Origin of the sequence: Psychrobacillus psychrotolerans (assembly GCF_900115805.1) — a bacterium.
Taxonomy (GTDB): Bacteria; Bacillota; Bacilli; order Bacillales_A; family Planococcaceae; genus Psychrobacillus; species Psychrobacillus psychrotolerans.
Genome location: NZ_FOXU01000001.1, coordinates 345,310 through 402,980, shown reverse-complemented (window position 1 = coordinate 402,980; position 57,671 = coordinate 345,310). Strand labels below are relative to the sequence as shown.

Genomic DNA, 57,671 nt, shown 5'->3' with positions numbered 1-57,671 from the left:
TTGAGGGAGTGGTTTTTGTGCCCGTGGATCCAGGTCCATTATCCGCATCTTATAGTCGTTTAATGGCTCATCAGCATGTGTTGACGAATAAGTTCATCGTAACGGTTGGTAGCATAACTCCTTTAACTGGAAGACAACTAAATTATCTAATAGACAAGAAAAATGCTGACCCTGTTTATGTCAATACGGAGGCATTAGCTTCTACTACTAGTACGTGGGACGAAGAAATAGAGCGTGCGATGAAGGAAGCAATCATTAAATTAGAGGATCAAGAAGTATTAATCATCACTACGTATGCACCGGGTTCAGGGAAACTAGATTTAAAAGAAATAGCTGTTAGAGAAGGAGTAACAGAAGAAAAGCTTGCCAAGCGCTTAACGGAAGGTTTGGCTAGAGTTACTCACAGTGTTATTGACCAAACAGAACATGCAATTGATGGAATGTTTTCCAGTGGTGGCGATGTGACAGCAGCTCTATGCTCTGTCAGTGAAGCGCAGGCTATTGGTTTGCAGGATGAAGTACTTCCTTTAGCGGCATATGGTCATTTTATAGGAGGAGCTTTCGATGGCATTCCTGTAATTACTAAAGGTGGCATGGTAGGGGATAAGTACTCTATTTATAAGTGTGTAAGATTCTTAACAAACAAAAAAGAAGAAGGAAGTGTTTAGGATATGACTACAGTTCGAGAAATTATTGCAATTCCTATGGGAGATGCGGCAGGTATTGGACCTGAAATTACAGTTAAATCTTTAGCTAAAGAAGAACTTTACACAATGTGTAAACCTCTTGTTGTAGGGGATGCGAATATACTTCGTAAAGCAATCGAAGTAACTGGTGTAAATTTAAAAGTTCGTGTCGTTTCATCACCAGCAGAAGGTTCCTATGAGTTTGGGACGATAGATGTAATGGACTTAGCAAATATTAATATGGAAGATTTCGCGCCAGGAGAGGTTTCGGCACAAAATGGACAAGCAGCATTTGAATTTATCAAACGCTCAGTGGAACTTGCAATGGCTGGCGAAGTTAAAGCAATTGCAACTACTCCGATCAATAAAGAATCATTAAAAGCAGCAAAGGTTCCTTATATCGGTCATACAGAAATGCTTGAGGATTTAGGTGGTGCTCCAGATCCACTAACAATGTTCCAAGTAAAAGGAATGCGTATATTCTTCTTAACAAGACATGTGTCAGTTGCAGAAGCAATTACGCAAATGACGAAAGAAAGAGTTCGTGATTATTTAAATAGATGTGATAAAGCTCTACAACGTCTAGGAGTTGAGAGTCGTAAGCTTGCAGTTGCAGGATTAAACCCCCATTCAGGGGAGGGCGGTCTATTTGGTATGGAAGAAGTAGAAGAAATTAAACCAGGTGTCGAACTTGCGAAAGCAGATGGAATTGATGCCTACGGTCCAGTACCGGCAGATTCAGTTTTCTTCCAAGCACTAAATGGTAAGTATGACGCTGTTCTTTCTCTATATCATGATCAAGGTCATATCGCGGCGAAAATGACGGATTTCCACCGTACAATATCTATTACAAATGGTCTGCCTTTCCTACGTACGTCTGTTGATCATGGTACTGCATTTGATATAGCGTGGAAAAACATTGCATCTGAGGTAAGCATGTACGAATGTATTAAACTTGCTGCTGAATATGCACCGAAATTTACTCGTGAATCATTATAAGTAATTAGTATAGAAGGAAAGTATTATACTTTCCTTTTTTAAAAACAGAGGATTGAAAGGGGTTTCATGGGATGTCATCTGAGTCACAAGTAATTTTAGGTCTTATCATTGGGGTAATTTTATTAGTTTATCTAGTAGTAAAAACGAAAATTCATGTGTTTTTAGCATTAATAATCGCAGCAGCAATAACAGGAATCATCGGAGGAATGTCACCACCTAAAGTAGCCGATGCCATAATTGGTGGTTTCGGTAGTACGTTAGGGTCCATTGGTATCGTAATTGGGTTTGGAGTTATGATGGGTAGATTATTGGAAGTTTCCGGTGCTGCAGAACGTTTAGCATATGCACTTATCAAGTTTATAGGAAAGAAAAAAGAAGAATGGGCCATGGCCCTTGCAGGATACATAGTTGCGATTCCTATATTTGTAGATTCTACGTTTATCATTTTAACGCCATTAATAAAATCTGTTGCAAGAAAAACTGGTAAATCAGTTGTTGCAATTGGAATTCCGTTGGCAATTGGTGCGGTAGCAACGCATCATGCGGTTCCACCAACTCCAGGACCACTAGGGGTTGCAGGAATTTTCGGAGTAGACATTGGTCAAATGATTATTTATGGATTGATTTTTGCAATTCCTATTATGTTAGTTGGAGTTTTCTATGGTAAGTGGTTAGGTAAGAGAATATATCAATTGCCAAATGAAGACGGCACGGACTGGGTTCGTCCTGAGGATGAAATGACATATGATGAATTTGTTCAACTCTCAGATGAACGTAATAAAGAGCTACCTTCCTTGTTCCGTTCTATATTACCGATTGTCTTACCGATTGTATTAATCTTCCTGAATACAACGTTGACAGCATTAGAAATTACGGGTGGAATTTATGATTATCTTATTTTCTTAGGCCAACCAATTATTGCGGTAGGGTTAGCTGTAATTGCAGCGATTTATGCATTAGCAGGACGTTGGAGTCGTGAAGATACACTTGCCAGGATGGAAGAAGGTATGAACGCTGCCGGGGTTATTCTATTAATCACTGGTGCAGGTGGAGCATTCGGCTATGTATTACGTGAAAGTGGTGCAGGTGACTATATTGGAAATCTCGTAGCTTCCTTACCATTACCTGCTGTATTAATACCGTTCATAGTTGCCTCCCTTATAAGGTTGATCCAAGGTAGTGGGACTGTTGCAATGATAACAGCTGCATCTATTTCAGCACCAATTCTAGTTAATATAGATGGTGTAAATATGGTGCTCGCAGCACAAGCCGCAGCACTTGGCGCAATGGTATTCTCATATTTTAGTGATACAATGTTTTGGGTTGTTAACCGGTCACTTGGTATCACAAATACGAAAGAACAGATTATGGTATGGTCAGTACCAACTACATTAGCTTGGGGTGCATCACTAATAGCTATTCTGGTTGCAGATATATTTGTTTAATAATTTTTTCTAAAGACGCTCTCTATGGGCGTCTTTTTACTATTAGAGAACAATTCGTTTTAATGGTGAACGAATAATACGTAATTATCAATTCCATTCTTCTAAAATGATATAAGGTCGACTGCAGGACGAAAATGGAGAATCGAAAATCTTGAATATAACGAATTTTTTCGCTTAGTAGAAGGAAATTTAAATAGATGCTAGGAGTGAAAGGGTGTATAGTGTTTAGAGTGGTTTTATAGATTCGGTGAGATGTTGAAGGGAAGTAATAGGGTTGAAAAAAATTTTCACAAAGTCCACAATGCTACTCTTGTTTTTAATTTTTGTTTGGGGAGCAAGTTGGCCTATATATAAACTTGCATTACCATATACTCCTCCCGTCATATTTGCAGGAATGAGAGCAACAATGGGTGGATTACTATTAGCAGTAATATTATTTAAAATTAGGGATAAATTAAATTGGCGTGAGAATTGGCGTCTGTATTGCACTTCTGCCTTATTAAATACAACTTTATTTTTTGGAATTCAAACAGTCGGGTTAAATTATTTACCGGGTGGATTATTTTCCATTCTTGTATATTTTCAACCTGTATTATTAGGGCTTTTTGCATGGATTTGGCTCGGTGAATTTATGACTCCTGGAAAGATTTTGGGGTTAGTAATTGGCTTTATAGGTATTGTTATTGTGAGCTTGGATGGTTTGACTTTCCATGTATCAGTTATTGGTGTAATTTTAGGGTTATTAACTGCTTTCTTTTGGGCTTTAGGTGTTATATACGTCAAAAAAGTGAGCAATAGAGTGAATCCATACTGGATGGTTTCCATGCAATGTATAATAGGCGGTTTTGTATTGATAGGATTCGGGAGCTTTTTCGAGGACTTCTCAGATATCGTTTGGAATAGTAAATATATCAGTGCCTTAACATATGGTTCCGTATTAGGTATACCTCTGGCACAAATAGTATATTACAAACTTATTAGAGAAGGTGAAGCTAGTAAGGTAGGTTCCTCCACTTTTATGGTACCAATTATTGCCGTCATATTAGGAGCGGTATTCCTTGAGGAACCAATTACATATTTACTCATTATCGGGTTAGTTATGGTTGGCATTAGTATCTTCCTTGTAAACTATAGAAGTAAAAAGAAACTGATAGACTATAGTAATAAACGCTAATAATTTTAATAGAAGGTGATAAAATGAAAAATAAGACTGTAGTTCGTTCAATGGATATCTTAAACTTGTTTCTCGAAAACCCAGAACTCACTTTTCAAGAGATAATTGATCTATCTCAAATACCGAAAACTTCTGTTTACAGAATGCTTCTGACTTTAGAAGAAATGGGTTTCGTAGAAAAAGGAAAAGATTCAAAATACCGATTGGGTTTATTGTTTCTAACGTATGGAAACCTTGTAGCTTCCCGGCTAAATTTGAGGCAAATTGCTTTTGATATTATGCAAGAATTACATAAAGAACTAAAAGAAGCTATAAATCTAATCGTTCGCCAAGGCGATGAAACAATTTATATTGAAAAAGTGGATGTCTATCAAAAAGTTCGATTGTATACTGCTGTCGGGAGAAGAAGCCCTCTTTACGCAGGGGCATGTGCAAGGGCTATTCTTTCTTTTTTACCTGACCAAGAAATCGAGACCTATCTAAATAAGACAGAGTTTGAAAGAATTGCAACTGGAACAATAACTACTAAAGAAGAGTTATTAAGATCTATAAGTGATGCAAGGGTAAATGGATATACAATAAGCCATTCTGAACTAGAGGATTATACTTCTGCAATTGCAGCACCCATTTTGGACTTTAAAGGGGAAGTAGTTGGAGGGCTTAGTATTGCAGGTATCGAAGCTAATTACCAAGATGAGAATATTGAATTTTATGCCCAAAAAGTAATGAAGGCTGCTGACGAGATTTCATATAAGCTAGGCTACACTAAACCCCCTCAATAAAAAATGAGGGGGTTTTTGAATTTATGGATATAGTTTAAAGTTAATCGCTTTTTTGATAAGGTGTATCTTTTGTTCATTTTGAATGAATGCCTGCTCTGCTTCTTCCAATGTTACTAATTTAAACTGGATAGTAGCTTTGGGTGGAAGTTGAGCAAGCGTAGGCAAATCTGCAGAAATTACCTGTCCTATTTTTGGATAACCACCTGTTGTCTGTCTATCGGCCATAAGAATGATTGGCTGTCCACTAGGGGGGATCTGAATAGTACCAAATGTAACTCCTTCCGATAACAGTTCAAAGTTTTCAGAAAGAGAAAGTGATGATCCCTCTAGCCGATATCCCATTCGATCAGACTGTAACGATAAAGTGAAAACTTCCGTCAAAAGTTTATGTTGACTTTCTTTATCAAACCTATCAAATTCTGTCCCCTGTATTACTCGAATTATTTGATGCTTGCCCAAATTTATCAACTCATTATAATTTATGCTCCAATTGCCCTTGTTTTTCTGCCTAATTTTTGACGGCTTGCTATTGAAGATTTTTGAAGAAGTTAGAGGAAGCACATCCCCTTTTTGTAAGGCCCTCCCTTTAAATCCGCCAATATTGGCACGAAGATATGTGCTTTTACTACCCATCACCGCAGGAATGTCAATTCCTCCTGCAATCGCTATATATGCTCTACTTCCATCTATGGCTGTATGAAATTTTAACACCGAGTTTTTCCTAACAATAATCGGGCTCCATAGCGGTGCAGGCCTATCATTAATAGTAGGTAAGAAATTAGCACCAGTTATAGCAATTAGTGTTTCTTCCTCAAATTGAAGCTTAGTTCCATACAGTGTGATTTCTAGAGCAGCCTCATTTTCAATATTACCAACTAAGAGATTACCAAGCCTTAAGGAATAGGAATCCATTGCTCCACCTACGATAACACCGAACTTTTGAAAGCCGTACCTCCCTAAATCCTGAATAGTAGTCAGCAATCCCTGGTGTAGCACTTTGATACTCATTTCTTCAACCCCTCGTATAAGAAGTATTCCTCAGGCGCAATGGAAACAAATTGAATTTTGTCGCCTGCCTGTAAAAGTGTGGGAGGAGACTGTTTTGGAAGAAATAAGTTTAGGGGAGTTCGACCAATGATTTGCCATCCACCAGGTGTTTCTAACGAATAAATCCCTGTTTGTTTACCAGCAATACCTACTGAACCTTGCGGAATAGATAATCTTGGGGTGTCTCTTCTTGGAGTAGCTATTCGTTCATTCATACCTCCCATAAAAGGAAATCCCGGTGCAAATCCTAACATATAAACCAAACATTCACTACTTGTGTGAATATCAATAACCTCGTCTATTGTTAGATTATTTACTGACGCAACATTCTCTAAATCAGGACCGAATTCACCACCGTAGCAAACTGGAATAGTTACAGTTCTTGTGTCGGTTCTGTTCTCCAAAGTTATTTGTTGAACAATTTTCTTTATATGATTACTCACTTTATCATAGGCGCTATTCGAACCACTGTGTACGTTTTGTACCAAAAAAGGATTATAGTACACGCTAATATTATTATAAGCAGGTACGTATTCTATAATTCCCTTAAAGGGATTAGTAGAAATCAGCTCTGAGAGACTTTTTACAAGTTTATGTAGGGTAGGACTTATACCTTCTCCAAGCTGAACAATAAGTGCAGAATCGCCTAAAGGTTTAATGTCGACTTCTAACTGGGAAGAATTCATAATTGGAAAAACTCCTTTAGTTTCGAATTGCGGTACTTTAGTTCTTAAAAATGAACTATATAAATTATTATAATTGTCTAAATTTAAATTACAAGTTTTGTTTTTGCACCATATTTAATAACCTAATAAAAAATAATATCTATTCAGAAAAATCAAACTGTGGTAAACTTTTTTTAAGTTTCAAAACTAAGGTTCCATATTGCGGAACTAATCAGAGCTGATTCTATTATTATATCTGGGGAGGGTTTAGAAAAATGTTTAAAGTAGATATAAATTGTGATTTAGGTGAAAGTTTTGGACGTTATCAATTAGGAGAACAAAAAGAGATATTGAAATATGTAACTTCTGCTAATATAGCATGTGGTTTTCATGCGGGAGATCCTAGTGTGATGCGAGAAACTGTAAAACTAGCTATAGATTATGGGGTTAAAATCGGTGCACATCCAGGTTTACCAGATTTAAACGGATTTGGTCGTAGAGAAATGAATATCTCTCCCCAAGAAGGCTACGACATGGTAGTTTATCAAATAGGAGCATTACAAGCATTTTTAGCAACTTTTGATGAAAAGATGCAGCATGTAAAACCTCACGGAGCATTATTTAATATGGCAGCGAAAAACAAAGAGCTAGCCGAGGCTATAGCGCAAGCAGTTTATGATGTGGATCCATCCATAATTCTCTTTGGGCTAGCGAATAGTGAATTAACAGCTGCAGGAGAAAGAATTGGTTTACAGACAGCTCATGAAGTTTTTGCAGACCGCACCTACCAGGAAGATGGAACTTTAACTTCTCGTCAACATGCAGATGCATTAATAACTGATACGTATCAATCGGTTGCACAAGTTGTCAAAATGATTAAAGAGGGGGTAGTGATATCTCAACAAAATACGGAGGTATCGATAAAAGCAGATACAGTTTGCATCCATGGGGATGGAGAACATGCGGTTACATTTGCAAAACAGATTAAAGAAACTTTAGAGCGCAGCAATATTGCTATATCTTCATTAGTAGACTAGGGGGAGAGAGAGATGTCAAAAAAGAATATTATTGCTGTGAATAGTAACAAGAAAGTTACGAATAGCGTATTGCTTGGTGCTGCATTTTTAATGGCAACTTCATCCATTGGACCAGGTTTTTTAACACAAACAACCGTATTTACTCAACAATTAGCAGCTAGTTTTGGATTTGTTATTTTAATTTCTTTAATATTAGATGTATTTGCTCAACTTAATATTTGGAGAATCATTACTGTATCTGGTCTTCGTGGTCAAGAGATTGCAAATAAGGTATTGCCAGGGCTTGGTGTAGTTTTAGCAATTCTTATTGTGATGGGTGGACTAGCATTTAATATAGGAAACGTCGCAGGTGCTGGTCTAGGATTAAATGCAATGCTAGGAATTGATCCGATTACTGGTGCAATAATAAGTGCTGTATTTGCTATATTTATCTTCGTAGTTAAAGAAGCAGGTAAGGCAATGGATAAAGTTGCTCAAGTAGCTGGCTTTGTCATGATATTACTAATGCTTTATGTAGCGTTTATAACATCTCCTCCAGTAGGAGAAGCGATAGTAAGAACATTTGCACCTTCTGAAATAAGTATTTTTGCGATAGTTACATTAGTCGGTGGTACAGTAGGCGGCTACATTACTTTTGCAGGTGGACATAGATTGCTGGATGCAGGAGTAAGTGGAATAGAATCGATACCAGATGTGACAAAAAGTTCGGTGACCGGAATTGCTGTTACAGGTATCATGAGAGTCGCTTTGTTCCTTGCAGTTCTAGGAGTAGTATCTCAGGGGTTGGCAATAGATCCAGAGAATCCACCAGCTTCAGTATTTAAACTTGCTGCCGGTGAGATTGGGTATCGTATATTTGGTGTAATTATGTGGGCGGCAGCCATTACTTCAGTGGTAGGAGCAGCTTATACATCCGTTTCATTTATTCGTTCTTTCCACCCAAAAATCGAAAAATATCATAATTGGGTAATTATATTATTTATTATTGTATCTACTGTGACATTTGCTTTTATCGGAAGACCTGTAAACGTTCTTATCCTTGTAGGAGCACTTAATGCACTAATTTTACCACTTGCCCTCGGCACTTTACTGATTGGAGCTTATAAAAAAGAAGTGGTTGGAGAGTATAAACATCCTCTTTGGATGACGATAGGTGGTGGATTAGTAACGATAATCATGGGTGTTTTAGGTATCATGACACTTATAGAACAAATTCCATTGCTTTTTTAACTAGTTAGGAGTGAATTAGTATAAATAACTATATATCCATGTCACCCAGTAACATACGTGAATTGATACGTTCTGGAGAAATCACAGGTCCTACAGCTGGAATGTCTAAAGGCTATACACAAGCAAATCTAGCGATATTAAAGAAAGAATATGCATATGATTTCTTGCTGTTCTGCCAGCGAAACCCCAAGTCATGTCCTTTAGTCGATGTAACTGATATAGGTTCTTTTGTGCCTAGGTCAATTGCTCAAAATGCTGACATACGCAAAGATATCCCAAAGTATCGGATTTATAAAGATGGCATCTATGTAGAGGAAGTTTTGGATATTACTGATTACTGGGAAGATGATATGGTAGCTTTCCTTATTGGATGTAGTTTTACGTTCGAAACTCCACTACTGGATGCTGGTATCCCGATTAGACATATTGAAGAAAACTGTAATGTACCAATGTATAAGACGAATATTGCGTGTGTGAAAGCAGGAGTTTTTGAAGGGCCGACAGTAGTAAGTATGAGACCAATGTCTTCTGCAGACGCAATTAGAGCTACACAAATTACTTCCAGATTTCCAGGGGTACATGGTGCGCCAATCCATATTGGAGATCCAAGAACAATTGGAATAACGGATTTATCGAAGCCTGATTTTGGAGATTCAGTTACGATAAAGGATGGAGAAGTGCCAGTTTTCTGGGCTTGTGGTGTTACACCTCAAGCAGTCGCTATGCAGTCCAAGCCTTCTATAATGATTACTCATGCACCCGGCTGCATGTTTATCAGTGATTTAAAAGACGAAAAACTGAGTGTATTTTAAGGCTTAGGCAATCCATTAAAACATGAAGATCGTGTAATTGCGATCTTCATGTTTTTTTATGATTTATGTTAAAAGCCATTTAAAGAATTGGCTTTTAAATATTGTTGGCATTTACGGTTTTATATAATTTTATTAATAAAACAATATAAGATGAATAAATTGAAGGAGAGGCAAACTAAAGGAGATGTATGGTTGGAAAATAATTACTTGAAAAGTGCTGTCTTTGAACATCAGTTTTGGCTTCGCGTGCTAGGAGATCATTCTCGCTTTATTCATGATTCGCTCTATCCTTCTCAAAAGAAGGACATCGAGAAGGCGAATTATTTCATAAAACATTTCGATCAACTTTTTTCTCAAGTAAATGCTTTGAACGAAACAAATGCTATTTCTTTTGCTAATATTGTCGCAGAATATGTGGATCAATTAAAATCATTTAAATTGTCCATTATCAAAAGGCATTTACTAGGGGAGATGGGGATTCACCTTACGCCTACCTTTATAAGTCATATGGTAAACGAGTTAGAAGAATATCAACTGGTATTAAGCTATCTGGAAAAAGGGGAAGTACCAGCTATTTATCATGAATTGCATCACCATCTAATTTGGCTACTGGATGCTTCTGGTCATGCTGGTGCAATTGATGCTCGAATGGATGACACAGAGAAAAGACTAAAAGAAAAAAGTGAAATCTTTGCCAAACATTTTGAACAGTTTTATTTGAAAGCGGTTGAATTGACTGGTTACCTACGCACGAATATCAACAAGTTCCCAGCATTAAATAGATTTAATGATAATGTAGAGTTAGAAATAACTCTGTTTTTAGCTTTTCTAGATGAATTAGAAGAAATGGAACTAAATGCAGAGGTGCTTGGAACTTTTACTGTATCTATGGCTGACCATATGGCAAGAGAAGAACAATATTATTTATCAAAAGTGGCCGAATCCACCAATGCTGATAAAAAATAATCGCATTTATGCAGGGCATTATGTTAGGTTGAAATTAAAAGAACCGGGCGTGTAAAATGCCCGGTTCTTTATGGTTTTAAGAGGAAGATGTATGTTCGGTTACTGATATTGCCCAAGCAATGAGAAAAATTGTACAACGAAATCATGAAATACTTTTTCAGAAGGTGATAGATTCCTGGAAGCCGGACTAATGATTCCGACTGTTCTTCGAATATTAGGTAAATCAAGAGGGATTTTCTTCGTGAATCTAGGTGTAGAGTCATAAAAAGTGCTTTCTGGCAACAGTGTTAGACCAATACCTGCGGCTACTAAACCTTTAATCGCATCCATATCCTCACCCTCTGAGGTAATTTTTGGTGTAAAACCAACAGAGTTGCATGCTTCGACCACTAGTTTTTGCATAATATAGCCCTCAGGGAAAAGAACAAAATCCTCATTGCGAAGATCAATAAGAGGAATCTTACTTCTTTTCGCAAAGGGATGGTTGGCATTTAAAAGAACGGAAAAATTCTCGGTAAAAAGAATCGTGTTATTTAAATTACTATCTTTGGGAGGAAGTGGGCCTAAAAACGCCAAGTTGAGCTCACGCTGTTTAACCGCTTCTATTAAATAATTGTAAGATCCCTGTCGCAAGTGAAAAGCAACGTTTGGATGCTCCTTTTTAAATGCAGAAATTACTGTCGGCAACAAGTGGCCTGCTAAGCTTGTTGGGAAGCCAATTTTAATAGTTCCTATTTCAGGGTTTAAATATTCATCAATTTGTTTCTTGGCAAAATCGATGGCTTTAATAGCAGAGACACTGTGGTCTAAGAAAATCTTACCTATTGGTGTTAGCTTTACATTTCTACCGATCCGTTCAAATAATTGAACTCCGAGTTCATCCTCTAAATTCGCTATCTGTCTACTAACTGCGGACTGAGCAACATGTAAATGGACTGCAGCCTCCGAAATATGCTCTCTTTCTGCTACTTCTATAAAGTATCTCAATTGGCGTAGTTCCATCGAATTCTCCTTATCTATCTCAATATTAGATGGTTTATATCCAAATTATATATTGTTTATATTATTTTGAAAACATACAATATTCTTAAGACACTTTTTTAGGTTAAAGGGAGGTATAAACATGACATTTCATCAACTACCACAAGCACAAGGTATGTATGACCCGTCTTTTGAACATGACGCATGTGGGATAGGTTTATACGCACATATAAAAGGTAATGCAACACACGATATCGTAAAAAAAGGACTTGAGATGTTATGTCGCTTAGAGCACCGCGCTGGCAGAGGTGGCGATGGTAAAACGGGGGATGGAGCAGGCTTAATGGTTCAAATACCTGACATATTCTTTCGTGTTGTATGTAATGAATGGGATTTACCTGAAAAAGGTAAATACGGAGTCGGAATGTTATTTTTCACAAACGATTCCAACGAACGCGAACTAATCGAACAAAAAATAAATGATTTGATAGTTGCAGAAGGGCAAGTTCTGATTGGCTGGAGAACAGTACCAATCGATACAAGCATGTTAAGCGATAAAGCAAGGGAAACAGTACCTTTCGTTCGCCAGGTTTTTATTCAGGCAAATAATGAAATGGAATCATTAGCTTTTGAACGCAAACTATATATTATCCGCAAGCAAGCGGAACATTGGGCTGGTCATCAAAGCCTTAAATTCTATTGTGCAAGCCTTTCTAGTCAAACAATTGTTTACAAAGGATTGCTAACTCCAGAAGAGGTAGATTTGTTTTATGTAGATTTACAGGATGAACTATTCACTTCTGCATTTTCACTTGTACATTCCCGTTATAGTACAAATACATTTCCGAGTTGGGAGCGAGCACATCCCAATCGCTATATAGTTCACAATGGGGAGATCAACACATTGCGAGGCAATATCAATTGGATGAAGGCTCGAGAAAAACAATTTGTTTCCAAAGCCTTTGGTGAGGACTTAACCAAGTTACTACCAGTTATCGATACAAATGGTAGTGACTCTTCTATGCTAGACAATGCATTTGAGTTGTTTGTTTTAGCAGGTAGAACTCCTGCCCATACAGCTATGATGCTTATTCCTGAACCTTGGACTGAGAATCCTCATATCACAGAAGAAAAGAAAGCTTTCTATGCATATCATAGCAGTTTAATGGAACCATGGGATGGACCAACAGCAATTTCTTTTACAAACGGCAAACAGATAGGTGCTATTTTAGACCGCAATGGATTACGCCCAGCGCGTTATTTGGTTACGAAAGATGATTATATTGTGTTTTCCTCTGAAGTTGGGGTTGTAGATATTGAAGAAGAAAATATTTTATATAAAGAGCGTCTAAGTCCTGGCAGAATGCTATTAGTAGATTTGGAAAAAGGCAGAATTATTTCGGATGAAGAGATTAAATCAGAAATGGCTCAAGCGCAGCCTTATCAGCAATGGTTAACAGATAATATGTATAAACTACCAGCGATCGAAGAAAAAGTAGAGCAACTAGAGGATTTGTTATTCCGTCAGAAAGTATTTGGCTATACGTATGAAGATGTGCATAAATATATGATTCCGATAGCGTTAGACGGGAAGGACCCAATTGGATCGATGGGGAACGACACTCCTTTAGCGGTATTATCTGATCGTCCCCAGTCGTTATTCAATTACTTTAAACAGCTATTCGCGCAGGTTACTAATCCTCCGATTGATTCGATTAGGGAGCATATTGTAACTTCAACGATGACACTGCTTGGAGCGGAAGGTGACCTACTACATCCGAATGCGTCAAATGCAAAACGGATTTTCTTAGAAACACCTATTTTAACAAATAGCCAACTAGCACATATTAAAAAGAATAGTATAAAATCATTTACTGCTGCTTCACTCCAACTGAATATGTCTGAAGACTTAGAAATTGACTTGGACCTTCTATCCAAAAAAGTGGATGAATTGATCGACCAAGGAATCTCTCTCTTCATACTTTCAGATAGAGGTATTTCGGTACAACAGCAGACCATTCCAGTTTTGTTAGCAGCAAGTCATGTGCACCAGCATTTACTGCGAACTGGTAATCGGACAAAGGTGAGTATTATTGTTGAATCGGGTGAGGTACGTGAGGTACATCAGTTTGCTGCACTTATCGGCTTTGGGGTAGATGCTATTAATCCCTATTTAGCTTACGCGACGATTGCCGAGGCAATACAGGATGGGCACATAACGAGGAGTTATCCAGATGCAGTTGCTAAATATAGTAAAGGAATAGCAGATGGAGTAGTAAAAGTAATGTCGAAAATGGGCATTTCCACTGTACAAAGTTATCGTGGTGCACAAATTTTTGAAGCAGTTGGAATTAGTAAGGACGTAATTGAACGATATTTTACTGGAACGGTTTCACAACTTGGTGGAATTGACCTAGCAACAATTGCGAATGAAGCTAACAAAAGACATGAACAAGCAATTCTTTCGACTAGTGATTCTTTAGAATCTGGTAGTGATTTTCAATGGAGAAATACGGGAGAACATCATGCCTTCAATCCAAAAACAATTCATACGCTACAATGGGCAACTAGAAGAGGGGATTATGGTTTATATAGACAATATGCGCAAATGGCCAATGAGGAGCGTATCGGGTTCTTAAGAAATCTACTGACCTTTGATAAAGCAATTAAAAAAATTCCTCTAGAGGAAGTAGAATCTGTCGAATCAATAGTTAAACGTTTTAAAACGGGCGCTATGTCCTATGGTTCTTTAAGCCAAGAAGCACACGAAACACTAGCTATTGCGATGAATCGAATAGGTGGTAAAAGTAATAGCGGAGAAGGCGGTGAACACCCTAGTCGTTATGAACTGGATGCAAACGGCGATAATCGTCGCAGTGCTATTAAGCAAATTGCATCTGGTCGATTTGGTGTTAAGAGTCATTATCTCGTTCAAGCAAATGAATTGCAGATTAAAATGGCGCAAGGGGCAAAACCAGGAGAAGGTGGGCAATTACCTGGTAACAAAGTATATCCTTGGGTTGCAGATGTTCGTGGTTCAACTACAGGAGTAGGGCTCATCTCTCCACCACCACATCATGATATTTACTCAATTGAAGATATGTCTCAATTAATACATGATTTAAAAAATGCAAATAGAGCAGCTAGGATCAGTGTTAAACTTGTTGCAAAATCAGGTGTAGGAACAATTGCTGCTGGGGTAGCAAAAGGGGCAGCAGATGTAATTGTAATTAGTGGATACGATGGTGGAACTGGTGCATCACCTAAAACGAGCATAAAACATACCGGTCTTCCGTGGGAATTAGGCCTTGCAGAAGCACATCAAACGTTAATGCTAAATGGTTTGCGCGACCGAGTTGTGTTAGAAACTGATGGCAAGTTAATGACAGGTAAAGACGTAGTAATGGCAGCTTTGCTTGGCGCAGAAGAATATGGTTTTGCAACAGCACCACTTATTGTAATGGGTTGTATCATGATGCGAGCATGTCATTTAGATACATGTCCAGTTGGAATTGCGACACAAAATCCAGAGTTGCGTGATAAATTTACTGGAACGGCAGATTATGTAGTTAACTTTATGAAGTTTGTAGCAGAAGAAGTTCGAGAATACATGGCATTATTAGGATTCAGAACAATGGAAGAAATGGTCGGTAGAACCGATGTATTGCAAGTTAGTGAACGTGCTAAATCCCATTGGAAAGCAAAACAGCTAAATCTAGAGGCTCTTTTATATCAACCAGAAGGACCGAGAACTTGGAATACATTACAGGATCATAAAATTGATGAATCATTTGATATGCGTGTATTGTTACCAAAACTGGAAAAGGTAATAGAAAGTCAGTCAAAAGCAGAATTGTATTTCCCTATAACTAACAGAGAACGTGTAGTAGGTACCATAATTGGAAGTGAAATCTCTAAAAAATATGGAGCGCGAGGGTTAGTGGATGATTCCATTGTTTTAAGATTTACAGGAGCAGCTGGCCAAAGTTTTGGGGCATTTATACCAAAAGGAATGTCGATGTATATAACCGGCGATGTAAATGACTATTTTGGGAAAGGCTTATCTGGCGGAAAACTAATCGTAACAGCACCGATTCAAGGAAAAGCAGAACAAAATGTTATTGCTGGAAATGTTGCGCTTTACGGGGCAACGAGTGGAACTGCTTTTATCAATGGCCGTGCTGGGGAGCGCTTTGCAGTACGAAATAGTGGTGTCGACGTTGTCGTTGAAGGTATTGGCGATCATGGCTGTGAATACATGACAGGTGGTCGAGCGGTTATATTAGGAGATGTAGGAAAGAATTTTGGAGCAGGAATGTCGGGTGGAATTGCGTATGTTCTTGTGGATGATGTGAGTGGCTTTAAAGAAAAGTGTAATCCAGAGATGATTGGGTTTGAACAAATTCAAACTGCAGATGAGCTACATGCTGTACGCCAATTAATCATGGATCATTATTATTATACGAAAAGCACAAAAGCTATGAATCTCTTAGACAATTGGGATGAAGCATCTAGTCGATTTGTGAAAGTTGTACCAAATGATTATAAAAAAATGGTGGATAAAATTCAATCGTTCAAAGTTCAAGGCTTAACAGACGATGCTGCTGCAATGCAAGCATTTTTGGCAACTTCGAGTGTGGAAAAAAAGGAAAAGAAAGTACTAGCGAAAAAATAAGGAGAGGGGAGATACTTATGGGAAAACCTACAGGGTTTATGGAATATGAGCGTGAAAAAGGTAAAGAGGTGGCCCCTCTCAAACGTATAAATAATTGGAAGGAATATTCTTCTAAACTATCGGATGTGTCCTTACAAAAACAAGGGGCAAGATGTATGGACTGTGGAACTCCATTTTGTCATATGGGTATTGAGGTTAGGGGGGCAACTTCCGGTTGTCCTATAAATAACCTTATTCCAGAGTGGAACGATTTAGTATATAAAGGGAAATGGGAAGAAGCATTAGAAAGATTGCTGATGACTAATAATTTCCCGGAGTTTACTGGGAGAGTTTGTCCGGCACCATGCGAAGGGTCATGTACTTTAGCTATTTCAGATCCAGCAGTTTCCATCAAGAATATTGAGCGTACTATTATTGATAAAGGATTTGAAAATGGGTGGATCGTACCAAGAATCCCATTGGCGAGAACTGGGAAGAAAATAGCTATTATCGGCTCAGGGCCGGCTGGTCTTGCCAGTGCAGATGAGCTCAATCAGGCGGGACATTCCGTTACCATTTTCGAGAGAGCTGATCGAGCGGGAGGTCTTCTTATGTATGGAATTCCGAATATGAAGCTGGAAAAAGATATAGTAGAGCGTCGAATTCAGATACTCCAGCAAGAAGGTATAGATTTTGTCCTGAACACGGAAGTAGGTATAGATATTTCGGCAGACCAGCTAAAGGAACAGTTCGATGCCGTAATCTTATGTATAGGAGCACAAAAACAACGTGTGCTCCATATGGAGGGCAGTGACTCTAAAGGGATACATCTTGCGATGGAATATCTAACGACGACTACAAAGAGTCTATTGGATTCAGATTTTAAGGATAATCAGTTCATCAATACGAAAGGGAAAGATGTCATCGTAATTGGTGGTGGGGATACGGGAGCAGACTGTGTGGCGACAGCCCTACGACAAAAATGTCGAAGTGTAGTTCAATTTGGGAAGCACCCTCAATTGCCATTAACACGAGCAGATGATAATCAATGGCCGACGGACCCTTCTATATTTAAACTTGAATATGCTTATGAAGAGGCAGATGCAAAGTTTGGAAAAGATCCAAGAGAGTATTTAATTCAGACGAAGAAAATCGTTGCAGATACGAATGGTCATTTAAAAGAACTGCATACGATTCAAATGGAGAAAATTCTTGGAGAAGACGGCTTCTACTTTTTTAAAGAAGTGCCAGGTACAGAAAAGATATGGCCTGCTCAGTTTGTTTTTGTTGCTATTGGCTTTGAAGGAGCAGAAACTACATTGCCGGACCAATTTGGGGTACAAATGACCAATAAAAAGATTGCTGCATCTTCTAAAGATTATCAAACAAATGAAGAGGGAATCTTTACAGCTGGCGATGCTAGAAGAGGGCAAAGTTTAATTGTTTGGGCTATCAAAGAAGGGCAAGAAGTAGCTAAACGAGTAAATGAATATGTTAGTAAAAAACCGGTCATAGTCTCATGACCGGTTTTTACCGTGCTAGTGAACTAAAGTTTTTGTTCCGTTTTTGGTCATAAGATGTCATAATAGTTACATAACGAATATGGAGGCAATAACATGATTGGTATTATAGATTATGGTGCAGGTAATTTACATAGTGTGTTAAAAGCGATCAAGCAGCTTGGCTATGAAACAAAACTTATTACAAAAGCTAGTGATCATACCGATGAAATTACCAAGCTTATCCTGCCTGGCGTTGGAAATGCAAAAGTGGCGATGGATGTGTTGGATCGGAGCGGTTTAAGTGATTACTTAAAAGAAAGAGTTTCAGATGGTATTCCATTACTTGGTATCTGTCTTGGGATGCAGCTTTTATTAGAAAAGAGCGAGGAAGGAAATGTGGATTGCCTCGGATTTCTAAAAGGCAGTGTACCTGAATTTACCGATGAATCGGAGAAAATTCCCCATATGGGTTGGAACCAAGTGACAGATGTACAAAATCATTTTCTTTTTGAAAATATTCCAGAAGAAACAGACTTTTACTTTGTGCATTCTTATTTTGCTATGCCGGAAAATCGGGAAGATATTTTAGGAGAGACAAATTATGGTATAAATTTCGCTTCCGTTATTGGTAATTCACAAGTAATGGGCGTACAATTTCATCCAGAAAAAAGTGGTAAATACGGCATCCAACTTTTAGATAACTACTGTAAGCAAGGAGATAAATAAGATGTTAAGAAAACGAATTGTACCAGCCATCGATGTACTAAATGATCAAGCAGTGAAGTATATTCAATTTAGAAATCCTACTATTATTGGTGATCCTGCCGAACTTGGTAAAAAGTATACGGAAGATGGTGCGGATGAATTAATCTATCTTGATACGACCGCTTCTTTAAAAAACCAAGATGTAAAATTGGAATGGATCCAAAGGGTGGCCGAACAAGTAAATATTCCATTTTCCGTTATCGGAGGGGTGCGCACAGTAGATGACTTTAAAAATTTACTACGGGCTGGGGCAGACAAAGTTGGAGTCAACTCGGCGGCAGTAATGCGCCCAGAGTTACTGAAGGAAGCAGCAGATATTTATGGTAAACAATGTGTCGTATTAGGCTTAGATGCCATGCCAATCTATAATGATGACCAAGAAATTATTAGATGGGAAGTTTATACACATTCTGGTCATGAGAAAACAGGAATGGATGTTGTGGAGTGGGCGCAGCAAGCAGCTGACTTAGGTGCTGGAGAAATTATTTGCACAAGTATCCATAAGGACGGCATGAAAAACGGTTATGATGTAGCACTGATCAAGTTATTATCTGAAAAAGTTAATATTCCTATTATCGCTTCAGGTGGGGCAGGGAAGATCGAACATATCGAAGAAGTCTTCTCTGACGGTAAAGCTGATGCGGCTTTAGTAGCATCCATGATTCACTACGGAGACTACACAATTGGAGAAATAAAATCTTACTTACATTCAAAGAATGTGAATGTCCGACTTACTTAATAAAACGACCTAGTCTCGGTATGGAGACTAGGTCGTTTTTGGTAGAAGGGACAATCGCTTGAATAGCCTGCCGAAATGTCGTCCAACAATTTATTAAATTTCCTAATGTACTCAGTCCATTACTTCCCAACCGCGTGCATTTGCTAGGCTTCTGAGCTTTTCCTCGGGTCTAACAGCAACTGGATTTCCTACAAGCTCTAATACAGGCATGTCTGAAAAGCTATCTCCATATGCATAACTATTTTCCCAATCTATTTGATGACCATCCAAAGCTTCATGAACCTTCAACGTTTTTTGCTGGCCGTTTACATGGTTGATTGCATTCTTTGTGTAAACTTTGTCGTCCTTATAAAATATATCGGTTCCAATAATCTGATTGAACACGAGACCATCCGTTACACGTTCTAAAAACTGCGTATACGCACCAGATACTAGTAATATATGAATATTCTCTTCCTGGTGACGTTTGAGTCTTTCTAATACTTTTGCGTTGAAATCTTGCTGCATAGTAGCTTTAATTTCACTAAAATAGATATCCATTTCTTGTTTTGTCAGTCCATTAAATGCCTCTAAATATAATTGCATGGAACGCTTTTTCATTTTGTTGTCCGGATATAACTTTAACTTATTTGCTATGTACGGTGGAACAATAGCGCGATAAAAACGTTTGTATGAGGAATGATAAGTAGGGTGTTCTTTTAAATGTTTCATTAGTAGTGTGAATGTTTCTTCCGCATAGATAGTACCATCAAAATCAAAAATAGCTACTCGCATAAATTTCACCCTTTTCTCCATTAATAATTCATAAAATTATTATACATGAACAAACAAAAAATCGCCCCAATCTCATGGGGCGAAATTTGTTATTTAGCTCATCATATTTCCTTGTGCAGGGGCATATGAATTCGTCAGAGCTTGCATACTTTGTTGATCCAACTGAGGTACTTGGTAATAATGGTGTTTGTTTTGATAAATAGAGAGCTCATAAGCCATTTCAATACAATTTGGAATGGAATCTGCAAGTACTCGGCGAACAACAGGATTAGTTGTTTCAAGTGCAGCGGTAGTTTTAATAGTTGCGGAAGCTTTAGCGGCACCAAGAAGGTATCCAGAAATCAGTTCGTCTGAAAGCTCATTGGCAGATTGAATTGGCTTTTTAGGTTGGGAAGGTTTTATCCCATATATGAAGTCATTTCCAGTTTGCATTTTATAGCTAGTAGTTGGATGGGAAGGATCTGCACCTGTTTTAAAGCATTCAACGGTAATATTATATTCGTCTAATGCAAATGCATATTGACGGTCTAAAATACTTAGCAGTTCCTGGTCTTTTACATGGGGACGTAGAAGTACTTTTAAATTTAATCCGGAAATAACAGTCCCTAAAACTTCATGGACGTCAAATACCTCATGACCACCATGATTCATGTTTTGTGAGATATTACCAGTTTGCATATTTTGATGCGTTTGACCTTGACCTTGTCCAAATGGATTTTGTGTCATTCCAATTTTCCTCCTTGTAGAAACTTTGATGGAACATCCTTTGTAGTTTGAGTAAAAAGTCATCAAATATGCAAGCTATAAAAAAATAAAAACAATCCCAATATCATTCTATTGGGATTGCGGATCAAAACTTATTTAATATTCGTCATTAATTTAAAGATTAATGAGTATAATAATTGATAAACTTCTTCCATAGTAAAGGAATCATCGAATCCTTTTATATAATTTATCGGTAAATTAATTTCCCATAAACCTTCGTTACCTGCGAACATTATACTATATTGCATCTTCTCTGAATTGTAATGTTCATCTAAAAATGCTCTAATTTCTGCTGTATATTTTTTTTGGATAAATAAACCAAACATTGCTGTGTAAACTTCAAACACTTCATCATATTCAATTGCAATCGCATCTACGCTTACAACATCCAACATATTAGCTTCTAAATAAACATATTCTTGCATATTGTCTTTAAGATAGGATGCAGGTGTTTGTAAAAATGAGGTGGGCTCTTTAGCTATTAACTCATCTGTTTCTTTATTGTACCTTTCGATAATTGCATCGTTAAATAAGTCTTGTGGAAGAATATTTAATCCTTCAGGGAGTAAAAGGTTTTTTTCTGCAAAATCTTTTTCCTCCATTGTTAATGTTATTTCATTGTTTGTAGCTTCTTCGATCTTTTTAGTTAGTTTGTTTGTAATCATAGAAATTGGTTCCTTCCTTCTTCTGCTATTTCTTCTGCTATTAATTGAAGATCATATGCATCTATGGTAATTACTCGGTAATCATTTTTTTCCGCATATTGCTCTGCTAATTTTTTGATGAACTTTGGAGAGCCCTCATTTTCTTCGTCGTAAATTATTAACATTCCATCGGTATTACGAACAACGAATTTATTTCGCTCTATAAACTGCCAGGGAGCTTCATACGGTTTTTTTGTGACACTTGTCTGATAATCAGCTTGCCTTAATAGGCGCTCATACTTTTCTTTCTTTTGTTCATTCCAATTTTTTTCCTGTTCTAAAAATGGGGTAATTATGGCAAACTTTAACTGCGGATACTCATCTTTAAGCACTAGGATTAACTCGGCAGTCCAAGTTTCTATACCTTGTTGACCACCTAATATTACCCACTCTAAACCTTCCTCCAACAAAACACGAAGTTGTGTTTCTATTGCTTTTTTTATGATAGGAATCCCATCATGAGTATCTTTAAATATTCCCAATTCATGTGCTTTATAACCTGTTACTAATATTCTCTTAATCATTATCACCCAACTTATCTAAACGTCTTAGTCCATCATAGCATGTTCTCGTAACCATATAAAACCTTATGTCATACACTAGTAAGATTGTTAGGAAAGGATGGATAGACCATGAACGACAAGCCACAGGGAACGGTCGAATTTGTAAGTCAATTTGAAGGTTATGTTTACCAGGCAGCTAAAGGATTAAAGGACAAAATGATTGCTATTCAAACAACTAGAAGTACCATGCAAGGTATACTTAAAGGTATTGCACCTGATCATCTAGTATTAGATGTAAGTGGAACTCCATTTTACATTAGAATACAGCAAATAGTGTGGATTTCACCTACTAAATAAAAAAAGAGGAGCATGTTATTTGTTTCAACGAGTGGATAAGTTATTAATTGATCTACCTAGAGTTGAATATGGCGATGCAAATGCTGCATCGGCAGTTCAAGAGTTACTCGGCGGGAAATTTGGGGAAATGTCGACATTAAATAACTATATGTATCAATCCTTTAATTTCCGTGGTAGAAAGAAATTAAAACCATTTTATGATTTAGTAGCAAGTATTACTGCCGAAGAGTTTGGTCATGTGGAACTTGTATCAAATACAATTAACTTGTTAAATAAAAATTCTTCTTTTACTGGTGATCCAAACAGTTCCCCTCTTCAAGATGCTATCGATAAACGAAATACGTATGCTTTTATAGCAAATGCTCAAACATCATTGGCAGGAGATTCTATGGGGAATCCTTGGAGAGGTGATTATGTATTTTCTAGTGGTAACTTAGTGTTAGATTTACTGCATAACTTCTTTTTAGAATGTGGTGCTAGGACACATAAAATGCGCGTCTATGAGATGACAGATCATCCGACAGCTCGAGAAATGATCGGCTATTTACTTGTGCGCGGAGGAACGCATGTTTTGGCATATGCAAAAGCGATTGAAATAGCAACAGGGGTAGATGTGACGAAAATGCTTCCAATTCCTAACCTCGACAACCGTGTTTTTGATACTGCAAGAAAGTATGAAGAGCAAGGGTATGGAAATGTATTATTTACGTGGAATAATGTAGGGGATTACAAGGATATAAATCAGATTTGGAAAGGTAACAATCCTATGAGTGGTGAGAAGCTAGTTGTGAAAGAAGGAAGTCCAAAAGGATATGATATTCCTGATTTAAGATCACTCCCGGAAGAATTTGCACCTGGAATAGGACCGGATGAATATGAAGCTATTGCTAAAAGACTAATGGCTAATATGTAAATCTACCACTAAAAAGACCAATTGCTCCGTGCAATTGGTCTTTTTAATGGGATAGGCCCAACGTTAGTTATTGATAACCTTGGAGGATAGCAATGACTGTGTTTCCTGTTCGTTGTATCCAAGTTCCGTGAGTATTTCTTTGTTATGCTGTCCAAGTAGAGGAGCGGGAGTTCTAAATTGACCTGGTGTTTCGGAAAACTTAGCTGGAAACCCTAGTGTTTTCATTGAACCTGCTAAAGGATGTTCGTAATCTACTATCATTTCTCTCGATAGAATATGTTCATCATTTAAAGCTTGATCGTAAGAATAGATGGGTCCAGAAGGTACGCCCGATGTATCTAGCAAGTCTAGCCAGTAGGAGGAGGGGTGTTTGCATAGAACCTTCTCAATCTCCATCTCGAGTTGGCTAGCGTTAGTTGCTCGAATACTATTTGTTAAAAAACGTTCATCTGTAAGCCATTGTGGTTTATGGACTACTTGTAAACAAAACTTTTCCCAGAGTTTTTGATTGCCTGCACCAATAAGGATAAAACCATCCTGTGTTTTAAATCCTTGATAGGGAGCAGAAACACGATGTGCTGTTCCATTTCTTTGAGGCACTTCACCTTTGCCGAAATATGCTGCGGCTTCCCACACAGTCCATGCAAGACCAGAATCTACAAGGGAGACATCAATATATTGACCAGTCCCTTTTTTAAGTCGATAAATATAGGCAGACAAAATAGATTGAATGGCCGTTTGAGCAGCAGCTATATCATGAATAGCGATTCCAACTTTGACAGGTTTCCCATTTTTTTCTCCGGTCATGTCAATCAGACCAGAAAGACCTTGCGCCATAATATCATAGCCGCCTTTGTCCTTATACGGGCCTGTTTGACCATAACCAGATATAGAACAATAAATCAAAGCGGGATTTAAAGCTTTCAGCGTGTCATAATCAATGCCGAGTTTTTTCGTAACTCCCGGTCGATAATTTTCTATAAAAACATCCGCTTCTTTAATAAGTTTATATAATACCTCAAGACCTTTATCTGTTTTTAAATTAAGGCATATTCCGCGTTTGTTCCGATTGACCATCATATACATATAGCTTTCTTCATTTATATAAGGACCCATACTTCGAGTGTCGTCCCCATTTGGGAATTTTTCCACTTTTATAACGTCTGCACCCATGTCAGCTAAAACCATGGTGCAATAGGGTCCAGCGAGAACTTGAGATAGATCAACTACTTTCATTCCATTTAATGCTTGTTCCATCACCAATCTACCACCTTATAAAATCCTTAATCCTTAAATAACTGTAGGTTTTGTACTTCTTCTAGATTCCGCGCACCACTCAAGGAGATAGAAACTCTAGTTTCTTGTAGGAAGTTTTCTAACACGCGTTCCACGCCTTCCTGTCCGCCACTGGCTAATCCCCATATTACTGGACGACCTATGCAAACTGCTGTTGCTCCAAGTGCTAAAGCTTTTACTGCATCAGAACCTCTTCTAATTCCACTATCAAATAAAATAGGGATTCGTCCATTAACTGCTTGAACTACTGCTGGAAGGGCATCGATACTCGCAATAACACCATCTAACTGGCGACCCCCATGATTAGAAACGATAATTCCATCTATTCCTTTTTCCACGGCAAGTTTAGCATCTTCCGGATGAAGTATTCCTTTTATTAGAATTGGTAGTGTTGTATGTTCACGTAACTCGGAAATATTCGTCCAGTTTAAAGTAGGATGGTATATATTTTCAATAATTTTATGGACAATAGTTTCTTGAGAATGATCGTTCAGTGCGGACATGAATACTGGATCAGACACATAATTACCTTGTCCGAAACCGCGTTTTAACGGAGAGTACTGATTGCGAATATCTTCCTCACGCCATCCAAGCATCGTCGTATCGACTGTAAGTACAATTGCTTTATAACCTGCAGCTTCTGCTCTTCTTACCATACTAAAGGAAACTTCCTTCTGTTGAGAGGACCAATATAATTGGAACCATTTTGAACTTCCCTTTGTTTCAGCGGCAATTTCTTCAATAGAATAACTAGACACGGTGCTTTGAATATATGGGAATTCCAATTTTGCCGCAGCTTTAGAAACCGCCAATTCGCCGTCTTCATGGGCTATTTTATTGACTCCAACAGGAGCTATAAAGAGGGGGTGGGGATATGTATGTCCAAGAATCGTTACTTCTGTATTTAAAGTAGACACATCCGTTAAAAAGCGGGGGATGATTGAGTACTTATAAAAGGAATCTGTATTTTTTCTGTAGGTTTCTTCTCCACCAGCAGAAGAACGAATATAACCAAACGGACCGGGTTCTAATGCTTGTTTTGCAGCAGCTTCCAATTCGGTAAAATTTATCGGGTAATGCTTACTTGCCTCGATACTTTTTAATAATAAATCATTCGTAGACATATCAAAGTTCACCTCTTATGCAAAATTTGGTTTTCTTTTTTCTAAAAACGCTTCAATGCCTTCTTTATAGTCATCAGAGCTGAAAGATTCTAAAATTAGCTTTTCAATTTCTTCTGTTTCTTCGTTGTCGCCATCAATAATTGCTTGAATTACTTGTTTTATCCCGTTGTTGGCAACAGAAGACTTACGAATAATTTGACGAGCGAATTCAAGACACTTTTCCTCAATTTCTCCCAATGGATAAATATAATCGACTAAGCCAATTTCTTTTCCTTCTTCGGCTGTTATTAGCTTAGCGGTATACAATAATTCCTTTGCTTTCGTAGGGCCGATAAGATTTACCAAGCGCTTCGTACTAACGAGATTATAAATAATGCCAATGTTTGCAGCGGTTATCCCAAGCTTGCTACCAGAAGAGGCGAATCGGAAGTCACAGGAATTTGCAAGTTCTAATCCCCCGCCTATAGCTAATGTTTTAATAAGGGCAATAGTAGGTTTAGGGAAACGATATAATTTCTCAATAGATTCAAGAGTTGCATCATTATAATCTTTTGCTTTTTGAGCAGAGAAACGATTTTCTAGAAACTCTGTTATATCTGCACCAGAAGAGAATGCAGTTTCATCTACTCCTTTAAGGATTAATAATTTAACTTTTGAATCCTTCTCCAGTTCAGTCAATAATTCACCTAGCTGTTTAAACATAGCCAGTGAGAATGAATTCTTCTTGTCTGATCTGTTAAAAACAACTGTTGCGATAGATTCACTGCGCTCCACATATAATAGATTTGTCATTCGTAACCCTCCTACTAGTCTTTTTTAATATTCGCTGCAATACGGTTTCCGATAGATTGAATACTTTGGACTAGGATGATTAAAATGACTACTGTTGCATACATAACATCTACTTCATAGCGCAAATGTCCGAAACGATATGCCAAGTCACCTAAACCACCTGCTCCGACCATTCCAGCCATTGCAGTAGCTCCAATCAAACTTACCGTTGAAATGGTTAACCCTAAAACGATAGAAGGGCGAGCTTCACGAAGTAAGACATTCCAAATGATGGCACCTGTACTAATACCCATTGCTGTATATGCCTCAATAACACCGTTCTCCACTTCAAGTAGGGCAGATTCCATTAGTCTAGCAATATATGGTGCTGTATAAATGACTAATGGCACGATAACTCCTTGCACACCAATAGTTGTTCCAACGATGAGTTTTGTAAATGGCAAGATGAAGAATAGTAAAATAATGAACGGGATAGAACGTACAATATTTATGATTAAATTAGTTAATTGATAAATAAACTTATTTGCCAATGCCTGACCAGGTCTAGTTAAAACGATTAAAATACCTAATGGAATCCCGATTAGTACAGAGAAGAAAAGGGAAATACTAACCATTTGAAATGTTTCTACAACAGATTCACCAATAATCGGTAGCCATTGCTCTACAAATTGATCTGTTCTACTCATGAGAATGTCCCTCCAATTCTTCCGTTGCTACACCCTGTGCTTCTAGATAGTGAATAGCGTTTTTCACTTGTTCTTTGTCGCCAATTAAGTGAACGACTATATTTCCGACGATGCCATTCTTCAATTCGATTATATTAGCAGTTAAAATGTTTGGCTGAACATTAAATTTTTGACTAACTTCTGCCAATAACGGTTTTCCAGTACTTTCCCCTACAAATGTTAAACGACTGACAGCGCCTGTAACATTCAACTGAGCAATCAATGAATTGGATAAATTCCGTTGGCTAATTGTATTTAAAAACTTTTTGGTAGTAGGGTGGGTAGGCTTCGTAAATAGATTAATAGCTGTATCCTGTTCCACGATAACTCCATTTTCCATGACATATACATGATCGCAAATTTTTTGAATGACATTCATTTCATGCGTGATTAAGAGTATAGTAATTCCTAATTCACGATTGATCTTTAGTAGCAAATCTAAGATGGAATCAGTTGTTTCTGGATCCAGTGCACTGGTTGCTTCATCACTAAGCAATACTTCAGGCTCCTGAGCAAGTGCGCGAGCGATAGCAACACGTTGCTTTTGTCCGCCTGATAACTGGTTAGGATAATTTGTATGCTTGTCAGTTAAACCAACTATGTCTAAATATTGCTCCACCCGTTTTTTTACCTCGTCTTTGTTATAGCCGAGTAGCTTTAGTGGAATGGCGATATTATCATAAACCGTTGCTGTTTTAAGTAGGTTAAATCCTTGAAAAATCATGCCAACTTTATTGCGAGTTTTACGCAATTTAGGGAGGGGTAAGGAAGTAAGTTCGACGCCGTTTATGAAAACTTTACCTTCTGTAGGTTTTTCCAGTAAATTTACACAACGTATTAGTGTGCTTTTTCCAGCACCACTATATCCTATAACACCGTGGATTTCTCCTTGATTTACCCGTATATTGACTTGTTTTACTGCCTTTACAGTTCCACTTTTACTATTAAACTCTTTCGAGACATTTTCTAATACAATCATTTCACGATCTTCCTTTCTTTTTAAAGAAAACGCTACCGAAGTCGGTAACGTTTATGACTCCATTATTCGTCCCAGCTAGGTAAAACTGAACCTTTAAACTCTTCTTCGATGAATTTTTTAACTTCTTCCGATTGATATGCTTTGATAAACTTTTGGATTGTCGGATCATCTTTGTTTTCTGCACGGACTACAATATAGTTCACGTAAGGAGAATTGGAAGATTCTAGTAATATGGAATCCTCTTTTGGACTAATACCTGCATCAAGTGCAAAGTTTGTATTGATGGCAGCTGCATCTACTTCACTCAGTTGTTTCGGGATTTGAGCAGCTTCTAGTTCAATAAATTCTAGGTTTTTTGGGTTTTCTTCAATGTCATAAATACTTGCTGATTCTCTTTTATCTTTTTTAATTTTGATAAAGCCATTTTCTTCTAAAATATATAATGCACGAGCGCCATTTGTTGGATCGTTTGGTAAACCAAAAGTTGCTCCATCTGGCAGGTCATCTATAGAATCATATTTGTCTGAATAGACACCCATTGGATTTAATATCGTTTTTCCTACAGGAACTAAATCTGTGCCATGGTCTTCGTTAAACGTATCTAGGAATGGCTCATGCTGATAGCTATTTGCATCTAAATCCTCTTCCGATAAGGCTGTATTAGGTAAAATATAGTCAGAGAAAACTTTAAGCTCAACTTCTAATCCGTCCTTAGCAGCCACTTTAGCAGCCACTTCTACAATTTGTTCATGTGGCCCAGCAGTTACACCAACTACTATTTTGTCCTCATTAATCGCTTTAGTTTCTGAAGTTGCATCATCTCCACAAGCTACAAGAGCTCCAGATAAAAGTACCGTTGACAATAAAAATCCAAATTTCTTCATTTTCCATTCCTCCAAATAATTATTCAGAACGTTGTATAAATATAAAAGCCTCTCTTTCAAAAGAAAGAGAGGCGCATACATACGTTAGTCCTCTCTTATCTATCAAAACAAATTGTTTTGCTGGATTTAGCACCTTTCCACATAGATTATTAGGTGGATGGTTGCCGAGCTTCATAGGGCCAGTCCCTCAGCTACTCTTGATAAGAGATATCAGCTATTAAGTTTTTCAACAGTTCATAAAATATAATTTACTACATCAACTTATTAAAGTCAACCTACTTTTTTTGTAGTTGCGTATAACATTCTAAATAGTATATGTTTAATAAAAATAAATAATTATACAAAAAGGGTGTGTAAGCGTTGTCAAAAGTAAGAGCAAAATTTGCAGTTGGTCAGCTAGGAAAGGTAGTAGGAGCGCGTTTAGTATATGGAACTGATTTGCTAGAAGGAATAGAGGAATTGTGTAAAGTGAATGGAATTAATTCTGCTACAATTCTTAGTTGTTTTGGAAGTTTTCAAAGAAGTGGATTTGTTTATTTGATACCAAACGAAGATTCACCCATAGGTGTAGGGTACAATAACCTCGTTGTCAAAGAGGGGCCAATCGAGTTTTTGCAGGGGACGGGAGTTGTCTGTCAAAGAGATGGACAGTTTGAAACACATTTCCATGGGACAATATGTGACCAATATGGCAATATTTTTGGTGGTCATTTTATGAAAGGGGAAAATCCTGTTATTACAGTAGATTTAGTGTTGGCAGAAACTATTGGTATGGATTTTCAGCGGAAGTTTGATGAAGAAACAGGTGCAAACCAGTTTTATCCGGTAGAAAAGAAAAAAGATAAACCTAATCAGCTTTAACATAATTAGAAAATGCCGCCTCATTTAATGGGCGGCATTTTTGTGAAAATAAATCGCTATGTTAAAAGTGTTACACTTAAACTAACGCAGCGGTTTAGTCGAATAAATAAAATTAGAAAAAAGCGGAACTTTAGTTTGTTTATATTCGTAAATTATTATTATGACACTTGAAAGGGGGATTTTTTATGTACAAAGTGAATGGTATAGAAGCTTATGAAGCACATAATCGAACTGAGTTATTAGCAGGTTTAGAGGCAAAATCTGAATATATCCTTATTAAAGGAGACTATTATAAAGAAGTAAGAAAGATTATGGATACTCATCTTCCAGAAAACGAAAGTATAGGAGTGGCATTAGGAAGTGCGGGTGTGTTATCAATTCTTATTTATGCAATAGATGCAGTAAGAAATTCATTCAGTAATGCAGATAAAATGGATAAAAAAATTGACAGAAAGTTAAATTCATTCATGGTTAAAAAAATTACGGATGATGGTTTACTATTGAGCTTAAAGCAGTTAGATTATTAGAACTTGCATACATAGAACTATTTTGGATAGTTCTATGTGAATAAATACACTTAAACAAACGGGTGTTTTAGTAAAAATATACACCAAAGTAAAATGAGCGTGGAGATATATTCCAGCTCATTTTTTTATGTGCATTTCAAATCAACCTTTGCCTTTAGCATAGCCAAATAAATTAAGCTTTCCGATCCTTGTAATTGCTTCTTTCAATCGGTCTTCATCCACTAACAATCCTACTCGAACATATCCTTCGCCGGATGACCCAAATCCATTACCAGCAGCAACCGCTACGTCAGCTTCTTGTAACATTAAATCTGCAAAAGCTTCACTCGTATAATTATCAGGGACTGGTAGCCAAGCAAAGAAGGATCCTTTCGGTGCAGTCACCTTCCATCCAATGCTAGTACAAGCTTCGACTAAAGCATTCCGTCTGCCTTCATATAGATCAACCAGTTCTTTTACACATGCTTGGCTACCGTTCAAAGCAACAGTTGCAGCATCTTGAACAGCAGGGAAGATACTAACAAATAAGTGGTCTTGAATAATATTAATAGCTTCAATGATTTTAGAGTTTCCAACTGCAAAACCAACGCGCCAACCAGCCATATTATAAGTTTTGGACAGTGTGTACATTTCGATACCAACGTCTTTTGCTCCATCAGCTTGTAAGAAGCTTACTGGCTTCACACCGTCAAAACCTATTCCTCCATATGCAAAATCATGAACAATAGCAATATCATTTTCTTTTGCCAATGTAACAGTTTCTTGGAAAAAGTCTAAATTAGCGATAGCGCCAGTAGGATTATTTGGATAATTTAAGTACATAAGTTTTGCTTGTTGTTTTTGTTGTTCTGTTAATGAGCTATAATCCGGCAGGAAATTATTTTCCCCCAGTAATGGCATAGTATTAAACTCGACATTTGCCAATCCTACTCCCGATAAATAATCAGGATAACCAGGGTCTGGAAGTAACATTAACTCATGCTCATTCATCAAAGCTAATGGGAGCTCTACTAACCCAATTTTCGTTCCAAATAAAATTGCCACTTCCGTTTCAGGGTCAATATCTACATTATATTCCCGTTTATAAAAATTGGATGCTGCTTTTTTAAAATCCCCCGTTCCACGAAAGGGACTATACTTATGATTTAGTGGATTAGCGGCCGCTTCTTGGACTGCTTGCACAATATGTGGGGGAGTGGGCTGATCAGGATTACCTTGTCCTAAATTAATCACATCTCGCCCCTCTAGAACTGCATCTCCCACTTTTTTGACAAGTGTAGCAAAGAACTGAGAAGGTAGATTGTTTAAACGGTTTGAAAATTCCATGTACAAAACCTCGTTTTCTAAAAAGTTGCATTTGTATTTTTATTCTAACAAAAATAAATAGCTTGTCTATGTATTGGTTGGTTTTTATAGTTATTGATTTTTAAAATGTGAATCTTTTTTCATGTTTAGACGTGTAGGACTGGACATCTTTTTCCTGTATTACATTTTTCCAACTAGCATGACGATAATTCCAACTAGAAAGCCCAAAATTCCAACTAAGTGTCCCAGAATTCCAACTAACCATCAAATTAGAGCTCCAAAAGATTGCCTTGATATCACTTACGCCCACTTTTTAAATAATTCCCTTCGTAATTCACAAAAAATCGATTAATGCGATACTAATAGCTACATAAAAAAGTATTACGGATGATTTTGCGTGTCTTGGCATAAGGTGTTGCCTACTAGGAATATATTAAGATAGGACTGCCAAAAGGATAGGATGGGTGCGATTAGACAGAGGTCGGTAACATCTGGCGGAATTGGATTTGGAGTAATATTAGCGATAGTTATCTCATGGACAGTTAACAAGTCGATACTGTGGGCGATTATTCATGGTTTCTTTGGATGGTTCTATGTACTATATTATCTGTTGCAATATTGACCTTCCAAGTACCCCAATAAAGCACTTAGGCACATAGTCTAGGTGTTTTATTAATACGACTCATCTTAGAAATAGTGGACTTTAAAATTAAACGTAAGTCCAGAATTGCACCCCATGCATAGTGCAATTCCATGGCAGATTACAATTTTCAAAAGAAGGGTGTTGTTATATGAAACGATTATTAATACTTCTTACACTAACCTTACTAGTAACAGCATGTGGATCCGTTAACGAGAATATTAAAGCAGAAATGCATGGCGATGTTGAGCAGGTGCTTACTACTATTGAAACCTCATTAGAAATGGACAGAGAGCCGACAAGCGAAGAATGGGAAACTTTTAATGAATACAAAGAAAAGTATGACTCAAAGCTAAGTGATGGAGAACTCAGTGATGATGAACGATTACTAGATACGTTGGTGGAAGGTCTCATTAGCAAAGTAGATAACAAACAATCTTTAGACTCTGCGGATAAAAGATTAAAAGGAGAGATAGAAGAAATACGGACTTTTATGGAGAAAGGAGAATATTAAATAAAGCAACGAATTCATTGTTTGATTTACAAGAATAGTTGCATTTATCCGTCAAATCTTATAACCTTTTAATAATTATGTCTTTAGGAGTGTCAAAATGAGAATTGCATGTGTTCAGTTAAATATAGCTTTTGGGGATCCGAAGGAAAACTTTAGAAAAGTAGAAGAAAAGGTGCGAAAAGCTGCGATGCTGAATGCAGAAATCGTTGTATTACCTGAAATGTGGAATACGGGTTATGATTTAACGAATCTTGAAGAAATAGCTGATGTAAACGGCGAAGATACTAAAAGTCTCCTCACGCGATTAGCTAAAGAATTACATATTCATATCATTGGCGGATCCGTTTCTACGAAAAGAGGTAATCATTTCTTTAATACGATGTATGTCGTGAATAATATTGGTGAGGTAATAGCCGAATATGATAAAGCACATTTGTTTAAATTAATGGATGAGCATCTTTATCTAGAGGCGGGAACAGACAAAAATATCTTTACGTTAAATGATGTCGATATGGGTGGCGTTATTTGTTATGATTTACGTTTTCCAGAGTGGTTCCGAACACATTCATTGGCTGGAGCTAAAGTTATATTTGTACCGGCACAGTGGCCAGCTGGAAGAATAGATCATTGGAAAATATTATTGCAGGCTCGTGCGATTGAAAATCAGTGTTTCATCGTAGCAGTAAATCGAGTTGGAGAAGATCTGAACAATTCGTTTAATGGAAACTCGATGGTAATTGCGCCGTGGGGTGAAGTTCTTTGGCTTGGAGCAGAAGAAGAAACAATCGGTCTAGTAGAAATTAACTTAGATGAAGTGGATGAAGTTAGAAAGAGGATCCCTGTTTTTCAGGATCGCAGAGTGGACATCTATTAATAGAATCTCGCTATCTGTATTGACGTACGGGTAGCTTTTTTGTATGGTTTTCTAAAGGGGGAGTTATGATGGTAGAAAAAATTCGCGCTATTCAAGATGAGTACCCAGAGGATTTTGCTTGGTGTTACGGTTGTGGAAGGATGAACAAAGATGGGCATCATTTCCGTACTGCCTGGGATGGGGAACAGACAGTAACTATATATGAACCGAAGGAAGAGCATATTGCTATACCTGGCTTTGTATACGGGGGTCTAATAGGGGCACTGGTAGACTGTCATGGAACTGGCTCTGCTTCACTCGCATTACATCGAAAAAATGGGTTTGAACCAGGAAGTGGAGAAACGCCGCCTCGTTTCGTAACTGGCTCACTTCATGTCGATTTCCTAAAGCCAACACCTCAAAATGTTACTCTTAAAGCAGTTGGCAAAGTAGAAGAAATTCATCCAAAGAAATTCAAGGTAATAACAGAAGTATTTGCGGGAGAAGAACTATGCGCTCGCGGTGAAGTTCTTGCTGTAGTGATGCCTAATACTTTTGGAAAACAATAGAATAATTATAAAACCTGCAACTAAAACAATACGTTTTTAGTGCAGGTTTTTTTGACATATTGAGTAATACTATAAGAAAGCGAAACTAAAAGAGATAGGAAAAATTTATGAAATAAGACATGAAAGTAACTTTCTCTTGTTATCCTAAAAGGCTCCTAGAAAACGAAAGAATCAGGATATGACGTTAAAGGACTGGCGATTTTTGCTTGGTTTTTTAATTTTCTGATTAAATTTTTTGGAATATGGGAATGGAATAGAAAGGAGGACGATTGAATGGATACGTTTTTATATTTTCTTTATACATTTTTATATACGGCATTATTGATATGGGGATTATATGGTATAAGAAAGCAAGAGTTGGCCAAATGGAGCAGTGTTATTTATATAGTTATACTCCCACTGATTTATGATAATTTGATACTAGCAACAGGCAAGTGGATTGGCGAAGGAGAATTATTGGAAAGCTTAAACTTCTCTCGTTTTTGCTTGCACGCTTTAATAACTCCACTACTTGTAATGTATTCAATAGGAACACTACGAGAAAGTGGAATTGAATGGGTAAAGAAAAAATGGTTAGTTATAGTAGGTATTATTTATACGATTGGTTTAATGGTTTTTGAATTTTCAGTAGAGGTTGTTGGATTGGAAATTGAAGTGGTGAAGGAGTATGGTGTCGTCAGCTATTCGAATGTGGAGGAAGCGACAGGCCCGCCAATTATGGTGTTATTAGTAACACTTATTCTTATTGTAGCGAGTGCAATCGTATGGAAAAAAACAAAATGGCCGATTTTCTTTATAGGTGCCATAGTTATGACTATTGGAAGTGCCTTACCTCTTAATATAGAAAGTGGAGCAGTGACGAATGCATTTGAGTTGTTTTTGATCTTTACATTAATATGGACTAAACGACGTTTGATATCAGGACTGCTACACGTTAAATAGCATCAGGATAAAAGGCATACTAGATTCTAGTATGCCTTAACAACCTAACTTTTTACAATTTGATCCACAGGAGGTGCAGTTTTTGGTTCTGGAACTTTTGTTAGAATGATAAAGCCAATAATGAATAGTATTACCAGACTAAATACTCCGTAGGAAGAGTTTCCTGTTACTTGTGCAGTAATAGCTACTAATAGCGGTCCCATAATAGAGGCAAATTTACCAAAGATATTATAAAATCCGAAAAACTCATTGGAATTTTCTTTTGGAACTATTTTACCGAAATAGGATCTACTAAGTGCTTGAATACCGCCTTGAGAAGTGGCGACAAGCATCGCTAAGATCCAGAAGTCAACTATAGTATCTAAGAAAAATGCATAACTACATACAATAATATAAACAATGATCCCCACATATAGCATTTTCTTTTCCGTAAATTTAGAAGCTAATTTCCCATATAAAAGTGCAAAAGGTCCAGCGACAACTTGGGTGGCAAATAGTACGATAAGTAAACTTGTTGCACTCAATCCTAAATCAGATCCATAGGCTGTAGACATGGAAATAATCGTACCCACTCCATCAATATAAAAAAAGTATGCTAGTAAAAACAAAAATACAGTGCGATATTGTCTAATTTCTTTGAAGGTGTTTCCTAATCGTTTAAAACTTTCAACGATTAAATTTCCTTCTTTCTCCACAAAATGAATTTGCTTCACATTTTTGAACATTGGGATAGAAAATATAACCCACCAGACCGCTGTTATTACAAATGCAATTCGACTAGCATTTGTCGACGAAATAGGGATAATTTCTCTCTGAGCCAATAAAATAATGACAATACTAAGTAAAAATGGAATAGTGGACCCAATATAACCAAGGCTATATCCACGTGAAGAGACTTTATGCATCCGTTCATTTGTTGTGACGTCAACAATAAAGCCGTCATAGAAGACGTTTGCTCCAGTTGCACCGAGTGCGGCAAGGGTATAAAAGATTAATAATAATAGCCAGTTATCAAAAGGCACAAATGCTAACATCGTAGTAAATGTAACTCCTAATACAAAGAAAAAAGTGAAAAATTTCTTTTTCATCCCACGATAATCTGCGATTGTTCCTAGAATTGGTCCTATCAATGCAAGTATAAAAGTAAAAATAGCAATTGTATATCCGAGATATGCTGTGGAATCTGCTGCATCAACCCCCCCTGCTGTTGCGGATGCTTTGTAAAAGATAGGGAAAACAGCTGTAGTAATAGTGATTGAATAGGCAGAAGAGCCCCAATCATAAAGAGACCAGCTATTCTCTTCTTTTGTGAATTTTTTCAATATATTCATCCCTTCAAGCCTTGTTATAAATTATTGTACATCAAATAAATAAAGGGGAGTATAAATAATTCAGAAAAATAACTTAAATTTACATTATTAATATTGAAGAGGAGAAATAAGGAATAAACTTTATATAAAGGAGTAGATTTTATGAAACCTATTAGTGAACAAAAAGCAATAATAGATATCGGTTCCAATTCTATACGTCTAGTAGTTTTTAGTTATAGCAGTAAAGAGGGGTTAGTAGAACATTATAATTATAAAACGGTAGCACGCTTAAGTATGCATATTGATACATTTGGAAATTTAAGTGAAGAAGGTATTCACCTTTTAATAGAAACATTATTTAATTTCAAAAAAATTTTAGATGATTTATCAGTAACCGATGTATTTGCTGCTGCTACTGCGGCTGTTAGGCAAGCGGAAAATCGTGAAACTATCATAACCAAGGTTAAACAACAAACAGACATAAAAGTAACTATAATATCTGCTAAAGAAGAAGCATATTATGGTTATTTAGCAGTAATACATTCTACTAGTATCCCCTCAGCTGTAACGATCGATATGGGTGGAGGAAGTACGGAAGTTACATACTTTGAAAACAAAGAAATGAAGTTTTCGCATAGTTTCCCATTTGGAGCAGTTTCATTAAAAAAGAGATTTATAACGAACGGTTTTATGACAACAGAGGAAAAAATATCCCTAATAGAATTTGTTAGAGAACAATTTCAATCGCTTGAATGGTTACATAATTTGCAAGTGCCAATCATTGCTATTGGGGGCAGCGCACGTAATATAGCACAAGTAGATCAGGAAAGAAAAAACAATTCTTTGCATGGAACTCACCAATACGAGTTAAGCACAGTGGATTTGCAGGAAATAAGTTATAAATTCACCCAATCGTCTTTAGAAGGGTTAAAGAAAATAGATGGCTTATCCAGTGATCGAGCGGATATTATTGTACCTGCTTTAGAAACTTTTCGCGTATTTATGGAAGTGGTACAAAGTATGGTCTTTATATATAGCAAAAAAGGACTGAGGGAAGGGGTAATTTACGCTCAGCTTATAAAATATTTTCCAGATGATTTTAACGTTAATAGTGTAACAAAAAATGCTGTTCGGCATGTGTTAGGGAAATTTCATGTTGATGAACATATATCACTTCATCTATATGAAATATTTTCTTCGATATATAACAAATTTGGACAATGGGGTTATATTACCCCAATGCAAAATGATGCGTTACTTCAATATGCCTACCAACTATTTCATATTGGAAAGGAAATTGATCAGGAGGCATCTAGTCAGCATACTTTTTATCTGTTAACTAATTTAACAATAGATGGGATTTCAAACAAGGATCGCTTGAAATTAGCCTTACTTGCATCGTACAAAAATAAAGATACCTTTAAACAATATATAGACCTCTATCCACATACTATTAATAGTACGGAAAGTAAGCAACTTCGAGATATTGGTGCATTAATCCGTTTTACGAAAGGGATGGACGTCCTTGGAAGATCTCATATAAAGAATGTTTCCATTAAAAGATCCATGGATAAAATTGAATTTATATTTTTAGTTGTTGGAAATAATATTTTAGAACAATACCAAGCTGAAAAACTGAAAAAACATATAGAGAAAATAGTTCATGTAGAAGTGGAGTTGAAGTTTTTAGACATGGAGGAAATTGAGTGATGACTAATAAGACTGTAGAAAAACATCCTTTTAATGACTATGCCTATTATAATAACAGAGAAATCAGCTGGCTAGCTTTTAACGAGCGAGTTCTCGAAGAAGCGGAAGATGAGTCGAATCCTCTTTTAGAGCGGATGAAGTTTTTGGCTATATTTAGTTCCAATTTAGATGAGTTTTTTATGGTTCGTGTAGCAGGATTACAAGATCAGGTTCGTGCAGGATTCAATAAACCTGAAAACAAAGCAGGGTTGACACCAAAAGAACAGTTAAATCGTATTGCATCTATTACAAAACAACTAGTCTCGAGGCAAATGAAAATCTATAAAGAACTAATTGAAAAACAACTCCCAAAGCAAGGGATTTCTTTAGTTAAATATAGTGAACTAACTACCGCTCAAAAGAAGGAACTGCAGAAATTATTTGAAGAAGAAATTTTTCCTGTTTTAACACCGATCGCGGTAGATGCATACCGTCCATTTCCTATATTGTTGAGTAAAACAATGAATATTTTAGTCATGATTGAAGACAATCAATATGATTTAGTGGAACAAAATAAGATTGCCATTGTACAAGTGCCGTCTGTTCTAAAGCGTTTTATCCAAGTTTCTACAGTTGATGGTTCATTTGTAGCTGTCCTGCTTGAAGATGTCATTATTGAACATATTTCCAAGCTTTTTCATGGGTACCATGTGAAGCATGCGAACCCTTTCAGAATAACACGTAATGCAGATTTAACTCTCCATGAAGAGGGGGCGCGAGATTTATTAATTGAGATAGAAAAAGAATTGAAAAAACGAAAGTGGGGCGCAGTTAGTCGATTAGAAGTAAAAGTAAGTGAAATAAAGCCTAAGTTATTAAATTACTTGCTGGACGAGCTAGAAATTCAACCAGAGGATGTCTATAAAGTAGATGGCCCATTAGATGTAACTTTTTTGTTTTCCTTCATTAAAATTTTTAAAGGGAAGCATATGCACTTATTCTATGAACCTTTTATACCACAACCACCACTAGACATAGCTAGTGATGAAGATGTTTTTGCGAAGGTTCAAAAACAAGATTTATTTTTTCATCATCCCTATGAATCTTTTCAGCCAATCATAGATTTCATCGAAAAGGCAGCTGACGATCCCTCCGTATTGGCTATCAAGCAAACTTTGTACCGTGTTAGTGGGAATTCTCCTGTAATTCTTGCATTAAAGCGTGCTGCAGAAAATGGAAAACAGGTGACTGTGTTAGTAGAGTTAAAAGCTCGTTTTGATGAAGAAAATAATGTGCAGTGGGCAAAGGAGTTAGAAAAAGCAGGGTGTCTCGTAATTTACGGCATGCATAATTTAAAAACGCATTCCAAAATAACATTAGTTGTTCGAAGAAGGAACAATAGAATTGAGCAATATGTCCATCTCGGTACAGGAAATTATAATGATCAAACTGCAAGAACATATACTGATATGGGAATTATTACGGCAAACAAAAAAATTGGTTCAGATGCCACCCAATTTTTTAATTTCCTCAGTGGATATACCGACAAACCTAACTATGATAAATTAGTCGTTTCACCATTTGATATTCGAGACAAATTCATTAGTTTAATAGATGAGGAGATAGAGTACCATAAGGCTTTTCATAATGGACATATAAAACTAAAGATGAATTCCCTTACTGATAAAGATTTAATATTAAAGTTATACGAAGCCTCTTCTGTTGGGGTGAAAATTGATTTAATAGTTAGGGGAACTTGTTGTTTGTTACCTAAAGTTCCAGGAGTTAGTGAGAATATAAATGTGACGAGTATAGTTGGAAGATTTTTAGAACATTCAAGAATTTACTGGTTTTATCGTAATGGAGCATCGCGATTATATCTATCCTCAGCTGATATGATGACTAGAAATATGGTAAAGCGCGTAGAGATATTATTTCCAGTATTATCTCCTTCTATTAAAAAGAGAGTAATGGAAATTTTAGATTTAGAATTACGAGACAACGTTAAAGCGCGAGTCCAAGATCAAAATGGAAAATATCACTATAAAGACAAAACGGAATGCGAAGTAGATAGTCAGCAGATCTTATTAGAAAAATCACGAAAGTATATACCAGAGGAATAGATAAAGGAGCTGAACCCATTGGTTCAGCTCCTTAAGTTACTTTTTATCCTCTTCTGAAACTACATAAGCAAGATCGTCATTTCCGAATAATTGAAGTACATCCAAAACAGTGCCTGTATCAATAATGGTTGAATTTTTCTCTGTAGTTTCCATTAGTTCTAGAATAACATTGTTGGAAGCTTGGTTGGGATATGCTCTATTATAAAGCTCTAAAGGATTAATATCATGATTTATACACCATTGGACATAAATTTGGATCATCATATTTTCATCTGCTTCATACTGTTCGATTACTTTGTTTTTCATGTCAAACCTCCTTATGAAAGAGAGTCAATTACCTGCCAAATATTCGAGGCTATTTCTTTTATTTCAAGTGACTGCGCTGTATTGTTCATCGTATTTGAAAAGCTATTTACTACTGTTTCCAAAAGAAACTTCCTAGTGTTATTACTTTTTAGTTCATCGATGATGAAGTTCATCAATTCAATTTCCTGTAGCTTCAATTTTTTCTCATTTGTTTCTTTAAATGTCTGGATTAATTGAATCACATGTTCTTTAGTAATCCGAACTTCATCATAAAAATGATTAAAAACAAACGTGTCAATAATAACTTCATCGGACTCCACTAAATCTCCCATTAGTGAATCCATACGGTTCATCACATAGTTAACTAGTTCGACAGTAGAAACTTCTTTAGATTTAACTGTCCAAGGATGCTGCATCTGTTGAATCATTCCTAATAACAAGATAGCGCTATCTACTGAGCATTTCCGTGATTTTGCCCCGTATACATCTACTATCCTTTTGGCTAACCATTTTACTTCTTCATAATGATTTTTTTTGATAATATCCCTTAGCTCTGAATCTTGTGAGTGGAAGATAACTAAAAAAATTGGTACTAAGTTTCGTTCTTTGTATACATCCATGCGGACTATTAATTGCTGTATTAATATGTCTTTGTTAGTGATATCTTGATGTATCAATAATTCTCTACGCTTCAGATCCGTTTCTTCCTTTGCGTTGTCAATTATAGAAATGATACATTCGTTCTTTGACGAAAAATAATTATAAAATGTACCTTTTGATATTTTACTTTCATTTATTATATCTTGGACAGAAGTGGCGGCGAAGCCATTTTTTATAAATAATTTTTGAGCAGTCAATAATACTTGATGCTTTCTATTTTTCATATTTACACACCTTTTATACTACAAGTCTAGTATCATAATACAAAACAAACACTATTAAATCAACAAATTTAAGATATAAGCGTTTTTTGCGATTGCATTTTTTGGACTAAGGGTATAAAATGTTCAAAGTAGTATACAACTAGTGGGAAATACGCACAAAATTTTAGGAGGATAAATAAGAATGAACGAAACGCAACAAAAACCCCCATATGCCATGATTGCAATCCTATTTGTAGGAGCATTCATAGCTTTTTTAAATAATACGTTATTAAACGTAGCTTTACCTACTATTATGGTTGAATTTGATGTTAAAGCGTCAGTTGTTCAATGGCTTACTACGGGATACATGCTTATCAATGGTATTTTAATACCTGCGAGTGCGTATTTTGTAACTAAGTTCTCGAACAGAAAGTTATTTATTACCGCAATGACCTTATTTTCATTGGGTACATTTTTGGCGGCTATTGCACCAGAGTTTTGGGTCCTTATATTAGCTCGTATGATTCAAGCGGCAGGATCAGCAGTAATGATGCCTTTGTTAATGAATGTTATGTTGACTGCATTCCCTATTGAACGAAGAGGGACAGCAATGGGATTATTTGGTCTAGTAATGATTATGGCTCCAGCAATTGGACCAACATTATCAGGTTTCATCATTGAACATTACACTTGGAGAGTATTGTTCGAGTTAATCTTACCATTGGCTGTTATCGTATTGATATTTGCGATTTTCAAGTTAAAAAATATTACTCCGAACAAAGATATGAAACTAGATATTTTATCACTAGGTTTATCTTCAATCGGTTTTGGCGGTCTATTATATGGATTTAGTTCTGCAGGAGATAAAGGATGGGATGCACCGATTGTATATAGTACAATCGCAATCGGAGTAATTGCTCTTGTAATTTTTGTCCTAAGACAATTAAAACTAGATGAACCATTATTAAATTTACGTATTTATAAATATCCAATGTTTGCATTATCGTCTGTCATTTCAGTAGTTGTTTCAGCTGCAATGTTCTCAGGTATGATATTAACACCTTTGTATGTACAAACAATTCGCGGTATTTCACCACTAGATTCTGGTTTGTTAATGCTTCCAGGAGCATTGGCAATGGGGTTAATGTCACCAGTAACAGGAAAGTTGTTTGATAAATACGGTGCTCGTTCGTTAGCGGTCATCGGTTTAATAATTACAACGATTGCAACATATATGATGAGTAATTTAGCTGCAGATTCGGATTATTATTACATCATGGCAGTTTATACAATCCGTATGTTAGGTATGTCCATGGTAATGATGCCTATTATGACAAATGGTCTAAATCAATTACCGATGAAGATGAATCCTCATGGAACTGCAGTGAACAACACGTTACAGCAAGTTTCAGGAGCTATAGGTTCTGCAATATTCATCACGATTATGAATGCTAGAATGGAATCAAAAGGTGCAAGTTTATTCGAAGAAGCAGCGAAAGCTGGAAATGTGCCGACTGCTACAGATGCTTTGGCGCAGTTTAAAATGCAACTTGGTGCTCAAGCAATGTTAGAAGGGATCAATTTCACTTTCTTCATCGCTACTCTTGTAACAGTTGTAGCATTAGTGTTATCACTATTTGTCAAACGAGTAGATATATCTAAAAAATAAACAAATGAAGCATAAATTTTAAAGAGGAGGGGACAAAACTCTTCTCAAAAAAAGAAAGTCCTGAGAATTTTACGATTAGTAAAGTTTTCAGGGCTTTCTATTTAAATTTAGCTATAGTTGTTGTTTTCGATATGGCAGACGCTGTCCGGCCGATCATCCACGTATAATGCTTAAAATTATCTTATGTGGTGACATGTAATCCGAATTCTCTGGTCGCAAAATAGAAGACCAATGTTTATTTTATTAATTTGATGATAATATAGCAATATTTATCAAATATTCTTTCTTTTTATTCGTTATGATTATCTTGAGGTGAGTGAGTTGTATTACAGTGAAATAACGCGAAAGACAGTCTCTTATATAGAGAGTAATCTGACGGAAGATATTAATCTAAATAGTTTCACTTCCGTTATTGGTTATTCAAAATATCATTTATCCAGGTTATTTAAAAAAGATACAGGGAAGTCAATTGTGGAATATATACGTCTACGCCGATTAGCTTTGGCTGCGACACTTCTGTTAGAAACGGAAGAATCAATTTTAACAATTGGTTTTTTATTTCGCTTTCAATCTCAAGAGGCTTTTTCAAGAGCGTTTAAAGAAGTGTACAGCTTGCCTCCAGGAAAGTATCGCCAGTTGATGAGAGCTGTACGAATAATAAAGGAGGAGAATGATTTGAACAATCAGGAACAGATTAATGGCTGGAACTTAAGTGGTTCTTATACTGAGCTATATGATTTAACGGTAGATGATAAGGTATTTCACACAGGGACAAAGTCGGGATTGCTTTTTGCTAAGGGTGAGGCAAATGAACAACAATTTGGGACAATGATGCAAGGGTTTCAGGCAGAAAATTACAAGAATAAAAGAATAAAAATGTCATGCTTCTTAAAAACTGAACAAGTGACCAAATGTGGTGCTTGGCTTCGTATTGACAATGTTTCTGGTGATACACTTCAATTTGACAATATGGATAGTCGCTCTATTCATGGGACTACAGACTGGAATCACTATTCTATTGTTTTAGATGTTCCAGAAGAAAGTGCTTCCATTTACTTTGGCGTTTTACTTGTTGGTAAAGGAAAAGTGTGGGCAGATGGTTTTCGTTTTGAAGAAGTCAATGAGAAAGTAGATTCGACAAATATGCTTTTCCAAGATAACTTACCGAAACAACCACTTAATCTAGATTTTAGTGAGTAATCACTGCCTACTTTTCTCCTTCATCTATAACGTACTAGGAATAAAACAGAAAAAAGAGCTTGTATAGCACAAGCTCTTTTTTACAAATCAAGTAATATTTTAGTTGTTTTGATTAATTTCCTCTGTTAATGATTCCAATTCGTCAATCAAGGAACCTATATAAGCGATCGTATCTTTTAACGGCTTATCTGTCGTAATATCCACACCCGCCATTTGCGCTAGCTCTACAGGTGATTTAGTGCCTCCAGCCTTCAATACTTCCGTCCATTCGTCTACAGCAGTTTGTCCTTCTTCTAATATTCGTTTGGATACTTGAGTGGAGATAGTTAACCCGGCGCTATATGTGTACGGATACAATCCCATATAGTAATGAGGTTGGCGCATCCACGTAAGCTCAGCACCTTCTGTAATTTCTACTGCATCACCCCAGAATTCTTCTAAAACGCTACGTTTATAATCATTAAGAATTTGTGCATTTACATTTAAACCTTGATCGATTCGGTCATACACTTTACGTTGATATGCTGCCTCCAATAAATGAGTTACAAAATTATGATAGTACGTACGAGCTACTATAGAAGAAATTACCCAACGTTTAAATTTAGGGTCATCCGAATTTTTTAGTAAATGGTTGGCCACTAGCATTTCATTCATCGTGGAAGGAGCTTCAATGAAATATAGTGATGGGCGAGCGTTAAAGATATTCTGCTCTTTGTTTGCATAATAGAAATGCCCAGCATGACCTAATTCATGCGCTAGAACAAATACTTCATTCATCCGACTAGACCATGAAATTAGAATATATGGATGACTGCCGTAGGGGCTAGAGCAAAATGCACCAGTTGATTTCCCAGCATTTTGAGGGAAATCTATCCAACGTTCTACGTATGCACGATTGACCATTTCAATATATTCTTCCCCCATAACAGATAGTGCATCATCAATATAGTTTTTGGATTCCTCAACGGATATTTTGGGCTCATATGTGGGATCAAGAGATATTTTTAAATCCGCAAAAGTCATTTTTTCTAGTCCATGTTCTTTTTGAAGCAATTTCGCATATTTTCTCATATGAGGTGCGAGTTCCTTCGTGATTAAATCAATTTGTCTATTATATAAAGAGCGGTCAACATCCTGGTTAAATAACAAGTAATCATAAACAGAATCATAGCCTCGTAGATCTGATGTTGTTTTCTCCATTTGCAAATGCATATCATACGTTTTAGCGGTAGTATGTTGGTATTCTTTTAATTTTTTAGAAAAAGATTCGAATGCCGCTCGTCTTTTTTCTGTGTCTGCTTCTCCTTCCCAGTCATTCTCAAATGACACATAGCTAAGGGGATACTCTTGACCATTCACCTCAAAATTATCAAACGCAATATCAAGCATTTTGGTAGTATCGTATAACTTATAAGGTGCTCCAAATGAAGCGGAGAAAGCAGCGAGTGTTTTTTCAACCTCAGGATGAAGTTGATATTTTTTCTTTGCTAGTAACTTATCTAAATAAATTTGGTGAGCTGGAGATTTTGATATAGCTTCTTTAATGATTGCTTCCGGTAGTTCTACTAGTTCACTATTTAAGAAAGATAATTGACTGCTTACCTTTGCGGAAAGTGAACCGAATTTACTTGCTCTCATTTGTGCGTCGGTATTTGTTTGATCTGTACTTAACGAAAGACTAGCAAATGCTCCCGCAGGTACTATTTTCTCATATAGTTTCGTATATTCTATAAGTGCATCCACAACATCTGTAGCATTTTGGATGTTCCCGTGATAACGATTATTGAACTCCAATGCATTTTGTTCTATCTCTTTTAATGCTCCTGAAAAGTCATTTTCGGTCTGAAATAAATCATTTAAATTCCAAGTTTCTTCTGTCTTTACTTCGTCTCGCTTAGGCATATGGTTTACCATTTTATCTCTCCTCATTATTACGGATTTCGAACTATTAATAGTATATATATAATTAATTGAAAAGTAAAAACATATATTTTATTCAATTTATACCATAAAATGTATGTAATATTAGTATAAATAATAAAATATATCGCTTAATCTATCCTTGAAAAAATATTTTTAAGGAAAATATTAGAATGATAGAACAAGGAAATTGACCTATAAAACGTTATTTTATAAGGACTTAACGACTGCTTAAAATAATTATACTAATCTAATATTGTTAATTTTCTAAAAATGAAGAAAAATTAGTATAGACTGAATTTAAAGTTTGTTTTACAATAGGGTTGTTCTTACAAAATGATAATGTTTGAGTTTATGCTTGCTAAAAAGAGAGAGCGAGTAGTATGACTTATAAATTCAGAATTATCAAACAAAATGGGGGTAGTTATATGAAGAAATCGAAATTTGCATCACTTTTCCTTTCATCTACTTTATTGATCGGAATTTTAGCTGGGTGCGGAGCAGAAGAAGGAAATAGTTCAGAGGGTGGGGACACTATTAAAATAGGTGCAAATCTTGAGCTTTCTGGAGCTGTGGCCTCTTATGGAACATCCGAAGCAGATGCTATCGATTTGGCTGTTGAAGAGATCAATGCTGCTGGGGGTATAGATGGGAAACAAATCGAACTTATTAAAGTAGACAATAAATCAGATGCAGCTGAAGCAACAAACGCAGCCATCAAATTAACAAGTCAAGACAAAGTAACAGCTATTATTGGAGCTGCAACTAGTGGTAACTCCGTTGCTCAAGTTCAAATAGCAACAGACACAAAAACACCAATGATTTCTCCTTCAGGAACAAGTACTACAGTAACAGTAGGAGATGATGGAAAGGTAAATCCATTCACATTCCGTACAGCGTTTATCGATCCTTTCCAAGGAACGGTAGCTGCAAACTTCGCTGCTAATGAGTTAAAAGTTAAAACAGCAGCAGTGTATGCAGACAACGCAAGTGATTATGCAAAAGGTCTTGCTGCAGCATTCATTAAAGATTTTGAAGCAGCTGGAGGGAAAATTGTTGCAGAAGAATCATATGTGGCGAAAGATACTGATTTCCGTTCAAATTTAACTCGTATTAAATCTTCTAATCCTGAATTTGTATTTATTCCTGGATATTATGAAGAAGTTGGTTTAATTGTTAAGCAAGCACGTGAATTAGGAATCACAGTTCCGTTAATGGGAGCAGATGGTTGGGATTCTCCAACACTTGTTGACTTAGCTGGCGCGGATGCACTAAATAATTCATACATTATTACTGCTTATTCATCTGAAGATCCAGATGGTAAAGCGAAAGAGTTCTCTGACAAATTTAAAGAAAAATATGGTAAAGATCCTAACTCATTCAATGCACTTGGGTATGATACAGTTTATCTATTAAAAGATGCAATTGAGCGTGCTGGTTCAACAGATGGAACTAAAATTAAAGAAGCAATTGAAGCTACAGATCAATTGGAACTTGTAACAGGATTATACTCTGTTGATGAAAACCACCATCCGATTAAATCGGCTACGATTATTGAATTCGTAGATGGAGCGCAAGTATTTAAAACGAAAGTTAATCCTTAAGATTCTTATGATTAATAGGGGGGATTGATATCCCTCCTTTTCTATTTCTAAAATTATTGAAATCTTAAGTTATAGGAGTGAAAAATTATGGAATGGGTTCAACAATTGATAAACGGTATTTCACTCGGGAGTATATACGCTTTAATCGCCCTCGGTTACACGATGGTTTATGGAATTATTAAACTGATCAACTTTGCACATGGGGATGTGTTCATGGTCGGTTCGTTTATTGGATTCTATTCTATTACAGTGTTTAATTTAGGCTTCTTTCCAGCGCTTATTATTTCGATGGCAGCTTGTGCATTATTCGGAGTTATTATTGAACGAATTGCTTACAAACGCTTGCGAAATGCTACAAGAATAGCAGCGCTTATTACTGCAATCGGTGTATCGCTATTAATAGAATATGGCGTCATTTATATTAGAGGAGCTCAACCAGAAGCGTATCCAGATGTGTTTTCCAATCGTTCGTTTGCATTTTTAGGTGCACAAATTAGCATTCAGTCTATTCTTATTTTATCGGTATCTGTTGTATTAATGATTCTGTTACAGTTTATTGTGCATAAAACAAAAACTGGAAAAGCGATGAGGGCCGTTTCTCATGATACAGAAGCAGCTAAACTGATGGGAATAAATGTTGACAATACAATATCTGCAACTTTCGCAATTGGCTCAGCTTTAGCAGGAGCAGCTGGTGTTATATTCGGTGTGTATTATACAAAGATCGATCCGTTAATGGGGGTAATACCAGGGGTGAAGGCATTTGTTGCAGCCGTTCTTGGTGGAATTGGCATAATCCCTGGAGCAATGGTAGGTGGATTAGTACTTGGAGTGGTGGAAACGGTTGTTAGTGCTTTAGGGTTCTCTTTATGGAGAGATGCTGCCGCATTCGTCATTTTAATATTAATTCTAATCTTTAGACCATCTGGCATCTTTGGAAAAAATACACGAGAGAAAGTGTAGGTGATACATAATTATGAAAAAGTCAAAACAGTTTTGGCTATTTATTATAGCTGCAGTATTGGTTTATGCAGTGGTTCAATTTTTTATTGCAAATGGAACGATGAATCAATTTTATTCTAATACATTTATATTTATAGCTATCAACATAATTTTAGCGGTCAGCCTACATCTAGTAATTGGAATTACGGGACAATTTTCTATAGGTCATGCTGGTTTCTTAGCGGTAGGAGCATATATCTCAGCAATTGTGACGATGAAACTAGATCTACCTTTTATCGTTGCTATTATAGTCGGAGGAATGGTTGCTGCTTTAGCGGGGCTAATTGTCGGTATTCCAAGTTTGAGATTAAAAGGGGATTACTTGGCTATTGCAACCCTTGGTTTTGCAGAAATTATTCGCATTGTATTTTTGAATATTGACTATGTTGGTGGGGCTGCAGGAATGCAGGTTTCACATTTGACGACTTGGACATATGCGTTTGTTTGCCTTGTCATCACCATTATAGTAATCGTCAACTTTACTAATTCAAGGCATGGGATAGCTGCAATTTCTGTTCGAGAAAATGAAATTGCATCTGATGCGATGGGGATTAATACTACTTATTATAAGGTAGCTGCATTTGCGATTGGCTCCTTTTTTGCTGGAGTTGCAGGTGCTTTGTATTCTCATAACTTTTATATCATTCAACCAAGTCAATTTGGATTCTTAAAATCTTTTGATATTTTAATATTTGTTGTTCTTGGTGGGTTAGGGAGTCTTTCCGGTGCCGTACTTTCCGCAATTTTATTGACGGTTGTTTCCACGTATCTTCAAGGATATCCTGAAACACGAATGATTATTTATAGTCTTGTCTTAATTCTTGTTATGCTTTATCGTCCGAAAGGCTTGATGGGTACGATGGAAATTACGGATTATTTCAAGCTTTGGAGAACGCCAAAAGGAGGCGATCAGCATGGAAAATAAACCTTTACTGGAAGTGAAAAATGCTGGTATTCAGTTTGGTGGTTTAAAGGCAGTACAAAACTTAAACATAAAGTTAAATCAAGGAGAACTTGTCGGATTAATCGGCCCTAATGGAGCTGGAAAAACTACAAGCTTTAACTTATTGACTGGTGTCTACGTACCTACTGAAGGGGATATATTATTTAATGGGGAAAGAATAAATGGACTACAGCCTTTTAAAGTTACGAGAAAAGGGATAAGTAGAACATTTCAAAATATTCGTCTCTTTAACGAGTTAACTGTATTAGATAATGTAAAAGTTGCTTATCACTCTCTTGCAACCCATACGATGTTAAGCTCTATTCTTCGACTGCCTTCTCATTTCAAAGGGGAGAGAGAGATGGAAGAAAAAGCATTAGAATTCCTAAGAATTTTTAAATTGGAGAAATATAAAGATGAACTAGCCAAAAATCTTCCGTATGGTCAACAAAGAAGATTGGAAATTGCTCGTGCATTAGCAGCAGGACCTCAGTTACTATTATTAGATGAACCTGCAGCAGGTATGAATCCACAGGAAACACATGACTTAATGAATCTAATTGGATTTGTTCGTGAAAAATTCGATTTAACCATTTTGTTAATCGAGCATGATATGAATTTAGTAATGGGCGTTTGTGAAAGAATATATGTACTCGATCATGGTCAACTTCTTGCGGAAGGATCACCAGAAGAGATCCGTAACCATCCTAAGGTTATAGAGGCTTATTTAGGGGAGGAAGTTCACGATGACAATGCTTAAAGTAGAAAATATAGATGTGTTTTATGGTAATATTCAAGCGCTCCGGGATGTTTCCATTACTGTTAACCAAGGAGAAATTGTTTCGTTGATTGGCGCTAATGGGGCAGGGAAAAGTACACTGCTAAAAACTCTTTCTGGTTTGCTGAAACCTAAAAAAGGCAAAATAGAATTTCTGGATAAATCTATTTCTGGCAAACAAGCACAATCGATCGTGAAGGCTGGGATTTCCCATGTTCCAGAAGGAAGACGGGTTTTTGCGAATCTAACTGTTGAAGAAAACTTAGAATTAGGTGCATTTCTTCGAAAAGATAAACAAGGAATTCATCAAGATATGCAAAAAGTATATGAAATCTTTCCGAGGTTATTAGAACGTAAGAAACAACATTCTGGAACTCTTTCAGGGGGAGAACAACAGATGCTAGCAATGGGTAGAGCGATTATGGCAAAGCCTAAACTAGTATTATTAGATGAGCCTTCTATGGGACTTGCTCCTCTAATGGTAAAAACAATATTTCAAGTGATTAAAGATATTAATAATGAAGGTACTACCGTTTTGTTAGTCGAGCAAAATGCTAATATGGCTTTATCAGTTGCAAACCGTGGTTATGTTATTGAAACGGGAAGAGTAGTACTTTCTGGGTCAGCCCTGGAATTACAAAACAGCGAAGAAGTTAAACTTGCCTATCTGGGTGGGCATTAATAGTAAACTACGACTAGATATAGTCGTAGTTTTTTGTGTGCTAATGATATATGATAGTAAATAATTACAAATTGGATCGTTTTTTTATAGGAGGGTATTATTGAAAACTTTAAGATTTTGGATTATTTCACTTATATGTTTTACTATGTTTGGAATAATATTTAGTACGTTAACTTCCAGTTATTTTGTGACGAAAGAAAGTTTAATAGAGAACTCTTTAGAGCAAAATAGAGTGTATTCTATGAAATTGGCACAAATGTCAGATGAAGCTTTTTCATATATGCAAAACAACCTGGAAGCACGGAAGTCAGATGTCGTTAAGAATATGGACAATCCTGCAATGATCACTAGCATATTAGAACAATTAAATATAAGTGGTAAGAATTTCAACTCTTTATCTGTTATCAATAACCAAGGGGTCGTCATTGCAACTACTCCAAATCTCGGAATTGTAGGAAATGTAATTACCTCGTCAGGAGTAAACGAAGCTATAGCGAGGAAAGAGGCATTTATCTCTAAACCGTATTATGCTCAAACGGGTAGATTATTAATACTAGTTACTACACCATTGTTTGGAGACCGTGGAGATTATTTAGGTATGCTAAATGGTACGGTATATTTGGAAGAAGGAAATTTTCTCCATAATATTCTTGCTGAACATTACTCGGAGGATGGATCTTATGTATTTGTAGTTGACACAGATGGAACTTTAATCTATCACCCAGACAAAGTTAGAATTGGACAATCCGTAGAAACTAACCTAGTTGTTCAAAAGTTAATGCAAGAGAAAAGTGGCGCGCTGCAGTTAGATAATACACAAGGAAAGAACTTTCTTGCTGGTTATACATATATAGAGAAGAGTGACTGGGGAGTCGTCTCTCAGACCCCGTTCAGTAGTGCCGTTAAACCTTTAACTGGAATTATGTTTACGATATTTACCATTTCATTGCCGTTAATTCTTATAATTATTGTTATTGCATTTTATGTCTCAACGAAGTTAGCTTCCCCATTACGGAAATTAGCCATTTATACTATGCGTGGAAAAGATGATCACGAATTATCCTTTGACATTCCTACATGGTATTTTGAGGCTAAACAACTGACAGAAACAATAGATAATTATAGAAAAAAACAAGAAGAAACGGTTGATATTATGAAGGCTTTATCTGTTACGGACTCATTGACAGGGTTGAAAAATAGAAGATATGCTGATTATTTGCTCGATGAATTAGTGAATAATAATATCGCTTTTTCATTAATCATGATAGATATAGATCATTTTAAAAAAGTTAATGATGAATTTGGGCATCTTGCTGGGGATCAAGTTCTCCATTTTGTTTCCAAAAGTTTGAAGAACATATGTAGTGATCAAGAAGAGTGTATTCGACTTGGAGGAGAAGAGTTTATCATTATTCTTCCGAAAAAGGTTATTCAGGAAGCATATATTTTGGGAGAACGTTTAAGAAAAACGGTTGAAGATTCGCTCCCACCTATTCATAAAAAAATTACTATTTCTCTAGGAGTTGGTGAGTATAAACCTGGTGAGAATATAAACGAAATCATGCATAGGGTTGACTTAGCTCTTTATGAAGCAAAATCAAATGGGCGTAATATTACCATAATGGCAACATAAAAAAACGAGCAAAAAGGATGTTGTATTTAATCCTTTTGCTCGTTCTTTCTTAGTAAATAATAGATAGCTTCCACAAATAGTCCGATTACAAATCCAAAAGCAGTGAAGATGAACAAGGAGAGAATTCCCGCTAAGTCACCAAATTCCTCGGGTCCAGTAATAAAAGAACGATACATTTCAAAAAATCCGATGAATAATCCAATAGCAAAAATATAAAATGTTTTGTGCAATTTATACAATAGCAAAGAACCTGCTAAAACGCCTATTACTACGGAAAATGCAGCGAACGCAAGCACATTCATAATAACTAAGTCTTGACCAAGTACATATCTAACTCCTAAAATGAGTAAAAACATGGAAATAAAAATAATGGAGATTGCAATTTTGCCATAATTCTTTAACAATAAATTCGCCTTCTTTCCCTAACTAATCATACTGGAACATGATGATATTTCCAATAGAATATGCAAAAAACGAGAGGATTGATAAATATGGTAGAACATTATTTTCATTTAAAAGCGGATTGGCCAGGTAATCGTAATGATATAGGTACGATTCAAGCACAAAATCTCCAAACAAAAATTTCGATTCCATTAGAAATGGATGGCCCTGGGGAAGGTACCAACCCAGATGAAATGTTGCTAGGAGCGGCAACGACGTGTTATATTATCACACTTGCTGCCATGCTCGAGAGAAGTCGTATAGAAAAGACTTCTCTTGTTGTAGAATCATCTGCTGTAGTAGATGTAACAAATGGCATTTTCACATACAAAAAAATAATTCATCGACCAACTTTAGTGATAGTGAATGAAAAAGATTCCAAAATGGCCACACGTTTACTATTAAAAGCAGAGGATACTTGCATGATTAGTAGAGCTCTTAGAGGGAATGTGGAAATAGAGCTTGAACCAACTTTGCTTGTAGAGAAAGTGAAATAGGTAAAGAAACCTAAACCAAGGGAATACTTATTTTTCGTAAAGCTTATCACTTTCACCAAGTGATAGGCTTCACGAAAATCAATTTTTGAAAATATAAAATTATGAATTTCTGAAGCTAAACTAATTGTAAAATTTCATTACAATACATAAGCATAAACACAAATGAAGTGGCACAATGTCCCTAACAATATAAAAATATGAAATATTTCATGAAATCCTAATTTCTTTATAAATGGAATGTTTGGTTTTACCCCGTAAATAATTCCTCCAATAGTATAGGAGATCCCTCCCAAAATCAGATAAAGTAAACCTGTTGACCCTAGTGATTCCGCTAAAGTAGGCGCTAAGAAGATAATCATCCACCCCATGCCAATATAAATCGCAGTAGAGACCCATCTCGGACAGTCAAACCAGATCATTTTAAAACAAATACCACTTACTGCTAATAATCCAATTATAATAAATAGAACATAGCCAGCAGTGTTATTTAATGTAATCAGACAAAGGGGAGCGTATGTACCTGCGATTAAAATATATATCATGGAATGGTCTAAGCGTCTTAAAAACTTTATATTGCGGGCATCTCCTATCCACCAGTGATATGTAGCGGAAGCTGTATATAGTAAAATCATGCTAACTCCAAAAACAATAAGTGCTGTTAAAGTTAAGGGGGAACTATTATTTTCTATTCCTTTTACTAACAATAGTAGTAATCCCACTAGCCCACATAGTGCTCCAAACAAGTGTGAAAGACTATTAAAAGGCTCTCTTATATATGCATTCATTTAAATTACTCCTATCTCTATATATAGTTTTAATAACTACATATAAATATATTGCTATTACACCACTTAGTCAAGGTTTACGTTGGATATTTAATAAGTTATGATAAACATAATGTATTGACAGGAGGTATGGTAATGAGTAAATCTGAAGACATTGCTCAAAAGTTAGATTTAGAGTCCACCATTCATGAAGATGATATTCCCATCATTGACTTGTATATGGACCAAGTGATTCAGTTATTTGATGCAAAGTATAATGACACTTTGCGCAATGAAGAGGAAAAAGTATTAACTAAAACAATGATCAATAATTACGCAAAGGGAAAGTTATTTATCCCTATAAAAAATAAAAGATATTCTAAGAAGCATATAATGTTGATCAATTTGATCTATCAGATGAAAGGTGCTCTTTCTATTAAAGATATTAAATCAGTGTTAGAGCCACTAAATGATAAAATGGAATCAGAGGATTTTCTTTTAGAGAAATTTTACAGGTCATGGATTATCATTCAACAAAACAATGCCCAAAACTTCCTAGAAGAGATGAAAACCCATGAAATTGTAGTAGAAAATCAGGAGGCAGATGAAAACGATCAACTTATATTACTAATTGCTTCACTTTCCAATATGAGTAATGCTTATCGAAAAGCAGCAGAACTATTAGTTGATGAATTGAACGAACGTAGAAAGGGGACATAACAGTGAAGACATTATGGACAAATGGGAAGATTTTCACGATGAAATCTGAAGGGGATTTCGTCGAAGCGGTATTAGTGGAGGATGGGACCATTATTAGTACAGGTTTCAAAAAAGATCTCCTCCCATTAGCAGATCAAATGGAATCCTTAGATGGAAGTGTCATGTATCCTGGGTTTGTAGATAGCCATATTCACTTAATCGGTCATGGTGAGAAATTATCTTATTTAGACTTTTCTAGTTTTACCTCGATTAGTCAAATAAAAGAAGCGATAGTTGGTCATATCCAGAACAAAGAATGGTATGTGACGGAGGGCTGGGACGACAATAAATTGAAAGAAGGGCGCCCATTAACTTGTATGGATATCGACTTCATTGATGAAACGGCTGTAGTGCTTAAACGAGTATGTCGACATGTTCTAGTAGCGAATTCAAAAGCTATGAGATTAGCAGGTATTTCGAAAGACACTCCTAACCCTACTGGTGGAATAATCGGTAAGGATGAGAAGGGGGAACTTAATGGACTGTTTTATGATGAGGCACAGAGATTAATAACAGATTATATACCATCACCCACTACTGACTATTTAAAGAAAATTATTACTTCTAGTATAGAGGATTTGCAATCGAAGGGGTTAACCGGTGTCCATTCGGAGGACATGGCTTATTACGGTCACTATAATATCCCTTTACAAGCATACCGTGAAGTTGTAAAAAGTGGATTTAGAGTTCATTTATTACGTCATCATGATGTTTTTGAACAGATGCAGGATGAAGAGGAATCGGCTTTTATCGAATTCGGAGCGATGAAAATATTTGTAGATGGTTCGCTAGGTGGTAGAACAGCATTATTGTCTGAGGATTATGCAGATAAACCGGGAGAAAGAGGAATAGAGGTTCATAGCCCAGAAAAGCTAGAAGAGTTAGTGAAGCTAGCTCGTAGGTATAAGGAGAATATAGCAGTTCATGTTATAGGAGACGAAGCTGTTGAAAAAGTATTAGACTTAATCGAAAAGTATCCTGTGACAGTTGGGAAAAAGGATCGGTTAATACATGTTAATGTTTTACGTGTGGATCTAGTTGAACGTATGAAAAAGCTTTCCGTTGTATTGGATTTACAACCAATATTCGTAGCTTCGGATTTTCCTTGGGCAAAAGAACGACTTGGAGCTACTCGCTTACCCTGGGCATATGCTTGGAAATCATTACTCGATGAAGGATTAGATTGTTCAGGAGGATCTGATTCACCTATAGAACTAGCTGACCCTTTGCTCGGAATTGAAGCAGCAGTTAATAATCTTCACTTACCCCAACAGGCTTTAACGGTATACGAAGCAGTATCCTTATATACATCAGGTAGTGCAAAAGCAATTGGAAGAGAAAATAGCCGAGGATTCATATTGCCAGGGTATGATGCGGATTTTACTATTTTAGATAATGTCCTTGAAAAGGAAAATATTCTATCTACTAAAATAGTGCAAACAGTTATTGCAGGTGAAAGTGTTTATAAAATTCAAAAATGAAACTATTTAGCTAGTATAGTCGTATAATTATGAAGAAAGGAGTGAGTGAAAATGGAAAACACAGGTTTGAAAATCTTGCTACATGCAAGTACATGGTTTGCCCCTTTTCTAGTTCCATTTATATTATTTTTAGTAGTAAATGATGAAGAAATTAAAAAGCTTTCCATACAAGCGGTTCTGTTTCAACTAGTTATGGCTGCATTACTGACAGTTTCTTTCTTTTTAGTTTTTATCTTAATTGGTATTCCGATGCTAATCATTTTTGGTATAATGGCATTTGTAGTTCCGATCATTGGAATTGTTAAAGCGATTACAGGAGATAGCTTCAATTATCCTATTGTAGGATCATGGATAAAGTAAGTGTCTTAACATAAAGGGGAATTAGAATGACTACTAGAATCGGTATTGATGCAGGTGGAACATTAACAAAAATTGCTTATTGGGATGAATTTAATGAGATGGACTTCAAACGGTTTCGTTCATCTGATTTCCATAA

General features: G+C 36.4%; 57 protein-coding genes and 1 riboswitch (2 of these 58 only partly in view). Of the genes, 36 read left to right on the top strand and 21 right to left on the bottom strand.

Going from position 1 to position 57,671, the window contains the following annotated elements; genetic code table 11:
• The 5 genes from BM260_RS02200 to BM260_RS02180 all read left to right on the top strand — a co-directional run.
• Positions 1-668, top strand: partial view of a four-carbon acid sugar kinase family protein gene (locus BM260_RS02200; protein ID WP_093534563.1) — the 3' portion only. The gene continues 634 nt to the left of window position 1, outside the view; only the last 668 of its 1,302 coding nucleotides appear in the window; the start codon falls outside the window, past its left edge; the stop codon is at positions 666-668.
• Between the two features lie 3 nt (positions 669-671).
• Positions 672-1,685, top strand: coding sequence for a 4-hydroxythreonine-4-phosphate dehydrogenase PdxA (pdxA, locus tag BM260_RS02195; protein WP_093534561.1), 1,014 nt, complete (start codon positions 672-674; stop codon positions 1,683-1,685).
• Between the two features lie 71 nt (positions 1,686-1,756).
• Positions 1,757-3,130, top strand: a complete 1,374-nt coding sequence (locus tag BM260_RS02190) for a GntP family permease (protein WP_093534559.1) — start codon at positions 1,757-1,759, stop codon at positions 3,128-3,130.
• Positions 3,131-3,404: 274 nt separating this feature from the next.
• A complete protein-coding gene (locus tag BM260_RS02185; RefSeq protein WP_093534557.1) occupies positions 3,405-4,304 on the top strand; it encodes a DMT family transporter in 900 nt (299 codons plus the stop codon).
• A 23-nt stretch (positions 4,305-4,327) separates the two neighbouring features.
• The gene (locus BM260_RS02180) at positions 4,328-5,086 is read left to right on the top strand and encodes an IclR family transcriptional regulator (protein ID WP_093534555.1); all 759 of its coding nucleotides are present in this window, start codon (positions 4,328-4,330) and stop codon (positions 5,084-5,086) included.
• Positions 5,087-5,107: 21 nt separating this feature from the next.
• Here BM260_RS02180 and BM260_RS02175 read toward each other — a convergent pair whose 3' ends face one another.
• Both BM260_RS02175 and pxpB read right to left on the bottom strand, forming a co-directional pair.
• Positions 5,108-6,094: a 5-oxoprolinase subunit C family protein gene (locus BM260_RS02175; RefSeq protein ID WP_093534553.1), complete on the bottom strand. Its 987-nt coding sequence runs from the start codon at positions 6,092-6,094 to the stop codon at positions 5,108-5,110.
• Complete coding sequence (pxpB, locus tag BM260_RS02170; protein WP_093534551.1) at positions 6,091-6,819, bottom strand: 5-oxoprolinase subunit PxpB; 729 nt, start codon at positions 6,817-6,819, stop codon at positions 6,091-6,093. The genes BM260_RS02175 and pxpB overlap by 4 nt, the downstream gene beginning before the upstream one ends.
• 254 nt (positions 6,820-7,073) lie before the next feature.
• Between pxpB and pxpA the strand changes: the two genes are divergently transcribed.
• The 4 genes from pxpA to BM260_RS02150 all read left to right on the top strand — a co-directional run bounded on the left by pxpA (position 7,074) and on the right by BM260_RS02150 (position 10,843).
• Positions 7,074-7,835: a 5-oxoprolinase subunit PxpA gene (pxpA, locus tag BM260_RS02165; RefSeq protein WP_093534549.1), complete on the top strand. Its 762-nt coding sequence runs from the start codon at positions 7,074-7,076 to the stop codon at positions 7,833-7,835.
• A 12-nt stretch (positions 7,836-7,847) separates the two neighbouring features.
• Positions 7,848-9,065, top strand: coding sequence for an NRAMP family divalent metal transporter (locus BM260_RS02160; RefSeq protein ID WP_093534547.1), 1,218 nt, complete (start codon positions 7,848-7,850; stop codon positions 9,063-9,065).
• Between the two features lie 38 nt (positions 9,066-9,103).
• Positions 9,104-9,877, top strand: a complete 774-nt coding sequence (locus BM260_RS02155) for a putative hydro-lyase (RefSeq protein ID WP_093534545.1) — start codon at positions 9,104-9,106, stop codon at positions 9,875-9,877.
• Positions 9,878-10,069: 192 nt separating this feature from the next.
• On the top strand, positions 10,070-10,843 hold the full coding sequence (locus BM260_RS02150; RefSeq protein ID WP_245762615.1) for a DUF2935 domain-containing protein: 774 nt from the start codon (positions 10,070-10,072) through the stop codon (positions 10,841-10,843).
• Between the two features lie 99 nt (positions 10,844-10,942).
• On the opposite strand, the gene BM260_RS02145 is transcribed toward BM260_RS02150, so the two are convergent.
• Positions 10,943-11,845 carry a LysR family transcriptional regulator gene (locus BM260_RS02145; RefSeq protein WP_093534541.1) on the bottom strand — a complete coding sequence of 301 codons (903 nt, stop codon included), beginning with the start codon at positions 11,843-11,845 and terminating at the stop codon, positions 10,943-10,945.
• A gap of 121 nt (positions 11,846-11,966) precedes the next feature.
• Between BM260_RS02145 and gltB the strand changes: the two genes are divergently transcribed.
• From gltB to hisF, 4 genes are all read left to right on the top strand, one after another.
• Complete coding sequence (gltB, locus tag BM260_RS02140; protein ID WP_093534540.1) at positions 11,967-16,499, top strand: glutamate synthase large subunit; 4,533 nt, start codon at positions 11,967-11,969, stop codon at positions 16,497-16,499.
• Between the two features lie 17 nt (positions 16,500-16,516).
• Positions 16,517-18,001 (top strand): glutamate synthase small subunit, encoded by a 1,485-nt coding sequence (gene gltD, locus BM260_RS02135; RefSeq protein WP_093534538.1) that lies wholly within the window; start codon positions 16,517-16,519, stop codon positions 17,999-18,001.
• 93 nt (positions 18,002-18,094) lie between these two features.
• A complete protein-coding gene (gene hisH / locus BM260_RS02130) occupies positions 18,095-18,706 on the top strand; it encodes an imidazole glycerol phosphate synthase subunit HisH (protein ID WP_093534536.1) in 612 nt (203 codons plus the stop codon).
• Between the two features lies 1 nt (position 18,707).
• Positions 18,708-19,484: an imidazole glycerol phosphate synthase subunit HisF gene (hisF, locus tag BM260_RS02125; protein ID WP_093534534.1), complete on the top strand. Its 777-nt coding sequence runs from the start codon at positions 18,708-18,710 to the stop codon at positions 19,482-19,484.
• Positions 19,485-19,595: 111 nt separating this feature from the next.
• Here hisF and BM260_RS02120 read toward each other — a convergent pair whose 3' ends face one another.
• From BM260_RS02120 to BM260_RS02105, 4 genes are all read right to left on the bottom strand, one after another.
• Positions 19,596-20,258 (bottom strand): HAD family hydrolase, encoded by a 663-nt coding sequence (locus tag BM260_RS02120; protein WP_093534532.1) that lies wholly within the window; start codon positions 20,256-20,258, stop codon positions 19,596-19,598.
• A gap of 93 nt (positions 20,259-20,351) precedes the next feature.
• Entirely contained in the window at positions 20,352-20,984 is a 633-nt protein-coding gene (locus BM260_RS02115) for a spore coat protein (protein WP_093534530.1), read from the bottom strand.
• A 131-nt stretch (positions 20,985-21,115) separates the two neighbouring features.
• Complete coding sequence (locus BM260_RS02110) at positions 21,116-21,688, bottom strand: hypothetical protein (protein ID WP_093534528.1); 573 nt, start codon at positions 21,686-21,688, stop codon at positions 21,116-21,118.
• Positions 21,685-22,251: an SLOG family protein gene (locus tag BM260_RS02105; RefSeq protein ID WP_093534526.1), complete on the bottom strand. Its 567-nt coding sequence runs from the start codon at positions 22,249-22,251 to the stop codon at positions 21,685-21,687. Before BM260_RS02105 ends, BM260_RS02110 begins: the two co-directional genes overlap by 4 nt.
• A 108-nt stretch (positions 22,252-22,359) precedes the next feature.
• Here BM260_RS02105 and BM260_RS02100 point away from each other — a divergent pair, with 108 nt between their 5' ends.
• Both BM260_RS02100 and BM260_RS02095 read left to right on the top strand, forming a co-directional pair.
• A complete protein-coding gene (locus BM260_RS02100; RefSeq protein WP_093534524.1) occupies positions 22,360-22,587 on the top strand; it encodes a YuzF family protein in 228 nt (75 codons plus the stop codon).
• Positions 22,588-22,606: 19 nt separating this feature from the next.
• Positions 22,607-23,500, top strand: a complete 894-nt coding sequence (locus BM260_RS02095; RefSeq protein ID WP_093534522.1) for a manganese catalase family protein — start codon at positions 22,607-22,609, stop codon at positions 23,498-23,500.
• Positions 23,501-23,563: 63 nt separating this feature from the next.
• On the opposite strand, the gene BM260_RS02090 is transcribed toward BM260_RS02095, so the two are convergent.
• The 6 genes from BM260_RS02090 to BM260_RS02065 all read right to left on the bottom strand — a co-directional run bounded on the left by BM260_RS02090 (position 23,564) and on the right by BM260_RS02065 (position 29,300).
• Positions 23,564-24,757: a CaiB/BaiF CoA transferase family protein gene (locus tag BM260_RS02090; protein ID WP_093535684.1), complete on the bottom strand. Its 1,194-nt coding sequence runs from the start codon at positions 24,755-24,757 to the stop codon at positions 23,564-23,566.
• Positions 24,758-24,783: 26 nt separating this feature from the next.
• Positions 24,784-25,920 carry an alpha-hydroxy-acid oxidizing protein gene (locus BM260_RS02085; RefSeq protein ID WP_093534520.1) on the bottom strand — a complete coding sequence of 379 codons (1,137 nt, stop codon included), beginning with the start codon at positions 25,918-25,920 and terminating at the stop codon, positions 24,784-24,786.
• A 15-nt stretch (positions 25,921-25,935) separates the two neighbouring features.
• Complete coding sequence (locus BM260_RS02080; protein ID WP_093534518.1) at positions 25,936-26,712, bottom strand: enoyl-CoA hydratase/isomerase family protein; 777 nt, start codon at positions 26,710-26,712, stop codon at positions 25,936-25,938.
• Positions 26,713-26,726: 14 nt separating this feature from the next.
• A complete protein-coding gene (locus tag BM260_RS02075) occupies positions 26,727-27,398 on the bottom strand; it encodes a methionine ABC transporter permease (RefSeq protein ID WP_093534516.1) in 672 nt (223 codons plus the stop codon).
• A complete protein-coding gene (locus tag BM260_RS02070; RefSeq protein ID WP_093534514.1) occupies positions 27,391-28,416 on the bottom strand; it encodes a methionine ABC transporter ATP-binding protein in 1,026 nt (341 codons plus the stop codon). The genes BM260_RS02075 and BM260_RS02070 overlap by 8 nt, the downstream gene beginning before the upstream one ends.
• 62 nt (positions 28,417-28,478) lie before the next feature.
• Complete coding sequence (locus BM260_RS02065) at positions 28,479-29,300, bottom strand: MetQ/NlpA family ABC transporter substrate-binding protein (RefSeq protein ID WP_093534512.1); 822 nt, start codon at positions 29,298-29,300, stop codon at positions 28,479-28,481.
• A gap of 92 nt (positions 29,301-29,392) precedes the next feature.
• A riboswitch (SAM riboswitch) is annotated at positions 29,393-29,507 on the bottom strand.
• Between the two features lie 153 nt (positions 29,508-29,660).
• On the opposite strand from BM260_RS02065, the gene BM260_RS02060 reads away from it, so the two are divergent.
• Positions 29,661-30,161, top strand: coding sequence for a PPC domain-containing DNA-binding protein (locus BM260_RS02060; protein WP_093534510.1), 501 nt, complete (start codon positions 29,661-29,663; stop codon positions 30,159-30,161).
• Positions 30,162-30,346: 185 nt separating this feature from the next.
• Positions 30,347-30,688: a hypothetical protein gene (locus BM260_RS02055; RefSeq protein WP_093534508.1), complete on the top strand. Its 342-nt coding sequence runs from the start codon at positions 30,347-30,349 to the stop codon at positions 30,686-30,688.
• A 141-nt stretch (positions 30,689-30,829) separates the two neighbouring features.
• Here BM260_RS02055 and BM260_RS02050 read toward each other — a convergent pair whose 3' ends face one another.
• A complete protein-coding gene (locus BM260_RS02050) occupies positions 30,830-32,014 on the bottom strand; it encodes a pyridoxal phosphate-dependent aminotransferase (RefSeq protein ID WP_093534506.1) in 1,185 nt (394 codons plus the stop codon).
• A gap of 100 nt (positions 32,015-32,114) precedes the next feature.
• The gene (locus BM260_RS18330; protein WP_175496160.1) at positions 32,115-32,258 is read right to left on the bottom strand and encodes a hypothetical protein; all 144 of its coding nucleotides are present in this window, start codon (positions 32,256-32,258) and stop codon (positions 32,115-32,117) included.
• Between the two features lie 526 nt (positions 32,259-32,784).
• On the opposite strand from BM260_RS18330, the gene BM260_RS02045 reads away from it, so the two are divergent.
• From BM260_RS02045 to BM260_RS02030, 4 genes are all read left to right on the top strand, one after another.
• Positions 32,785-33,147, top strand: coding sequence for a hypothetical protein (locus BM260_RS02045; protein WP_093534504.1), 363 nt, complete (start codon positions 32,785-32,787; stop codon positions 33,145-33,147).
• Between the two features lie 97 nt (positions 33,148-33,244).
• On the top strand, positions 33,245-34,021 hold the full coding sequence (locus BM260_RS02040; protein ID WP_093534502.1) for a carbon-nitrogen family hydrolase: 777 nt from the start codon (positions 33,245-33,247) through the stop codon (positions 34,019-34,021).
• A 65-nt stretch (positions 34,022-34,086) separates the two neighbouring features.
• The gene (locus BM260_RS02035; protein WP_093534500.1) at positions 34,087-34,569 is read left to right on the top strand and encodes a PaaI family thioesterase; all 483 of its coding nucleotides are present in this window, start codon (positions 34,087-34,089) and stop codon (positions 34,567-34,569) included.
• A gap of 273 nt (positions 34,570-34,842) precedes the next feature.
• A complete protein-coding gene (locus BM260_RS02030) occupies positions 34,843-35,511 on the top strand; it encodes a hypothetical protein (RefSeq protein WP_093534498.1) in 669 nt (222 codons plus the stop codon).
• A gap of 44 nt (positions 35,512-35,555) precedes the next feature.
• On the opposite strand, the gene BM260_RS02025 is transcribed toward BM260_RS02030, so the two are convergent.
• The gene (locus BM260_RS02025; RefSeq protein ID WP_245762634.1) at positions 35,556-36,836 is read right to left on the bottom strand and encodes an MFS transporter; all 1,281 of its coding nucleotides are present in this window, start codon (positions 36,834-36,836) and stop codon (positions 35,556-35,558) included.
• Between the two features lie 147 nt (positions 36,837-36,983).
• Here BM260_RS02025 and BM260_RS02020 point away from each other — a divergent pair, with 147 nt between their 5' ends.
• Both BM260_RS02020 and BM260_RS02015 read left to right on the top strand, forming a co-directional pair.
• Positions 36,984-38,531 (top strand): Ppx/GppA family phosphatase, encoded by a 1,548-nt coding sequence (locus tag BM260_RS02020; RefSeq protein WP_093534494.1) that lies wholly within the window; start codon positions 36,984-36,986, stop codon positions 38,529-38,531.
• Positions 38,531-40,633, top strand: coding sequence for an RNA degradosome polyphosphate kinase (locus BM260_RS02015; RefSeq protein WP_093534492.1), 2,103 nt, complete (start codon positions 38,531-38,533; stop codon positions 40,631-40,633). Before BM260_RS02020 ends, BM260_RS02015 begins: the two co-directional genes overlap by 1 nt.
• Positions 40,634-40,669: 36 nt before the next feature.
• On the opposite strand, the gene BM260_RS02010 is transcribed toward BM260_RS02015, so the two are convergent.
• The gene (locus BM260_RS02010; RefSeq protein ID WP_093534490.1) at positions 40,670-40,939 is read right to left on the bottom strand and encodes a hypothetical protein; all 270 of its coding nucleotides are present in this window, start codon (positions 40,937-40,939) and stop codon (positions 40,670-40,672) included.
• A gap of 11 nt (positions 40,940-40,950) precedes the next feature.
• Positions 40,951-41,823, bottom strand: coding sequence for a TetR/AcrR family transcriptional regulator (locus BM260_RS02005; protein ID WP_093534488.1), 873 nt, complete (start codon positions 41,821-41,823; stop codon positions 40,951-40,953).
• A 181-nt stretch (positions 41,824-42,004) separates the two neighbouring features.
• Here BM260_RS02005 and BM260_RS02000 point away from each other — a divergent pair, with 181 nt between their 5' ends.
• Both BM260_RS02000 and BM260_RS01995 read left to right on the top strand, forming a co-directional pair.
• The gene (locus BM260_RS02000) at positions 42,005-43,471 is read left to right on the top strand and encodes a DHA2 family efflux MFS transporter permease subunit (protein ID WP_093534486.1); all 1,467 of its coding nucleotides are present in this window, start codon (positions 42,005-42,007) and stop codon (positions 43,469-43,471) included.
• Positions 43,472-43,792: 321 nt separating this feature from the next.
• Positions 43,793-44,671 (top strand): helix-turn-helix domain-containing protein, encoded by an 879-nt coding sequence (locus BM260_RS01995; RefSeq protein WP_093534484.1) that lies wholly within the window; start codon positions 43,793-43,795, stop codon positions 44,669-44,671.
• 99 nt (positions 44,672-44,770) lie between these two features.
• Here BM260_RS01995 and pepF read toward each other — a convergent pair whose 3' ends face one another.
• Positions 44,771-46,585, bottom strand: coding sequence for an oligoendopeptidase F (gene pepF / locus BM260_RS01990; RefSeq protein ID WP_093534482.1), 1,815 nt, complete (start codon positions 46,583-46,585; stop codon positions 44,771-44,773).
• A 434-nt stretch (positions 46,586-47,019) separates the two neighbouring features.
• On the opposite strand from pepF, the gene BM260_RS01985 reads away from it, so the two are divergent.
• The 6 genes from BM260_RS01985 to BM260_RS01960 all read left to right on the top strand — a co-directional run bounded on the left by BM260_RS01985 (position 47,020) and on the right by BM260_RS01960 (position 53,233).
• Positions 47,020-48,195, top strand: coding sequence for an ABC transporter substrate-binding protein (locus tag BM260_RS01985; protein WP_093534480.1), 1,176 nt, complete (start codon positions 47,020-47,022; stop codon positions 48,193-48,195).
• Between the two features lie 87 nt (positions 48,196-48,282).
• On the top strand, positions 48,283-49,158 hold the full coding sequence (locus tag BM260_RS01980; RefSeq protein WP_093534478.1) for a branched-chain amino acid ABC transporter permease: 876 nt from the start codon (positions 48,283-48,285) through the stop codon (positions 49,156-49,158).
• A gap of 13 nt (positions 49,159-49,171) precedes the next feature.
• The gene (locus BM260_RS01975) at positions 49,172-50,122 is read left to right on the top strand and encodes a branched-chain amino acid ABC transporter permease (RefSeq protein ID WP_093534476.1); all 951 of its coding nucleotides are present in this window, start codon (positions 49,172-49,174) and stop codon (positions 50,120-50,122) included.
• Positions 50,112-50,900: an ABC transporter ATP-binding protein gene (locus BM260_RS01970; RefSeq protein WP_093534474.1), complete on the top strand. Its 789-nt coding sequence runs from the start codon at positions 50,112-50,114 to the stop codon at positions 50,898-50,900. Before BM260_RS01975 ends, BM260_RS01970 begins: the two co-directional genes overlap by 11 nt.
• Positions 50,893-51,600 (top strand): ABC transporter ATP-binding protein, encoded by a 708-nt coding sequence (locus BM260_RS01965; RefSeq protein ID WP_093535682.1) that lies wholly within the window; start codon positions 50,893-50,895, stop codon positions 51,598-51,600. The genes BM260_RS01970 and BM260_RS01965 overlap by 8 nt, the downstream gene beginning before the upstream one ends.
• Positions 51,601-51,700: 100 nt before the next feature.
• On the top strand, positions 51,701-53,233 hold the full coding sequence (locus BM260_RS01960) for a sensor domain-containing diguanylate cyclase (RefSeq protein WP_093534472.1): 1,533 nt from the start codon (positions 51,701-51,703) through the stop codon (positions 53,231-53,233).
• Between the two features lie 26 nt (positions 53,234-53,259).
• On the opposite strand, the gene BM260_RS01955 is transcribed toward BM260_RS01960, so the two are convergent.
• On the bottom strand, positions 53,260-53,637 hold the full coding sequence (locus BM260_RS01955; RefSeq protein ID WP_093534470.1) for a hypothetical protein: 378 nt from the start codon (positions 53,635-53,637) through the stop codon (positions 53,260-53,262).
• 87 nt (positions 53,638-53,724) lie between these two features.
• On the opposite strand from BM260_RS01955, the gene BM260_RS01950 reads away from it, so the two are divergent.
• On the top strand, positions 53,725-54,171 hold the full coding sequence (locus BM260_RS01950; RefSeq protein WP_093534468.1) for an OsmC family protein: 447 nt from the start codon (positions 53,725-53,727) through the stop codon (positions 54,169-54,171).
• Between the two features lie 137 nt (positions 54,172-54,308).
• Here BM260_RS01950 and trhA read toward each other — a convergent pair whose 3' ends face one another.
• Positions 54,309-54,956 (bottom strand): PAQR family membrane homeostasis protein TrhA, encoded by a 648-nt coding sequence (trhA, locus tag BM260_RS01945; RefSeq protein ID WP_093534466.1) that lies wholly within the window; start codon positions 54,954-54,956, stop codon positions 54,309-54,311.
• Positions 54,957-55,091: 135 nt separating this feature from the next.
• On the opposite strand from trhA, the gene BM260_RS01940 reads away from it, so the two are divergent.
• The 4 genes in view from BM260_RS01940 to coaW are tightly spaced (at most 51 nt apart) and all read left to right on the top strand, a layout consistent with a single transcriptional unit that may run on beyond the window.
• Complete coding sequence (locus tag BM260_RS01940) at positions 55,092-55,655, top strand: DUF1836 domain-containing protein (RefSeq protein ID WP_093534464.1); 564 nt, start codon at positions 55,092-55,094, stop codon at positions 55,653-55,655.
• A 2-nt stretch (positions 55,656-55,657) separates the two neighbouring features.
• On the top strand, positions 55,658-57,175 hold the full coding sequence (locus BM260_RS01935; protein WP_093534462.1) for an amidohydrolase: 1,518 nt from the start codon (positions 55,658-55,660) through the stop codon (positions 57,173-57,175).
• A gap of 51 nt (positions 57,176-57,226) precedes the next feature.
• Positions 57,227-57,535 (top strand): DUF4870 domain-containing protein, encoded by a 309-nt coding sequence (locus BM260_RS01930; RefSeq protein ID WP_093534460.1) that lies wholly within the window; start codon positions 57,227-57,229, stop codon positions 57,533-57,535.
• Between the two features lie 26 nt (positions 57,536-57,561).
• On the top strand, positions 57,562-57,671 hold the start of the coding sequence (gene coaW, locus BM260_RS01925; RefSeq protein WP_093534458.1) for a type II pantothenate kinase. Its footprint extends 715 nt past the window's final position; only the first 110 of its 825 coding nucleotides appear in the window; its start codon is at positions 57,562-57,564; the stop codon falls past the right edge of the window.

What these genes read in the sequence shown, in the direction of transcription:
- pdxA (WP_093534561.1), top strand. Translation starts at nt 672, where the DNA reads ATGACTACAGTTCGAGAAATTATTGCAATTCCTATGGGAGATGCGGCA.
- BM260_RS02190 (WP_093534559.1), top strand. Translation starts at nt 1,757, where the DNA reads ATGTCATCTGAGTCACAAGTAATTTTAGGTCTTATCATTGGGGTAATT.
- BM260_RS02180 (WP_093534555.1), top strand. Translation starts at nt 4,328, where the DNA reads ATGAAAAATAAGACTGTAGTTCGTTCAATGGATATCTTAAACTTGTTT.
- BM260_RS02175 (WP_093534553.1), bottom strand. Translation starts at nt 6,094, where the DNA reads ATGAGTATCAAAGTGCTACACCAGGGATTGCTGACTACTATTCAGGAT.
- pxpB (WP_093534551.1), bottom strand. Translation starts at nt 6,819, where the DNA reads ATGAATTCTTCCCAGTTAGAAGTCGACATTAAACCTTTAGGCGATTCT.
- pxpA (WP_093534549.1), top strand. Translation starts at nt 7,074, where the DNA reads ATGTTTAAAGTAGATATAAATTGTGATTTAGGTGAAAGTTTTGGACGT.
- BM260_RS02160 (WP_093534547.1), top strand. Translation starts at nt 7,848, where the DNA reads ATGTCAAAAAAGAATATTATTGCTGTGAATAGTAACAAGAAAGTTACG.
- BM260_RS02155 (WP_093534545.1), top strand. Translation starts at nt 9,104, where the DNA reads ATGTCACCCAGTAACATACGTGAATTGATACGTTCTGGAGAAATCACA.
- BM260_RS02145 (WP_093534541.1), bottom strand. Translation starts at nt 11,845, where the DNA reads ATGGAACTACGCCAATTGAGATACTTTATAGAAGTAGCAGAAAGAGAG.
- gltB (WP_093534540.1), top strand. Translation starts at nt 11,967, where the DNA reads ATGACATTTCATCAACTACCACAAGCACAAGGTATGTATGACCCGTCT.
- gltD (WP_093534538.1), top strand. Translation starts at nt 16,517, where the DNA reads ATGGGAAAACCTACAGGGTTTATGGAATATGAGCGTGAAAAAGGTAAA.
- hisH (WP_093534536.1), top strand. Translation starts at nt 18,095, where the DNA reads ATGATTGGTATTATAGATTATGGTGCAGGTAATTTACATAGTGTGTTA.
- hisF (WP_093534534.1), top strand. Translation starts at nt 18,708, where the DNA reads ATGTTAAGAAAACGAATTGTACCAGCCATCGATGTACTAAATGATCAA.
- BM260_RS02120 (WP_093534532.1), bottom strand. Translation starts at nt 20,258, where the DNA reads ATGCGAGTAGCTATTTTTGATTTTGATGGTACTATCTATGCGGAAGAA.
- BM260_RS02115 (WP_093534530.1), bottom strand. Translation starts at nt 20,984, where the DNA reads ATGACACAAAATCCATTTGGACAAGGTCAAGGTCAAACGCATCAAAAT.
- BM260_RS02110 (WP_093534528.1), bottom strand. Translation starts at nt 21,688, where the DNA reads ATGATTACAAACAAACTAACTAAAAAGATCGAAGAAGCTACAAACAAT.
- BM260_RS02105 (WP_093534526.1), bottom strand. Translation starts at nt 22,251, where the DNA reads ATGATTAAGAGAATATTAGTAACAGGTTATAAAGCACATGAATTGGGA.
- BM260_RS02100 (WP_093534524.1), top strand. Translation starts at nt 22,360, where the DNA reads ATGAACGACAAGCCACAGGGAACGGTCGAATTTGTAAGTCAATTTGAA.
- BM260_RS02090 (WP_093535684.1), bottom strand. Translation starts at nt 24,757, where the DNA reads ATGGAACAAGCATTAAATGGAATGAAAGTAGTTGATCTATCTCAAGTT.
- BM260_RS02085 (WP_093534520.1), bottom strand. Translation starts at nt 25,920, where the DNA reads ATGTCTACGAATGATTTATTATTAAAAAGTATCGAGGCAAGTAAGCAT.
- BM260_RS02080 (WP_093534518.1), bottom strand. Translation starts at nt 26,712, where the DNA reads ATGACAAATCTATTATATGTGGAGCGCAGTGAATCTATCGCAACAGTT.
- BM260_RS02075 (WP_093534516.1), bottom strand. Translation starts at nt 27,398, where the DNA reads ATGAGTAGAACAGATCAATTTGTAGAGCAATGGCTACCGATTATTGGT.
- BM260_RS02070 (WP_093534514.1), bottom strand. Translation starts at nt 28,416, where the DNA reads ATGATTGTATTAGAAAATGTCTCGAAAGAGTTTAATAGTAAAAGTGGA.
- BM260_RS02065 (WP_093534512.1), bottom strand. Translation starts at nt 29,300, where the DNA reads ATGAAGAAATTTGGATTTTTATTGTCAACGGTACTTTTATCTGGAGCT.
- BM260_RS02055 (WP_093534508.1), top strand. Translation starts at nt 30,347, where the DNA reads ATGTACAAAGTGAATGGTATAGAAGCTTATGAAGCACATAATCGAACT.
- BM260_RS02050 (WP_093534506.1), bottom strand. Translation starts at nt 32,014, where the DNA reads ATGGAATTTTCAAACCGTTTAAACAATCTACCTTCTCAGTTCTTTGCT.
- BM260_RS18330 (WP_175496160.1), bottom strand. Translation starts at nt 32,258, where the DNA reads ATGGTTAGTTGGAATTCTGGGACACTTAGTTGGAATTTTGGGCTTTCT.
- BM260_RS02045 (WP_093534504.1), top strand. Translation starts at nt 32,785, where the DNA reads ATGAAACGATTATTAATACTTCTTACACTAACCTTACTAGTAACAGCA.
- BM260_RS02040 (WP_093534502.1), top strand. Translation starts at nt 33,245, where the DNA reads ATGAGAATTGCATGTGTTCAGTTAAATATAGCTTTTGGGGATCCGAAG.
- BM260_RS02035 (WP_093534500.1), top strand. Translation starts at nt 34,087, where the DNA reads ATGATGGTAGAAAAAATTCGCGCTATTCAAGATGAGTACCCAGAGGAT.
- BM260_RS02030 (WP_093534498.1), top strand. Translation starts at nt 34,843, where the DNA reads ATGGATACGTTTTTATATTTTCTTTATACATTTTTATATACGGCATTA.
- BM260_RS02020 (WP_093534494.1), top strand. Translation starts at nt 36,984, where the DNA reads ATGAAACCTATTAGTGAACAAAAAGCAATAATAGATATCGGTTCCAAT.
- BM260_RS02015 (WP_093534492.1), top strand. Translation starts at nt 38,531, where the DNA reads ATGACTAATAAGACTGTAGAAAAACATCCTTTTAATGACTATGCCTAT.
- BM260_RS02010 (WP_093534490.1), bottom strand. Translation starts at nt 40,939, where the DNA reads ATGAAAAACAAAGTAATCGAACAGTATGAAGCAGATGAAAATATGATG.
- BM260_RS02005 (WP_093534488.1), bottom strand. Translation starts at nt 41,823, where the DNA reads ATGAAAAATAGAAAGCATCAAGTATTATTGACTGCTCAAAAATTATTT.
- BM260_RS02000 (WP_093534486.1), top strand. Translation starts at nt 42,005, where the DNA reads ATGAACGAAACGCAACAAAAACCCCCATATGCCATGATTGCAATCCTA.
- pepF (WP_093534482.1), bottom strand. Translation starts at nt 46,585, where the DNA reads ATGGTAAACCATATGCCTAAGCGAGACGAAGTAAAGACAGAAGAAACT.
- BM260_RS01985 (WP_093534480.1), top strand. Translation starts at nt 47,020, where the DNA reads ATGAAGAAATCGAAATTTGCATCACTTTTCCTTTCATCTACTTTATTG.
- BM260_RS01980 (WP_093534478.1), top strand. Translation starts at nt 48,283, where the DNA reads ATGGAATGGGTTCAACAATTGATAAACGGTATTTCACTCGGGAGTATA.
- BM260_RS01975 (WP_093534476.1), top strand. Translation starts at nt 49,172, where the DNA reads ATGAAAAAGTCAAAACAGTTTTGGCTATTTATTATAGCTGCAGTATTG.
- BM260_RS01970 (WP_093534474.1), top strand. Translation starts at nt 50,112, where the DNA reads ATGGAAAATAAACCTTTACTGGAAGTGAAAAATGCTGGTATTCAGTTT.
- BM260_RS01965 (WP_093535682.1), top strand. Translation starts at nt 50,893, where the DNA reads ATGCTTAAAGTAGAAAATATAGATGTGTTTTATGGTAATATTCAAGCG.
- BM260_RS01950 (WP_093534468.1), top strand. Translation starts at nt 53,725, where the DNA reads ATGGTAGAACATTATTTTCATTTAAAAGCGGATTGGCCAGGTAATCGT.
- trhA (WP_093534466.1), bottom strand. Translation starts at nt 54,956, where the DNA reads ATGAATGCATATATAAGAGAGCCTTTTAATAGTCTTTCACACTTGTTT.
- BM260_RS01940 (WP_093534464.1), top strand. Translation starts at nt 55,092, where the DNA reads ATGAGTAAATCTGAAGACATTGCTCAAAAGTTAGATTTAGAGTCCACC.
- BM260_RS01930 (WP_093534460.1), top strand. Translation starts at nt 57,227, where the DNA reads ATGGAAAACACAGGTTTGAAAATCTTGCTACATGCAAGTACATGGTTT.